General features: G+C 71.4%; 47 protein-coding genes and 1 riboswitch (2 of these 48 cut by a window edge). Of the genes, 20 read left to right on the top strand and 27 right to left on the bottom strand.

What is annotated here, in order from left to right:
- Positions 1-171: the beginning of a cobalamin B12-binding domain-containing protein gene (locus ACIQM0_RS22310; protein ID WP_145767369.1), read on the bottom strand. It extends 243 nt beyond the left edge of the window; only the first 171 of its 414 coding nucleotides appear in the window; the start codon lies at positions 169-171; the stop codon falls past the left edge of the window.
- 406 nt (positions 172-577) lie between these two features.
- On the opposite strand from ACIQM0_RS22310, the gene ACIQM0_RS22305 reads away from it, so the two are divergent.
- Positions 578-1,504 (top strand): esterase/lipase family protein, encoded by a 927-nt coding sequence (locus tag ACIQM0_RS22305; protein WP_401289249.1) that lies wholly within the window; start codon positions 578-580, stop codon positions 1,502-1,504.
- Positions 1,505-1,776: 272 nt separating this feature from the next.
- Entirely contained in the window at positions 1,777-3,318 is a 1,542-nt protein-coding gene (locus tag ACIQM0_RS22300; RefSeq protein ID WP_401289247.1) for a peptidoglycan DD-metalloendopeptidase family protein, read from the top strand.
- Between the two features lie 48 nt (positions 3,319-3,366).
- On the opposite strand, the gene pcrA is transcribed toward ACIQM0_RS22300, so the two are convergent.
- Positions 3,367-5,805 (bottom strand): DNA helicase PcrA, encoded by a 2,439-nt coding sequence (gene pcrA / locus ACIQM0_RS22295; RefSeq protein ID WP_401289244.1) that lies wholly within the window; start codon positions 5,803-5,805, stop codon positions 3,367-3,369.
- A 259-nt stretch (positions 5,806-6,064) separates the two neighbouring features.
- Positions 6,065-6,230: riboswitch (cyclic di-AMP (ydaO/yuaA leader) on the top strand.
- Here pcrA and ACIQM0_RS22290 point away from each other — a divergent pair.
- A complete protein-coding gene (locus ACIQM0_RS22290; protein ID WP_401289241.1) occupies positions 6,229-7,395 on the top strand; it encodes an NlpC/P60 family protein in 1,167 nt (388 codons plus the stop codon). (Overlaps the previous riboswitch by 2 nt.)
- Positions 7,396-7,483: 88 nt before the next feature.
- Here the strand turns inward: ACIQM0_RS22290 and ACIQM0_RS22285 are convergent, their stop codons facing one another.
- On the bottom strand, positions 7,484-7,837 hold the full coding sequence (locus ACIQM0_RS22285) for a hypothetical protein (protein WP_363022152.1): 354 nt from the start codon (positions 7,835-7,837) through the stop codon (positions 7,484-7,486).
- A 358-nt stretch (positions 7,838-8,195) separates the two neighbouring features.
- On the opposite strand from ACIQM0_RS22285, the gene ACIQM0_RS22280 reads away from it, so the two are divergent.
- Positions 8,196-9,242 carry an NlpC/P60 family protein gene (locus tag ACIQM0_RS22280; protein ID WP_401289237.1) on the top strand — a complete coding sequence of 349 codons (1,047 nt, stop codon included), beginning with the start codon at positions 8,196-8,198 and terminating at the stop codon, positions 9,240-9,242.
- Between the two features lie 16 nt (positions 9,243-9,258).
- Here ACIQM0_RS22280 and ACIQM0_RS22275 read toward each other — a convergent pair whose 3' ends face one another.
- The gene (locus ACIQM0_RS22275) at positions 9,259-9,939 is read right to left on the bottom strand and encodes an HAD family hydrolase (RefSeq protein ID WP_401289234.1); all 681 of its coding nucleotides are present in this window, start codon (positions 9,937-9,939) and stop codon (positions 9,259-9,261) included.
- Between the two features lie 553 nt (positions 9,940-10,492).
- On the opposite strand from ACIQM0_RS22275, the gene ACIQM0_RS22270 reads away from it, so the two are divergent.
- Together ACIQM0_RS22270 and ACIQM0_RS22265 are read left to right on the top strand one after the other, a co-directional pair.
- Positions 10,493-11,128, top strand: a complete 636-nt coding sequence (locus ACIQM0_RS22270; RefSeq protein ID WP_401289231.1) for a ScbR family autoregulator-binding transcription factor — start codon at positions 10,493-10,495, stop codon at positions 11,126-11,128.
- Positions 11,129-11,289: 161 nt separating this feature from the next.
- Positions 11,290-12,063 (top strand): GNAT family N-acetyltransferase, encoded by a 774-nt coding sequence (locus ACIQM0_RS22265; protein ID WP_401289229.1) that lies wholly within the window; start codon positions 11,290-11,292, stop codon positions 12,061-12,063.
- Between the two features lie 43 nt (positions 12,064-12,106).
- Here the strand turns inward: ACIQM0_RS22265 and ACIQM0_RS22260 are convergent, their stop codons facing one another.
- Positions 12,107-12,811, bottom strand: coding sequence for a LuxR C-terminal-related transcriptional regulator (locus ACIQM0_RS22260; protein ID WP_385034731.1), 705 nt, complete (start codon positions 12,809-12,811; stop codon positions 12,107-12,109).
- On the bottom strand, positions 12,795-14,093 hold the full coding sequence (locus ACIQM0_RS22255; RefSeq protein WP_401289226.1) for a PspC domain-containing protein: 1,299 nt from the start codon (positions 14,091-14,093) through the stop codon (positions 12,795-12,797). Before ACIQM0_RS22255 ends, ACIQM0_RS22260 begins: the two co-directional genes overlap by 17 nt.
- 206 nt (positions 14,094-14,299) lie before the next feature.
- Here ACIQM0_RS22255 and ACIQM0_RS22250 point away from each other — a divergent pair, with 206 nt between their 5' ends.
- Positions 14,300-15,619 (top strand): PspC domain-containing protein, encoded by a 1,320-nt coding sequence (locus ACIQM0_RS22250; protein WP_401289224.1) that lies wholly within the window; start codon positions 14,300-14,302, stop codon positions 15,617-15,619.
- A complete protein-coding gene (locus tag ACIQM0_RS22245) occupies positions 15,606-15,869 on the top strand; it encodes a hypothetical protein (RefSeq protein ID WP_363022139.1) in 264 nt (87 codons plus the stop codon). Before ACIQM0_RS22250 ends, ACIQM0_RS22245 begins: the two co-directional genes overlap by 14 nt.
- Here ACIQM0_RS22245 and ACIQM0_RS22240 read toward each other — a convergent pair.
- The 4 genes from ACIQM0_RS22240 to guaA form a co-directional block, all read right to left on the bottom strand.
- Positions 15,776-16,282: a DoxX family protein gene (locus tag ACIQM0_RS22240; RefSeq protein ID WP_385034724.1), complete on the bottom strand. Its 507-nt coding sequence runs from the start codon at positions 16,280-16,282 to the stop codon at positions 15,776-15,778. The genes ACIQM0_RS22245 and ACIQM0_RS22240 overlap by 94 nt on opposite strands.
- Positions 16,283-16,457: 175 nt before the next feature.
- Positions 16,458-17,723: a hypothetical protein gene (locus ACIQM0_RS22235; protein WP_401289221.1), complete on the bottom strand. Its 1,266-nt coding sequence runs from the start codon at positions 17,721-17,723 to the stop codon at positions 16,458-16,460.
- Between the two features lie 126 nt (positions 17,724-17,849).
- Positions 17,850-18,620, bottom strand: a complete 771-nt coding sequence (locus ACIQM0_RS22230; protein WP_401289218.1) for a class II aldolase/adducin family protein — start codon at positions 18,618-18,620, stop codon at positions 17,850-17,852.
- A gap of 199 nt (positions 18,621-18,819) precedes the next feature.
- The gene (gene guaA, locus ACIQM0_RS22225) at positions 18,820-20,406 is read right to left on the bottom strand and encodes a glutamine-hydrolyzing GMP synthase (protein WP_401289215.1); all 1,587 of its coding nucleotides are present in this window, start codon (positions 20,404-20,406) and stop codon (positions 18,820-18,822) included.
- Positions 20,407-20,781: 375 nt separating this feature from the next.
- On the opposite strand from guaA, the gene ACIQM0_RS22220 reads away from it, so the two are divergent.
- On the top strand, positions 20,782-21,129 hold the full coding sequence (locus tag ACIQM0_RS22220; protein ID WP_401289213.1) for a chorismate mutase: 348 nt from the start codon (positions 20,782-20,784) through the stop codon (positions 21,127-21,129).
- Between the two features lie 310 nt (positions 21,130-21,439).
- Here ACIQM0_RS22220 and ACIQM0_RS22215 read toward each other — a convergent pair whose 3' ends face one another.
- From ACIQM0_RS22215 to ACIQM0_RS22190, 6 genes are all read right to left on the bottom strand, one after another.
- Positions 21,440-23,185: a peptidase gene (locus ACIQM0_RS22215; protein WP_401289210.1), complete on the bottom strand. Its 1,746-nt coding sequence runs from the start codon at positions 23,183-23,185 to the stop codon at positions 21,440-21,442.
- Positions 23,186-23,476: 291 nt separating this feature from the next.
- Entirely contained in the window at positions 23,477-25,345 is a 1,869-nt protein-coding gene (locus ACIQM0_RS22210) for a GMC family oxidoreductase N-terminal domain-containing protein (protein ID WP_401289208.1), read from the bottom strand.
- Between the two features lie 51 nt (positions 25,346-25,396).
- On the bottom strand, positions 25,397-27,025 hold the full coding sequence (locus tag ACIQM0_RS22205) for a succinic semialdehyde dehydrogenase (protein WP_401289205.1): 1,629 nt from the start codon (positions 27,023-27,025) through the stop codon (positions 25,397-25,399).
- 143 nt (positions 27,026-27,168) lie between these two features.
- Complete coding sequence (locus tag ACIQM0_RS22200; protein WP_401289202.1) at positions 27,169-28,830, bottom strand: serine/threonine-protein kinase; 1,662 nt, start codon at positions 28,828-28,830, stop codon at positions 27,169-27,171.
- Positions 28,831-28,960: 130 nt separating this feature from the next.
- Positions 28,961-31,852 (bottom strand): protein kinase, encoded by a 2,892-nt coding sequence (locus ACIQM0_RS22195; RefSeq protein ID WP_401289199.1) that lies wholly within the window; start codon positions 31,850-31,852, stop codon positions 28,961-28,963.
- Between the two features lie 179 nt (positions 31,853-32,031).
- Positions 32,032-33,999, bottom strand: a complete 1,968-nt coding sequence (locus tag ACIQM0_RS22190; protein WP_401289195.1) for a serine/threonine-protein kinase — start codon at positions 33,997-33,999, stop codon at positions 32,032-32,034.
- A gap of 120 nt (positions 34,000-34,119) precedes the next feature.
- Between ACIQM0_RS22190 and ACIQM0_RS22185 the strand changes: the two genes are divergently transcribed.
- On the top strand, positions 34,120-35,187 hold the full coding sequence (locus ACIQM0_RS22185; RefSeq protein WP_401289193.1) for a serine hydrolase domain-containing protein: 1,068 nt from the start codon (positions 34,120-34,122) through the stop codon (positions 35,185-35,187).
- Between the two features lie 78 nt (positions 35,188-35,265).
- Here ACIQM0_RS22185 and ACIQM0_RS22180 read toward each other — a convergent pair whose 3' ends face one another.
- Positions 35,266-36,972 carry a glycerol-3-phosphate dehydrogenase/oxidase gene (locus ACIQM0_RS22180; RefSeq protein WP_401289190.1) on the bottom strand — a complete coding sequence of 569 codons (1,707 nt, stop codon included), beginning with the start codon at positions 36,970-36,972 and terminating at the stop codon, positions 35,266-35,268.
- 249 nt (positions 36,973-37,221) lie between these two features.
- Here ACIQM0_RS22180 and ACIQM0_RS22175 point away from each other — a divergent pair, with 249 nt between their 5' ends.
- Together ACIQM0_RS22175 and ACIQM0_RS22170 are read left to right on the top strand one after the other, a co-directional pair.
- Positions 37,222-38,484 carry a nucleotide sugar dehydrogenase gene (locus ACIQM0_RS22175; protein WP_363022115.1) on the top strand — a complete coding sequence of 421 codons (1,263 nt, stop codon included), beginning with the start codon at positions 37,222-37,224 and terminating at the stop codon, positions 38,482-38,484.
- A gap of 105 nt (positions 38,485-38,589) precedes the next feature.
- Positions 38,590-39,198: a hypothetical protein gene (locus ACIQM0_RS22170; protein ID WP_401289187.1), complete on the top strand. Its 609-nt coding sequence runs from the start codon at positions 38,590-38,592 to the stop codon at positions 39,196-39,198.
- A 76-nt stretch (positions 39,199-39,274) separates the two neighbouring features.
- On the opposite strand, the gene ACIQM0_RS22165 is transcribed toward ACIQM0_RS22170, so the two are convergent.
- The 4 genes from ACIQM0_RS22165 to ACIQM0_RS22150 all read right to left on the bottom strand — a co-directional run bounded on the left by ACIQM0_RS22165 (position 39,275) and on the right by ACIQM0_RS22150 (position 43,669).
- Positions 39,275-40,399: a GuaB3 family IMP dehydrogenase-related protein gene (locus tag ACIQM0_RS22165; protein WP_385028583.1), complete on the bottom strand. Its 1,125-nt coding sequence runs from the start codon at positions 40,397-40,399 to the stop codon at positions 39,275-39,277.
- A gap of 105 nt (positions 40,400-40,504) precedes the next feature.
- The gene (guaB, locus tag ACIQM0_RS22160; RefSeq protein WP_385352548.1) at positions 40,505-42,007 is read right to left on the bottom strand and encodes an IMP dehydrogenase; all 1,503 of its coding nucleotides are present in this window, start codon (positions 42,005-42,007) and stop codon (positions 40,505-40,507) included.
- Between the two features lie 128 nt (positions 42,008-42,135).
- Complete coding sequence (locus ACIQM0_RS22155; RefSeq protein ID WP_073732620.1) at positions 42,136-42,711, bottom strand: sigma-70 family RNA polymerase sigma factor; 576 nt, start codon at positions 42,709-42,711, stop codon at positions 42,136-42,138.
- Positions 42,712-43,057: 346 nt separating this feature from the next.
- A complete protein-coding gene (locus ACIQM0_RS22150; RefSeq protein WP_003948568.1) occupies positions 43,058-43,669 on the bottom strand; it encodes a response regulator transcription factor in 612 nt (203 codons plus the stop codon).
- Between the two features lie 412 nt (positions 43,670-44,081).
- Here ACIQM0_RS22150 and ACIQM0_RS22145 point away from each other — a divergent pair, with 412 nt between their 5' ends.
- Positions 44,082-44,417, top strand: a complete 336-nt coding sequence (locus ACIQM0_RS22145; RefSeq protein WP_362954185.1) for a WhiB family transcriptional regulator — start codon at positions 44,082-44,084, stop codon at positions 44,415-44,417.
- Positions 44,418-44,526: 109 nt separating this feature from the next.
- On the opposite strand, the gene ACIQM0_RS22140 is transcribed toward ACIQM0_RS22145, so the two are convergent.
- The gene (locus ACIQM0_RS22140) at positions 44,527-45,417 is read right to left on the bottom strand and encodes a LysR family transcriptional regulator (protein WP_401289183.1); all 891 of its coding nucleotides are present in this window, start codon (positions 45,415-45,417) and stop codon (positions 44,527-44,529) included.
- A gap of 89 nt (positions 45,418-45,506) precedes the next feature.
- Between ACIQM0_RS22140 and ACIQM0_RS22135 the strand changes: the two genes are divergently transcribed.
- On the top strand, positions 45,507-46,172 hold the full coding sequence (locus tag ACIQM0_RS22135) for an MOSC domain-containing protein (protein ID WP_401289463.1): 666 nt from the start codon (positions 45,507-45,509) through the stop codon (positions 46,170-46,172).
- Between the two features lie 57 nt (positions 46,173-46,229).
- A complete protein-coding gene (locus ACIQM0_RS22130) occupies positions 46,230-47,003 on the top strand; it encodes an SDR family NAD(P)-dependent oxidoreductase (RefSeq protein ID WP_401289180.1) in 774 nt (257 codons plus the stop codon).
- 8 nt (positions 47,004-47,011) lie between these two features.
- Here the strand turns inward: ACIQM0_RS22130 and ACIQM0_RS22125 are convergent, their stop codons facing one another.
- The gene (locus tag ACIQM0_RS22125; protein ID WP_401289177.1) at positions 47,012-48,541 is read right to left on the bottom strand and encodes a right-handed parallel beta-helix repeat-containing protein; all 1,530 of its coding nucleotides are present in this window, start codon (positions 48,539-48,541) and stop codon (positions 47,012-47,014) included.
- A gap of 207 nt (positions 48,542-48,748) precedes the next feature.
- On the opposite strand from ACIQM0_RS22125, the gene ACIQM0_RS22120 reads away from it, so the two are divergent.
- From ACIQM0_RS22120 to ACIQM0_RS22100, 5 genes are all read left to right on the top strand, one after another.
- Positions 48,749-49,834: a substrate-binding domain-containing protein gene (locus ACIQM0_RS22120; protein WP_363022104.1), complete on the top strand. Its 1,086-nt coding sequence runs from the start codon at positions 48,749-48,751 to the stop codon at positions 49,832-49,834.
- A 215-nt stretch (positions 49,835-50,049) separates the two neighbouring features.
- Positions 50,050-51,378: an ABC transporter substrate-binding protein gene (locus ACIQM0_RS22115; RefSeq protein ID WP_401289174.1), complete on the top strand. Its 1,329-nt coding sequence runs from the start codon at positions 50,050-50,052 to the stop codon at positions 51,376-51,378.
- Positions 51,378-52,271: a carbohydrate ABC transporter permease gene (locus tag ACIQM0_RS22110; protein WP_401289172.1), complete on the top strand. Its 894-nt coding sequence runs from the start codon at positions 51,378-51,380 to the stop codon at positions 52,269-52,271. The genes ACIQM0_RS22115 and ACIQM0_RS22110 overlap by 1 nt, the downstream gene beginning before the upstream one ends.
- Entirely contained in the window at positions 52,268-53,122 is an 855-nt protein-coding gene (locus ACIQM0_RS22105) for a carbohydrate ABC transporter permease (RefSeq protein ID WP_401289169.1), read from the top strand. The genes ACIQM0_RS22110 and ACIQM0_RS22105 overlap by 4 nt, the downstream gene beginning before the upstream one ends.
- A 36-nt stretch (positions 53,123-53,158) precedes the next feature.
- Positions 53,159-54,187: a hydroxyacid dehydrogenase gene (locus ACIQM0_RS22100; RefSeq protein WP_401289167.1), complete on the top strand. Its 1,029-nt coding sequence runs from the start codon at positions 53,159-53,161 to the stop codon at positions 54,185-54,187.
- Between the two features lie 100 nt (positions 54,188-54,287).
- On the opposite strand, the gene groL is transcribed toward ACIQM0_RS22100, so the two are convergent.
- From groL to ACIQM0_RS22080, 4 genes are all read right to left on the bottom strand, one after another.
- Positions 54,288-55,910 (bottom strand): chaperonin GroEL, encoded by a 1,623-nt coding sequence (gene groL, locus ACIQM0_RS22095; RefSeq protein WP_401289165.1) that lies wholly within the window; start codon positions 55,908-55,910, stop codon positions 54,288-54,290.
- 102 nt (positions 55,911-56,012) lie between these two features.
- A complete protein-coding gene (groES, locus tag ACIQM0_RS22090; RefSeq protein ID WP_328904430.1) occupies positions 56,013-56,321 on the bottom strand; it encodes a co-chaperone GroES in 309 nt (102 codons plus the stop codon).
- Between the two features lie 149 nt (positions 56,322-56,470).
- Positions 56,471-56,830 carry a hypothetical protein gene (locus tag ACIQM0_RS22085; RefSeq protein WP_401289163.1) on the bottom strand — a complete coding sequence of 120 codons (360 nt, stop codon included), beginning with the start codon at positions 56,828-56,830 and terminating at the stop codon, positions 56,471-56,473.
- Positions 56,827-57,493, bottom strand: partial view of a polysaccharide deacetylase family protein gene (locus tag ACIQM0_RS22080; protein ID WP_401289460.1) — the 3' portion only. The gene runs 332 nt beyond the window's last position; the window shows 667 of its 999 coding nt (coding positions 333-999); its start codon lies beyond the right edge, outside the window; the stop codon is at positions 56,827-56,829. The genes ACIQM0_RS22085 and ACIQM0_RS22080 overlap by 4 nt, the downstream gene beginning before the upstream one ends.

Genomic DNA, 57,493 nt, shown 5'->3' with positions numbered 1-57,493 from the left:
ATCCTCCTGGATCGCGGTGTCCACGATCTGCTCGGGCGTCTGGTGGAGCCCGGTGTAAATGACTTCCATGCCGGCGTCGCGCAGTGCCCGCGCGATCACCTTGGCCCCGCGGTCATGGCCGTCGAGGCCCGGCTTGGCCACCACCACTCGGATCGGACCGGTCACACCCATCACTGCCTCCACATGCGTCTCCCGTCCCTGAAGAGCCGGGGATGTGAACGAACGTTATCCACAGCATCCCGCAAGCCGCTGTTTCGCGGTGGGCGGGGAGGGGGAAATCACACGTGGGACATGTTCACTGGGCGCCGTCTCCCGCAGCACGCGGCACACCTGCCGTGCGGGGCAGGCCGCCGGGGGAGCCGCACAAGGTCGTCGTACCACCGCGCCGTCAGCCGCACGGCACGGTGGTACGGCTCACCGACCGCCCGCCGGCCGGTCACCGAAGGTGATCCGGAAGGCACGGCGGGCGGCGGGTCCCGGACGGTGAAACTGCCGCCCGGACCTCCGATACGGCACCCCATGAGGGCATACGGGGCAGGAGCCGCCTCTCCCCGGGTGCCGGAGCAGGAGGTCGACCATGAAGGCCCTGCCCTTTCTTCCTCTACTTCTGCGTCAGCCCTGTCCGCGCAACGCCTGGCTGTCGTCCGCACTGCTGAGAGCGACCGCACTGGAACTCGTGGTGCTCGCCGGACACGCGCTGCTCTACCCCACCGGCATCGCGGGCGAGCGGCGCACCCCGGCACGCCCGGCGGACGGCCGGATCCCCGCACCGTCCGGGACCACCGCCCTGCCCACAGGAACCACCAGGAACGCCAGGAACGCCAAGAACCCTGGGAGCGCAGGAACCGCCGGCAACACCGCGCACACGGACCGGCCGCCGGTCGTGCTCCTGCACGGATTCATCGACAACCGCTCCGTCTTCGTCCTGCTGCGCCGCTCTCTCGCCCGGCACGGCTGGCGTCATCTGGAGTCGCTCAACTACTCCCCGCTGACCTGCGACATCCGCACAGCCGCCGAGCTGCTCGGCCGCCACATCGAGGAGATCTGCGCCCGCACCGAACACGGCGAGGTCGACATCGTCGGGCACAGCCTGGGCGGCCTGATAGCGCGCTACTACGTACAGCGACTCGGCGGTGACCGGCGGGTCCGCACCCTGGTCACGCTCGGCACACCGCACGCCGGCACCGCTGTCGCCCCGCTGGCCAGTGCTCACCCGATCGTGCGCCAGATGCGCAGCGGATCGGCCCCGATCGAGGAGCTGCGGCTGCCCGCGCCCGGCTGCCGCACCCGGTTCGTCAGCTTCTGGAGCGAGCTGGACCAGGTGATCGTCCCCGCCGAGGCGGCCCGCATCGACCACACCGACCTCGACGTGACGAACGTGCGCGTCAGCGGGATCGGCCATCTCGCGCTGCCCGTGCACCCGGCCGTGGCCGCCCGGATCCGCCAGGCGCTCGACGCGCACGAGACGGCCCGGGGGGCCAGTGGTGCCGCGTCAGTGGCCTGAGCCCGCCGGATTCCGGAGGCCGCGCCCCGTCCGGCCGGTCCGGCCAACGACCTTTTCCGTCCCGAAATAGAACGAGTTTCGAACATAGAGCCAAGGCTGTGTGAGTGGTCCGTCGAAAGACGGCCGATTGCCCGATTCCTGAGCGCTCACCAGCCGTGGAAGATTGTCGGCGTCGCATACCGCCGGGTACAGTCGCGGCCACTGCTTTCCCCTCCGGAGTCCCCCCACGGACCCCGGACACAGGTCCTGCTGCCGAGGCGAGAGAGAAGTTGGTGAACGACCAGCACCCCCACGCCGGGTACGTCGGATACGACAGCCACTCCACGGGCGGTTTCGACAACGACCCGCTCTTCGGCTCCCTCCCCGACGACTACGACGGTTCGTACGACACCACGCCCGGTTACACCACCCCGTACGACAGCGGGCAGGCCGGTTACAGCGGCCAGTACGACACCACCCAGTGGGACACCGGCGCGCACCGGACCGCCGCGTACGACCACGCCGCCGCGTACGCGGCCTACACCCCCCAACCTCAGCAGTACTCCCCGTACGCTGCGGCCCCGCAGTACGACGCGGCCCCGCAGCAGTACGACACCACCACCACCACCTGGACAGCGCCCGACGCCTACGGCGCGAACATCCCGGCGCAGGGCGGCGCCGCGGACTCGTCCGGCCAGTGGGACACCTCCGGTTGGTACGCGAACGGCCAGTGGTCAAGCACCGACACGGCGGGTTACGACTCCGGCGCATACGACGCCACCGCCTGGAACACCGGCGCCACGCCCGAGCACGGACATCAATCGCCGCAAGATGTGACGGCATCGCACGAGCCCGAACAGACAGCGCAGCATCCGTACGAAACGCACGAGCCGTACGAGACGCACGACATACACGAGCCGTACGAAACGCAAGAGACGTACGAGACTCCCGAGCCGTCCGAAGCGCACGACGCATACGAGACGTACGAGGCGCACGAAGACCACCCCCCGGAACCGGACCCGTCTCCGTCCCCGGCCCCTGCCGACTCCCCTCGCCCCGCGAGCCGTCCGGTCTCCCGCGGTGGCGGCAGCCGCAGCCGCAGGCGTTCGCCCGCGAGGCGTTCCGCCCTCCTCACCGTCGCCGTTCCCTCCGCCTGTGTGATGAGCGTGGCCGGTATCGCCGCCGCCTCCGTGGGCGGCATGGGCGGCGGCGAGGAGAAGAAGGACGACACGACGACGATGGCGGCCGCCGACCCCGGCACGGTCAAGCCGGTCGCCGCGAACAACAAGCTGGACACCCAGCTGGCCAACCTCAGCGCCGACGCGGAGAACTTCGCCGACCGCGCCAGCCGCACCCAGGAGCGCATCGACCTGAAGGAGCGGCAGGCCGCCGAGAAGAAGAAGCGCATCGAGGAGGCCGCCCGCAAGGAGGCCCTGCGCCCCAAGTACGTCATTCCGGTCAAGGAGCACGGTCTCAGCGCGTACTTCGGCCAGGCGGGCGTCAACTGGATGTCCGTGCACACGGGCATCGACTTCCCCGTCCAGTACGGCACCCCGGTGATGGCCGCGACCGACGGCACCGTTCACACGCAGTACAACACCGCGTACGGGAACATGGCCATCGTCACGATGGCCGACGGCACCGAGACCTGGTACTGCCACCTCAGCAGCACCCGGATCCGCTCGGGCCCGGTCAAGGCCGGTGACGTCATCGCGTACTCGGGGAGCTCCGGCAACTCGACCGGCCCGCACATGCACTTCGAGGTGCGGCCCGGCGGCGGCGCGGCCATCGACCCGCTGCCCTGGCTCCGCAGCCACAACGTCGACCCGACCTGAGCCGCCCCGGTCGGGCGGACGGCAACCGTCCGCCCGACCGGACGGGCGCTACAGCTTCTGGACCGGCGCGTACCGCAGCAGCAGCTTCTTCGGCCGCTCGTCGCCGAAGTCGACCGTGGCCTTCGCCTGGTCGCCGAGGCCCTCGACGGCCGTCACCGTGCCCAGACCGAACTGGTCGTGGGTGACCCGGTCGCCGACCACCAGCGTGATCGTCGGCTTGTCCGAGGTCCGCCGGGTCGCGAAGCCCGAGGGCCCGGAGCGCGAGCGGGACGCGGACAGCGACGAGGTGATGCCCGACATCGGTCCCGCCGGAGCCCCCATCGGGCCCTTCCGCTTCCACTCCAGGTGCTGTTCCGGGATCTCCTCCAGGAACCGCGAGGGCGGGTTGTACGAGGGCTGGCCCCAGGCGCTGCGCATCGCCGCCCGGGTCAGATAGAGCCGCTCGCGGGCGCGGGTGATGCCGACATAGGCGAGCCGGCGCTCCTCCTCCAGCTCCTTGACCTGGCCCAGCGCCCGCATGTGCGGGAAGACGCCGTCCTCCATGCCGGTCAGGAAGACCACCGGGAATTCGAGGCCCTTCGCCGTGTGCAGCGTCATCAGCGTGACGACTCCGGAGCCGTCGGTGTCCTCGTCGGGGATCTGGTCGGAGTCCGCGACGAGCGCGACCCGCTCCAGGAACTCGGAGAGGGTGCCCGTGCCCTCCTCCTCGCCGCGGTCCTGCTCGAATTCGAGCGCGACGGCGGCGAGCTCCTGGAGGTTCTCGATCCGGGTCTCGTCCTGCGGGTCGGTCGAGGCCTGGAGCTCGGCGAGGTAGCCGGTCCGCTCCATGACCGCCTCCAGCACCACCGCGGGCCCCGCGCCCGACTCGACGATCGTGCGCAGCTCCTCCATCAGCGTGTTGAACCGCTTGACGGCGTTGGCGGAGCGCGCGGCCATGCCGTACGCCTCGTCGACGCGGCGCAGCGCCTGCGGGAAGGTGATCTTCTCGCGCAGGGACAGGGCGTCGATCATCGCCTCGGCCCGGTCGCCGATGCCGCGCTTGGGCACGTTCAGGATGCGGCGCAGCGGGACCGTGTCCTCGGGGTTGGAGAGGACCCGGAGGTAGGCCAGGACGTCCCGGACCTCCTTGCGCTCGTAGAAGCGCACACCGCCGACGACCTTGTACGGGAGGCCGACCCGGATGAAGATCTCCTCGAAGACACGGGACTGCGCGTTCGTCCGGTAGAAGATCGCGACGTCGCCTGCCTTGGCGTCGCCCGCGTCGGTCAGCCGGTCGATCTCGTCGGCGACGAACTGCGCCTCGTCGTGCTCGGTGTCCGCGACGTAGCCGGTGATCCGGGCGCCGGAGCCGGCGTTGGTCCAGAGGTTCTTCGGGCGGCGGCTCTCGTTGCGCTCGATGACGGCGTTGGCGGCGGACAGGATCGTCTGGGTGGAGCGGTAGTTCTGTTCCAGCAGGATCGTGGTCGCGTCCGGGTAGTCCTCCTCGAACTGGAGGATGTTGCGGATCGTGGCGCCGCGGAAGGCGTAGATCGACTGGTCCGCGTCACCGACGACGCACAGCTCGCCGGGGGCGTCGGCGGCACCGGCCGGGCCGACCAGTTCCCGTACGAGCGTGTACTGGGCGTGGTTGGTGTCCTGGTACTCGTCGACCAGGACGTGCCGGAACCGGCGGCGGTAGTGCTCCGCGACGTCGGGGAAGGCCTGGAGCAGGTGGACCGTCGTCATGATGATGTCGTCGAAGTCCAGCGCGTTGGCCTCGCGCAGCCGGGACTGGTACATCGCGTAGGCCTGGGCGAGCGTCTTCTCGAAACCGTCCGCGGCCTGGCCGGCGAAGGTCTCCTCGTCGATCAGCTCGTTCTTGAGGTTCGACACCTTCGCCGTGAACGACTTCGGCGGGAAGCGCTTCGGGTCGAGGTCGAGATCACGGCAGACCAGGGCCATCAGCCGCTTGGAGTCCGCGGCGTCGTAGATCGAGAACGAGGACGTGAAGCCGAGCTTCTTCGACTCGCGGCGCAGGATCCGGACGCACGCGCTGTGGAAGGTCATGACCCACATGGCGTTGGCGCGGGGGCCGACGAGCTGCTCGACGCGCTCCTTCATCTCGCCGGCGGCCTTGTTGGTGAAGGTGATCGCCAGGATCTGGCCGGGGTGCACCCCCCGCTCGGCGAGCAGGTGGGCGATGCGGTGGGTCAGCACCCGGGTCTTGCCCGAGCCGGCCCCGGCGACGATGAGCAGCGGGGATCCCGCGTGCACGACGGCGGCGCGCTGTTCGGTGTTCAGCCCGTCGAGCAGCGCGGCGGCGTCGATCACCGGGCGGTGGGCCCCGTCGCGGTAGTACGCGTCGCGGGGCGGCGGGGGCCCGTCGAACACGCCCCCGAAGAGGTCCTCCGGCACCGCTTCGGGTGCGGAGTCCTCGGGGGGCGGCGGGGGCCCTTCCTCCGTGTGCTGGAGGCCGGCCAGGAAACTGTCGTCAAAGAGGCTGCTCATCGCTGTCCGAGTCTAGGCGGCCCTACTGACACCCCGGGCTCACATGGCGAACCGCACACCTCCGCGCGGCCACCCTGAGCGATGCCGGACCCACGCTGCGTGGCCGGTTCCCGTGCCTGACCTGCCCGCACCGCGTCCACTTCGGCAAGGTCACGAAAATGTATCGGGCATTTCGAACATCAACCTTCACAGCGGCACCATGAATTGGCTAGCGTGCACGTTCGGGCGGCCCGTACCCCCAGAGGCGATCCACGCCGAGCGGACGTCCACGCCGAATCCGGGCTGCCCGTACGGAGTCCGGAACCGGGGACCCACACGCAGCACCGGGGTGAATCGGTCCGAAATGCCCCACCAGGACCGTAGGGCAGCCTTCCGTTCCGCCCGAACCCGACAGCTAACCCGGTAGGCGGTCCACGGAAGGAGATGCCGGCCTTGGCGTCGCATCGCAAACCGCGCCCCCGGGTGCGCAGCACCACCCCGGCCATCGGATTCACGACGGTCGCACTCGCCTCGGTGACCCTGCTGTCCACGCAGAGCGCGCTGGCGGCCCCGGCCCCGAAGCCCAGCATCGAGGACGTGCAGAAGAAGGTCGACGACCTCTACCGGCAGGCGGGTACCGCGACCCAGCACTACGACCAGGCGAAAGAGGCGTCCGCCAAGCAGCGCACCGAGGTGGACACGCTGCTGGACGACATCGCCCAGCGCGCCGACAAGCTGAACGACGCCCGCCGGACGCTCGGGAACTACGCCGCGGCCCAGTACCGCGACGGGGCGCTCGCGCCGACCGCCACCTTCTTCCTGGCGAACGACCCGCAGTCGTTCTTCGACCAGACCCACCTGATGAACCGGATGGCCACGAACCAGCAGCAGGCCGTCACGGACTTCCGTACGAAGCAGGCCGAGGCGTCCAGGAAGCGTGCCGAGGCGGTGACGAGCCTGGAGACGCTCACCACGTCCCAGACCCGGCTGCGCACCAGCAAGCAGAACGTCCAGGACAAGCTGGCCGAGGCCCGCACGCTGCTGTCGAAGCTGACCGCGGAGGAGAAGGCGCGCCTCGCCGAGCTGGAGCAGAAGAAGAAGGACGAGGCCAGGCGCAAGGCGGCGGAGCTGGCGACGAAGCAGGCCGCCGCGAAGGCGGAGGCCGACCGCAAGGCCAAGGAGGCCGGGGGCGGGACCGGCACGGGCACCGGGAGCGGCTCGGGCACCGGGACGGGTTCCGGCGGCTCGGACAGCAGCGCGACGACGAAGGCCGGGAAGGTCCTCGCGTTCGCCAGGGCCCAGATCGGCAAGCCGTACGTCTGGGGGGCGACCGGCCCGTCCTCGTACGACTGCTCGGGGCTCACCCAGGCGGCCTGGAGGGCGGCGGGCGTCAGCATTCCGCGGACCACCTGGGACCAGGTGAACGTCGGGACCCGGATCGCGACGGCGGATCTGCAGCCGGGGGACCTGGTCTTCTTCTACGACGACATCAGCCACGTCGGCATCTACAAGGGCGACGGCATGATGATCCACGCGCCGAAGCCGGGGGCGAACGTGCGCGAGGAATCGATCTACTACATGCCGATCTACGGGAGCGTGCGGCCCGGCTAGGGGCGTTGCGGTACGGCGGGTGGCCCCGCGGCGGCGGCCACCCGCCGGCCGTTGCCCGGCCGGTCGGCCCAGGCCGGGCCAGGTCGGGTCAGGTCCAGAGCGTGGCGATGAAGATGTTGACGACCGTCAGTCCGCCCACCGCCGCGAAGAGGCCCTTCTCGACCTTCTCCTCGTCCCGCTTGACGTAGACGAGCCCGAGGACGACGACCAGGATCAGCAGCTTGATGCCTATCTTGACGTTGTTCACGGGGTGGTCGTCGGCCTGGTCGAGCCCGACCAGGGCGATACCGGTGACCAGCATGGTCAGCGCGCCGTGCAGCATCCCCGGCACGAAGCGCGCCGTCCCCGCCCCCATCGCCTTCATCTGGGTGAGGAAGCCACCCAGCAGGGCGGCGATTCCGATGATGTGCAGGGCGACGAAGACATCGATGAGTACACGCATGGTTCCGCACCTTAGCCCTGGCCATATCAGCCTCCCGCGGCCAGGTGAGGCTTACTGGACGCTTGACTGATGAATGCACCAATTGCCTGACTCTGGTGCAATTTTTCCAGTCATCCAGCGACAACACTGGTCAAAATTCGGGCAATAGGCGTCATTACGACTCCTGCCCGTGCCCCGGGTTTAGCGTCCCTACCCAGGTGACCGGATCACCGCCGCTCCGCACCCGGACGGCACCGTCCGGTCGCCCCGCCGAGAGATCCGGCGGCGGGCCGCTCCCCCTGTTGGTGACCCGCCGCCGGACCGGGCGGGCCCGCCGGTAGGCCCCGACGGGCAGTCGACAGGAAGGACCCCCGCCCTCGTGGCCGCGCACCGGAAACCCAAGCAGCGCCCGTACAACGGCTCTGCTGCCCGCACCGCAGCGACCCTCGCCCTCGCCGGGGCCGCGACCGCTGCCGCGCTGCCGGGATCCGCGCACGCCGACCCGACGCCCACCCCCGCCCGGGTCAAGGCCGAGGTGGACCGGCTGTACCGGGAGGCGGAGGTCGCCACCGAGCAGTACAACGGCGCGAAGGTGAAGGCGGCCGCCGCCGCCGAGTCCATCGACACGATGCGCGACGAGGCCGCCCGCAAGACCGAGCGGCTCAACGCCTCGCGCGACGCGCTGGGCGCGTACGCGGCGGCGCAGTACCGTTCCGGCGGTCTCGACCCGTCCCTCCGGCTGGCGCTCTCCTCGGACCCCGACCAGTACCTGGAGCGCGCCTCCTACGTGGAACGGGCCGCGGCCGGCCGGGCCGACGAGGTGCGCACCGTGCAGCGCCAGGTCGCGGACGTGGCCCAGCTGCGGTCGGAGGCGGCGGGACAGCTGGCCGAGCTCACCGCCCGCCAGGCCGACCTGAAGAAGCACCGGGCGACGGTCCGCGCCAAGCTGTCAGAGGCCCGCACACTGCTGGCCCGCCTCTCCCCCGCCCAGCGCGCCGCGTACAACGCCTCGGACGGCGGCCGCGGCGCGGGCCACGCCGACCGCAGCTCCGCGCGCGGCTCGGACCGGGCACCGAACGCCCGCGCCGCGGCAGCCGTCGCCTTCGCGTACGGGGCCCTCGGCAAGCCGTACGTCTGGGGCGCCACCGGCCCCTCCTCGTTCGACTGCTCCGGCCTCACCCAGGCCGCCTGGCGGTCCGCGGGCGTCTCGCTCCCCCGGACCACGTACACCCAGATCAACGCCGGGCAGCACGTCACCAGGTCCGAACTCGCCCCCGGTGACCTGGTGTTCTTCTTCTCGGGCGTCAGCCATGTCGGCCTCTACATCGGCAACGGCCGGATGATCCACGCCCCTCGCCCGGGGGCCCCGGTGCGCATCGCGCCGGTCGACGAAATGCCCTTCGCCGGAGCGACCCGGGTGGCATAGGGGACGCGGACCAGCCCTACGCGCCGATCCGGCTACGGGCCCACTTCACCAGCTCGCGGTCGGCGAGGCTCGTGACCCACAGATCGGCCTGCTCGGCCTCCGGACCCGGCGGGACGGCGCCGAGACCGATGACGCGGAGGCCCGCCCGGCGGGCCGATTCCATGCCCGTGAGCGAGTCCTCCACGGCCAGGGCCTCCTCGGGCGGAACGCCGCAGAGGCGGGCCGCCACGTCGTAGACGTCGGGCTCCGGCTTCGGCCGCACGGTCTCCCCGGCGACGACCACGTGTTTGAAGGAGCGGAGGAGACCGGCCCGGTCGAGGCACGATTCCACCATCTCCCGGGGGCAGTTGCTCGCCACCGCGAGAGGGAGGTGGCGGGCGGCCAGCCCGACCAGCGCGGCGGCACCCGGCATGGTGACGGGGTCCTCGTCGACCAGCGCGGTGAAGGTGATGAGGAGCGTGTCGGCCAGGTCGTCCGCGAGATCCGGCTTCCCGGTCTCCTTGGCCATGAGCGCGCCGCACTCCTTGTAGTGCACGCCCTTGGCGCGGCCGGCGAATCCGGCCGGCGGCTTGAGGCCGAAGGCCCGGAAGGTGCTGGTCCGGGCCTCCTGCCAGTGCCGTTCCGTGTCCATCAGGGTCCCGTCGCAGTCGAAGACGATGGCGGACGGGGACCACGAAAGAATGTTACGAGCTGTCATGTCACTACCGTTCTCGGAGACTGCTCCGACCTGTGAGGTGCATGAGTGCCGGTGAACGCCGGAATTCGGGTGGGCCACTCGCAGAAATAAGAGGGCCGAAAGACTCACCGGCCACTGCGAGCATGTGCACGCCGCTGAGCGCGCCGCGCCGGACGTCGATCACCGTTTTCGACTCATGCCGAAAACATCGTAGCCATTACGTTATTTCCGCCCCTCCGATTTCCGCAATCACCAATTCGAGTGCATGAAAATTCCGCGACCGCGGGCGGCCGGCGCTCGCGCACGGGACGGAGAAGGGGCCGCGGCGCCCGGAATATGCCCATCGGGCCTGGTGAGCCGCACTTCCGGTGCGCCGCAGTGCCGTTCGGGGCGGAGCCATCAGGCTCACGCGAACCGATTTCCGCCGACAGGGCGACAGATTGTGTGAACACTCACCCGCACGCGCACCGTGGCGAAATAATAAGATCTTCGCGCGCCGCGACCGAGCCCTCCCGGGGGAGGGTCCGAATTCCCCGTCGCAGCGTCAGAACGTTTGAGCGAAGGTGGAACTGAAGTGCAGGACAGGGCTCACGCCACCCGAAAAGCACTGCTGGAATCAGCAGCACATCTATTTGTCGAACGGGGATATGCGGGAACGAGTGTAAATGACATAAGTGATCACTCGGGAAAAACCAGTGGGGCGATCTATTTCCATTACTCCAGCAAGGAGAAGCTGGCACTGGCCGTGGTGCGCGAGCAGTTCTCCACCTGGCCGCAGCTCGCCGCCCCCTACGCCTCCCCCGACATGCCCCCGTTCGAGAAACTGATCGTTCTCAGTTTCGGTGTCGCGCGGTCCCTCAACGAGGACGTCGTGGCGCGCGCGGGCGCACGGCTGTGGGCGGAACGCCGCGGCATCGAGGCAGCCGTGCCCACGCCGTTCGACGCCTGGGCCCTGTCCGTCACCCGGCTGCTCGCCGAGGCCCGCGCGAGGGGTGAACTGGCGCCGGGGGTGGAGCCGTCGGCGGCGGCCGTGACGCTCGTGTGCGCATTCTTCGGCCTCTGCACACTGACCGACGACCTGCCGGGCGGGCGGGGCTGGAGGGAGCGGCTGGACCACTGGTGGCTGCTGATACTGAAGTCCCTGCAGGCGGACCCGGACCCGGCCGCTCTGCTCGCCCGCGCACGGGCGCGGATTCCCGCCCAGCCGTAGGTCCCGGCTCCGTGTCCGTATCGCGCCGGCCGACGGAATATCCCTTCGCCGGAGCGGCCCGGGTGGCATAGGATCCCGTCCTTCCTGCCCACCGACCGTCCGACCCACCGGACATCCGGCCGAGCGGACATCCGGCCCAACGGACCGAGGGACACCCACACATGCCGACGGACTTCGACGTCCAGACCTACGCCCGCACGCTCGCCCTGCGCTCCCCGGACCATTACCGGGTCGGCCCGTTCACCGTGCGCCACAACGTGAACTGGTCGCTGAAATACGCCAATTACGCGATCCCGGACCAGGGCGCCGAACCGGCACCCGGTGAACTCGATGCCCTGATCGCGGCGTTCCGCGAGCGGGACCGGATGCCGCGCCTGGAGTACCTGCCCTCCTGGGCACCCGCGGTCGAACCCGCGCTGCTCGCCGCCGGGTTCACCCCCGAGAACCGGGCCCCGCTCCTCGCCTGCGCCCCCGGTGACCTGCTGACGCCGAAGCCGGTGGACGGTCTGGTGACGGCCGAACCGGCCACGGACGCGGAGTACGACGCCGCCGCCCTCCTGCAGCACCTGGGATACGGCGGGACCGGCGAGCCCGAGAGCGGCCAGGCGGCGTGGCTGCGCGACGCGGCGGCGGGCGGCGGGGTCGCCGCGCTCGCCACCATGGACGGCGTCCCGGCAGGCGTCGGGGGCTGCTCGGTCCCGGTCGACGGCCTCAGCGAGCTGGTGGGACTGGCCGTCGCCGAGGGCTTCCGCCGCCGCGGCATCGGGGCCGCCCTCTCCGCCCGGCTGACCGAGACCGCCTTCGCGCGGGGCTGCCGGGTGGTGTGGCTGGAGCCGGGCGACGCCGACGTGGAACGGATCTACGCGGGGATCGGCTACCGCAGGGTCGGCGAGAAGCTGAACATCTCCCTCGACCCCGAGCGGCCCGCCGGCTGACCCGCGGGGCCCGGCGGCCGGCCCGAGGTCAACCGGCAGGCGCTCAGACCAGTCGCCGGGCCGTCGCCCAGCGCGTCAGCTCGTGCCGGTTGGACAGCTGGAGCTTCCTCAGCACCGCCGAGACGTGCGACTCGACCGTCTTCACCGAGATGAACAGCTGCTTGGCGATCTCCTTGTAGGCGTAGCCGCGGGCGATCAGCCGCAGCACCTCGCGCTCGCGCTGGGTCAGCCGGTCGAGGTCCTCGTCGACCGGCGGCGCGTCCGTCGAGGCGAAGGCGTCGAGGACGAAGCCGGCCAGCCGGGGCGAGAACACCGCGTCGCCGTCCTGGACCCGGAAGACCGAGTCGACCAGGTCGGCGCCGGTGATGGTCTTGGTGACATAGCCGCGGGCGCCGCCGCGGATGACCCCGATGACGTCCTCGGCGGCGTCCGAGACGGACAGCGCCAGGAAGCGCACCGGGTTCTCCACCGCACCCATGAACGGGGCGCAGCGGCGCAGCACCTCGACACCGCCGCCGCCCGGGAGGTGGACGTCCAGGAGGACGACCTCGGGGCGGGTCGCGGTGATGACGGTGACCGCCTGGTCGACGTCGGCGGCCTCGCCGACGACCTCGACGCCGGTCTCCTCGGTGCGGCCGATCTCGGCCTGTACGCCGGTGCGGAACATCCGGTGGTCGTCGACGAGCACGACTCGTACCCGGCGCTCCGGGCCCTCGTGGCTCCCGGTCGCCTCAGTGGTCCCGTTCATCGCTCGTCCTCTCCATTTCCAGCTCGACTTCCGTGCCCCCGCCGGGCACCGAACGCAGGCGGGCGGTACCGCCGTTGCGCTGCATCCGGCCGATGATTGATTCTCGTACGCCCATTCTGTCCCCCGGTACGGAGTCCGGATCGAATCCGGGGCCCCGGTCCCGCACCGAGACGAAGACCGTGCGGCCCTCCACCTCCGCGTAGACCTGGACGGCGCCGCCCTCGCCACCGTACTTGGCGGCGTTGACCATCGCCTCGCGTGCGGCCTGCATCTGTGCGGTGAGCTTCTCGTCGAGCGGGCAGTCGCCGACGACGACGACCTCCAGCGGGACGCCGTGGCTGTCCTCGACCTCGGCGGCGGCGCGTTTGACGGCCTCGGCCAGGGTCTCGGGTTCGTCGTCCTCGTCCTTGCCGGTGCCCTCGGGGTTGTAGAGCCAGTTGCGCAGCTCGCGTTCCTGGGCGCGGGCCAGTCTGCGGACCTCGCCCGCGTCCTCCGCGTTGCGCTGGATCAGCGTGAGGGTGTGCAGGACGGAGTCGTGCACATGGGCGGCGACCTCGGCCCGCTCCTGGGCCCTGATGCGCATCAGGCGTTCCTCGGAGAGGTCCTGGGTCATCCGCACGAGATAGGGCCCGGCCAGCAGGGCGATGCCGGTGAGCACGGCGATGGCCGCGGTGAGGACGTTGCCGAGCTGGGCGGCGGAGCCGCGTACCACCAGGAAGACCGTGAGACCGAGGCCGACGAGGGCGACTCCGGCGAGCCCCCGGGCCAGGTTCAGCACCCGGCGGCGGCTGCCGACCTCCATCCAGCGGGCGCGGCGGGCGTTGTCGGCCTGCCGCCACACCAGGACGGAGCCGGCGCCGATCAGCAGCGTGGGCCAGATGTAGCGGTCGGCCTTGCTGCCCATGTCGACGTTGCCGACGAAGATCACGGCGCCGATGAGCAGCGCGACGAGGGCGAAGACCTGGCCCCGGTCGGGCTTGCGGAGCCGGCGTCTGCCGTCGGGGGCGGTCTCGAAGACGGAGCGCGGGCTGTCCACGCCGCCGACGCCGAGCGGGACGACGATCCAGAACACGGCGTACAGGAGCGCGCCGAGGCCGTCCGCGAAGAACAGTCCGAGGAAGACGAACCGCACCCAGGCGACCGGCAGTCCGAGGTGTCCGGCGAGTCCGCGTGCGACGCCGCCGAGCAGTCGTCCGTCGGCGCTGCGGTACAGCTTGCGCAGCGGCGGCTCCTCCTGGTCGGGGGTGAGGGAGCTGGCGGCTCGGGCGGTGGCGGCTGGCATGACCCGATCGTCACACGTGCGTGCGGGTGGTGGCATCAGGGTCGGCCCCCACTTCAACCCTGAGAGACCCGGGAGCGGAACGGGGACGGGCCCGGGTGACGCGGCCCGGCGGAACGGTCCCTTCAGGGTCCGGCGGGGCGGATCTCAGGGTTCGGCCAGGGTCGGGACGGGTGCCGGAGCGGCCCGGCGCCCGTCACCATGGACCCATGACCGTTCCCCAGGATGCGCCGCCCGGCGTCGTACCGCCGCCCCCCGGGCCCGGCCCGCGGCTGCAGCGCCGCTCGCGGCAGAAGGTGGTGGCCGGGGTGTGCGGCGGCCTCGGCCGGTACTGCGACGTCGATCCGGTGATCTTCCGGATCGTGCTCGGGGTGCTCTCCGTGACCGGCGGTCTCGGGCTGATCTTCTACGGCTTCGCGTGGCTGCTGGTCCCGCTGGAGGGCGAGGACGAGAACGAGGCGCGCCGGCTGCTGTCGGGCCGGGTCGAGGGGGCGTCGCTGATCGCGGTGCTGCTCGCGCTGATCGGCTGCGGCCTGTTCCTTTCCATGCTGGGCAACGGCGGCACGCTGGCGTTCGCCGCGATGCTGTCCCTCGCGGTGCTCGGCTTCTCCGTCTGGACGCAGCACCGCAGGACGGCCGATCCGCAGGGCCCGCTGCATCCGGCGGCCGCGCAGGCGGTGTCGGACGCGCCGCCCGAGGTGAAGGCGCCGCCGCGGCCGGACAGCCCGTCCTGGTGGCGGGACCCGATCATCAAGGACGGCACCTCGGGGCCGGTGGGCTCCGGCTATCTGTGGGGGCCCTCCGACACGGTGATGGACGCCGGGGCCGCCCGGCCGCCCGGGGCGACGGCCGATGCCCCGTTCCGGACGCCCCGGCAGTCGCGGGGGAACCCGGAGGCGAACTCGATCGCCGGGGCCGTCTTCCTGCTGGCCCTGCTGGCGGGCGTCGTGGGCGCGCAGGCGAACTGGGACTCCCAGCCGCTGGGCAGGAGCCTGCAGATCGGCCTGGCCGCCGCGCTCGCGGTGTTCGGGGCCGGGATGCTGGTCAGTGCCTTCGTCGGCCGGACCGGCTTCGGCACGGTGCTGCTCTCCGTGATCACCGCGGGCCTGCTGGCGGGTGCGTCCGCGCTCCCCGCCGAGATCACCGCGCACTGGGTGCGCGAGGAGTGGCGGCCCGCCTCGGTCTCCGCGGTGCAGCCCCGTTACGAAGTGGGCTCCGGGGTGGCGGACCTGGATCTCACCCGGGTCGCCGTGCCGAAGGGCGACACCCTCAGGACCGAGGTGGAGGTCGGTGCGGGCCGGGTCGTCGTGCGCGTGCCGGAGGGGGTCACCGTGCGGCTGAGCGCGCGGGCCGGTCTCGGTGACATCACCCTGCCCGGCGAGTGGCGGAAGGGCGACGTGGACATCAGGGTCTCGGAGAACGAGCACCACACGCTGCGCCCCCCGTCGGGCGGCAGGCCGGCCGGCACCGTGGAACTCGATCTGAAGGTCGGCATCGGACAGGTGGAGGTAGCCCGTGCTGCGTCATGAGATCCGGCCCGGACGGGCCGTGGCGGGCCTGGTGATGCTGGGCCTGGCCGCCGGTTACGCGGCCGATGCCGCCGGCGTCTGGCACGCGCCGTGGGTGTTCTTCGTCGCGCTCTTCACCGGCGGCCTCTGGGTCGCCGTCCTGACCACCTGGGTGGCCTACCGGATCCGGCGCCGCCGCGACGCGAAGAGGGCGTCCAGGGAGAAGGACGCGGCCCCGCCGAGCAGCAGCGGCAGCCAGGCCATGAGGTAGGCCAGGTCGTTGCCGAGGTAGTAGGGCTCGACCTGCCAGCTGACGGTCAGCCACAGGCTCAGCGAGATCAGCGCACCGCCGAGCGCGGCGATCCTGGTCCACAGGCCGAGGAGCGTGCCGATCCCGACGGCGAGTTCACCGATCGCGATGGCGTAGCCGAAACCGGACGGGCTCTTGAGGGCGAGGTCGACGAGGGCCGGGATCGCGGAGGAGTCCCGGACCGCGCTCATGGTCTCGCCGATGGAGCCGTTGCCGGTGGTGTGGAAGAACGCGCTGTCGGTCAGCTTGTCGAGCCCGGCGTAGAGGAAGGTGACCCCGAGGAAGATCCGCAGCGGCAGCAGAGCGTGCTCCCGCGCCAGCTCCCGCAGGCTCCTGGCCTCGCCCAGACCTCGCCCGTTCATGCCGTAGTGCATGGTTCTCCCGCCTTCCGCAGCCCCGCGGCGGACCGCCGGGTCCCACCCACAGAGCCATTCGACCCTCGCCGGACCGTTCGACCCGTCACCAGACCTTACGTATGCGGGGATGGCACTGCTCACCGGATGCCCGACGAGTTCGCCGTACGGTGGGCGAGCGGGCATCCGGAGGGCCTCAGTCGGTGACGTCGATCTCGACCCGGTTCGACTCCGTCCCGGCGGCCGTGACCACCTGTACCTCGACCACCCCCGGCTCCACCTCCACCGGCACCGGCACGGTCAGCACCGTGTCGGTCGGGTTGGCGAAGCCGCCGGGGACCGGGATCAGCGGGACGTGGACGTGGACCGTGCCGATCCGGACGACCATGCGGGCCAGCCGGTCGGGGGCCCCGGCGCCGGGCGGGACGAATCCCGCGCCGCGGATCTCGATGTCGTCGCCGGTACGGATCGGGGCGTCCAGATCGCCGGCCTCCCGGGCCCTGACGACCGACAGCACCACCGGCCGGCCGGACTCGGTGTACTTCCCGGCGAAGTACGCCGCCGCGGAGACGGCCACCAGCAGGGCCAGCCCCCAGGGCAGATCGGGCAGTTGCTCGGGCCGCCGGGCCAGCCGGACCGCCGCGAAGAGCACGGCGACGGTGCTCACCAGCACGTACTGCACATCGGTGAAGCCGCCCCGGCCCGAGTCGTCGGTCAGCAGATCGGCGGCGCGCGGCCGGTCGGCCCGCAGCTTCTGGAGCCGCCCGGACACCACCCGTACGCTCACCACCCGCCGCACCACCACGGCGATGGCGCACACCAGCGCCAGCACGGTCACCACTCCGGCGCCGCGCGCCAGGTCCAGGCCCTCGATCAGCGCGTCGCGCTGTGCGTGGCCGGAGGCGCCCGCCAGCTGGAGCGCGAGGACGAGTACGGAGAAGACCGCGAGCAGCACCCAGGACGCGGCGACCGCGCGGGAGGTGGAGAGCCGGTTGTCCTCACCGATCAGCGGGGCGAGGAGGCCGCCGCGCGCCCGGTGGACGTGGGCGGCCGTGGTCAGCAGCCCGGCGGTGACGAGTCCGGCGACCAGGCCGGCGGTGCGGGCGTGGGTCCAGCCCGCGCCGATCGCGGTGGCGGCCTCGCCGATCGCGAGTACGGCGACGGCACCCCACACGATGACCAGGGTGCGCTGCCACACCCGGTACAGCCAGGCGTCGCCCGCCTCCCGGCCCCGGTCGGCGACGGCGCGCGCCGACTGGGTCAGCTCGTCCGAGACCCACTGCCGGGTCGCGGAGGCGGACTGGGCCACCCCGGAGGGCAGCCCCTGGCCCGCGGCGAGTTCGTCCCGCTTGGCCAGGAAGGCGGCCACCGCGCGCCGGTGTCCCTCGCGCGCTCCGTGCGGGCAGTCGCCGCACGTACAGCCACCGCCGTGCGTGCCTTGTCGTGCCTCGTCCAACGCCACGGAGAACGCCGCCCTTTCCCGCCCCGGTACAGCTGTGGCTCAATCCAACTCAGCTGTGATTGCTGCGAATTGTGCCGTACCGGGAGGGCTGCTCCCGCATCGGGGCGCAGCGGGCGGCCGGGATCGTCAGAACGTTCGAGCGATGCGCTGCCACTGCGGCTGGTAGTTGATCCAGGCGACCAGGTCGCTGCCGAGCTGTTCCCGGGTGGTGACGGCGTCCCGGTGCTCGATCAGCACCGGCTTCCCGGCCGCCCGCGCGGCCAGCTGCACCTGGCAGGACCGCTCCATCGTGAGGAACCACCAGGCGGCCGCGTCCACCGAGTCGCCCACGGTCAGCAGCCCGTGGTTGCGCAGGATGACCGCCTTGCGGGCGCCCAGCGCGGCCGCGATCCGGCGCCCCTCCTCCTCGTCCACGACGACCCCCGTGTACGCGTCGTAGAGGGCGTGGTCCTCGTAGAAGGCGCAGGACTCCTGGGTGATCGGCTCGATGAGCTCCCCGAGCGAGGCCAGGGCGCGGCCGTGCACGGAGTGGGTGTGCGCGACGGCGACGACGTCCGGGCGGGCCCGGTGCACCTGGGCGTGGACGGCGAACGCCGCCTGGTTGACGTGGTGGCGGCCCTCGACGACCTGGCCCTCCCCGTTGACCAGGATCAGCTCGTCAGGCCGCAGCCCCTCGAAGGGGGCGCCGAAGGGGTTGACCCAGAAGCAGTCGGGGAGTTCCGGGTCGCGTGCCGTGATGTGCCCGGAGACGCCGTCCTCGTACCCGTACTCCCCGAACAGCCGCAGCGCCCCGGCCAGCCGCTCCTTGCGGTACGCGCGCTCGTCGCCGGCGGAGGCGTGCACGGGCGGCATCGCGAAGTGCAGTTGTTCCACGGGTATGGGTGTGGGCTCGGGCATGGCGGCTCCTCTGGGGCTCCCGGGCGTGTGGGATCAGTCGTACGGGATCGGGCGCAGGAGATCAGTGGTACGGGATCGGAAGTTACCGCCGGTTGCCGCAGGTGACCAGAGGCACGGTGCATCGATTCGGGGCGGGAACGCGGCGATGCCGCCGCCCGTGGGAACGGACGGCGGCATCGGCACGGAACCGGGAGGGGGATTACTCCCACTCGATGGTGCCCGGCGGCTTGCTCGTCACGTCGAGGACCACGCGGTTGACGTCCGCGACCTCGTTGGTGATCCGGGTGGAGATCTTGGCGAGCGTCTCGTACGGCAGTCGCGACCAGTCCGCCGTCATGGCGTCCTCGGAGGAGACCGGGCGCAGCACGATCGGGTGGCCGTAGGTACGGCCGTCGCCCTGGACGCCGACGCTGCGGACGTCCGCGAGCAGGACGACCGGGCACTGCCAGATGTCGCGGTCCAGGCCGGCCGCGGTCAGCTCCTCGCGGGCGATGGCGTCGGCGTCGCGCAGCAGGTCGAGCCGCTCCTTGGTGACCTCGCCGACGATGCGGATACCCAGTCCGGGGCCGGGGAAGGGCTGGCGCTGGACGATCTCCTCCGGCAGGCCGAGCTCCTGGCCGACCATCCGGACCTCGTCCTTGAACAGCTGGCGCAGCGGCTCGACGAGCTGGAACTCGATGTCGTCGGGGAGCCCGCCCACGTTGTGGTGGGACTTGATGTTGGCGGTGCCGGTGCCGCCGCCGGACTCGACGACGTCCGGGTAGAGGGTGCCCTGCACGAGGAAGGCGACCTCGGGGCCGTCCTCCTGGAGGATCTCCAGCTGGGCCTGCTCGAAGACGCGGATGAACTCGCGGCCGATGATCTTCCGCTTCTGCTCCGGGTCGGACACGCCGGCCAGGGCGTCGAGGAAGCGCTTCTGCGCGTCGACCACCTTCAGCTTCGCGCCGGTCGCGGCCACGAAGTCCTTCTCGACCTGCTCCGTCTCGCCCTTGCGCATCAGACCGTGGTCGACGTAGACGCAGGTGAGCTGGGAGCCGATGGCCTTCTGCACGAGGGCCGCGGCGACCGCGGAGTCGACCCCGCCGGAGAGGCCGCAGATGGCGCGCTTGGTGCCGACCTGCTCGCGGATGAGGGCGATCTGCTCCTCGACGACGTTGGTGGTCGTCCAGTTCGGCTCGATGCCCGCGCCGCGGTACAGGAAGTGCTCCAGCACCTGCTGGCCGTGCGTGGAGTGCAGGACCTCCGGGTGGTACTGGACGCCGTAGAGCTTCTTCTCGTCGTTCTCGAAGGCGGCGACCGGCACGACGTCGGTGGACGCGGTGACGGTGAAGCCCTCGGGGGCGGCGGAGCAGGCGTCGCCGTGCGACATCCACACCGACTGCTCGGCCGGGGTGCCCTCGAAGAGCGTCGAGCCGGTCTTGGAGACGGCGAGCGCGGTACGGCCGTACTCACGGGCACCGTTGTCGTCGACGGTGCCGCCGAGCGTGGTGGCCATCAGCTGGAAGCCGTAGCACATGCCGAAGACGGGGACCCCGGCCTCGAACAGCGCACGGTCGAGCGAGGGCGCGCCCTCGGCGTACACGGAGGACGGTCCGCCGGACAGGATGATCGCCCGGGGGTTCTTGGCCAGCATCTCGGCCACCGGCATCGTGGACGGCACGATCTCGCTGTAAACCCGGGCCTCACGGACGCGGCGGGCGATGAGCTGGGCGTACTGCGCGCCGAAGTCGACAACGAGGACCACGTCGGTGGTGGTGTCGGGGGCGGCGGGGGGTGCTGCTGGCACGGGGCGGCCTTCCGGCGGTGGAGGGGGGTCGGTCCTCCCGATTCTACCGGCGGCCGGGGGCGTTCCTCGTCGCGCCGGGTACGGGGTGCGGGGCCCGGCCGCCCCCGCACCGTCCGGGGGCACAGGCGTACGACCGTCTCAGCATCCGGGCCGGGCGTTGGCTCCCGTCCGCCGCCCGGTCCATACTGTGTCCCATGCGTCAGCACACGATCTTCGTCTTTACCTATGGCAACCGGCCCGCCGGCTGCCATGGTCGTGCTGCTTGAGCAACTGACAAGCAACGTTCCAGGCGCCCCGGGCCGACAGGCCCGGGGCGTTCTGGCGTTCCGGGCCCGGTCGGCCCGCGGGGAGCCGCACCCCACCGGGAGACCCACCATGAGCAGCACCGCCACCGACCCGACCGCCACCGTCCGCACCGCAGCCGTCCGCACCACCGCCGTCCGCACCGCCACCGAGGAGACCGGCGCGCACACCGAGGAGGCCGCGTCCCTGATCGGCGACGCCCGGTCGCGCATCGACGCCCTCGACGACCGGATCATCGGTCTCGTCCAGGAGCGGATGGCCGTCTCCTCGGTCATCCAGGAGGCCCGGATCACCTCCGGGGGCCGCCGGGTGAACCTCTCCCGGGAGATGGAGATCCTCGGCCAGTACCGGGACGCGCTCGGCAAGCCCGGCACCTCCCTCGCGATGACGCTGCTGGAGCTGTGCCGCGGCCGCGTGTGAGGTGCGGCAGGCCGGACGGCCCGTATCGCCGCAGGGCTGCAGGGGCGTATCCCAGTTCGGGCGGACTCTCACCCGTACGGCGCGTGACCGGGCCCGGCGCGGCTTCGTTGGTCCCGGTGTCCGTGCCAGCCAGGGGCGGCGGTGGAAGAAACCACGCGTGGCTCCGCCGGGGCGTGTGGCGTACCGCGTGTACGCCGTGGGACCGCGCACCGGCGTGCGTGACCGGTCGGCAGGGGACAGCAGCCCGGTCACCCGAACGGCCGGCTCCGGGGACGCCCGGGGCCGGCCGTTCTCTGCTGTCCGGCTTCGTTCAGCGGGCCGCGCGGCGGCGGGACACCGTGTGGAGGACACCGCCCGCGACCAGTGCGGCCAGGGCCGCGACGCCGGTCGTCAGGGCGACGGAGCCGGTGGCGGCGAGGCCGCCGCCGGAGTCACCGCCGGTGGCGCCCGTCGAGGACGAGCCGGCCGCGGACGAGCCGGCCGTGCCGCCGGAGCTCCCCGACGCGCTGCCGCCGGAGTCGCCCGCTCCGCCGGCAAAACCGCCGGTGGCCGCCGATCCGCCCGATGCCGCGTCACCGTCGCCGGTGGTGGCTCCGGAGTCGCCCGAGCCGGAGTCCCCGGCGTTGAGCACCAGCGAGGCCGTGTTGTTGGCGGGCTCGGGGTCGAAGGGCAGCTTCGGCTCCGCGAGGTGGGTGTTGCGGACCACGACCTTGCCGGACGCCCCCTCGACCCTCTTGACGATCTTCAGCTCGAAGGGCAGGGCGAAGTCGGCGTCCTCACGGACGGACATCGGGGTGGAACAGAAGTAGCGCGGGGCCGCGGTCTGGTCCTCGCGGTACTCCCCGTCGGCCGTCACGCCGCGGCAGGTGCCGGGTTTGGTGACGACGGAGGCGCCCTCGGGCACGGTGACGTCGACGGTGGCGACGTCCTCGCCGGAGCGGATGTACCCGATCCACGCCGGTCCCCGGTTGCGGAATCCGACGTTCACCTCGACCGAGTCGCCCGCGTCGCCCTTCGCCCGGTCACCGTAGGCCGCGAAGTCGGCGCTGTTGGCGGTGCGGAAGTCGACGTCCTGCTGGTTGTCGCTGGGGTCGAGGTCGGCCGTCAGGGCCGCCGGGGCCTTGCGCAGGGCCAGCGTGGCGCCCTTGCCGGGGCTGTACTTCGCACCGGCCCGCTGCGCGGCGCGGGCGGCGGAGCCGTTCTCCTCGACGCGGTAGAGGAACGAGTCGTGGAACGCGCGCTTCGTGGCCCTGATGGCGGGCGGCTCGGCGAGCGTGTAGGCGACGCCGGGCTCGTAGCTGCCGTCGAAGGAGCACAGGGCGGTGGTCCAGGCACCGGGACTGCCCATGCCCAGGTCGGACTCGCTGTACTCGCAGTTCTGGTACCGCTCGGTGAACTCCATGCCGCGGGTGTACCGCAGGGTGAGCAGCACGCCGTCGGCCGCGCGCGTGCCGTTGTTCGTGAACGTGACGGGCACCGGCTGGGTGTCACCCGGCTCGAGCTCCGTCGTGAAGGGCAGCCGCTGCATCGACAGGTCGGGGCCGCCGATGCCGACCAGGGCGGTGAACGAGGTGAACGTGGCCCCGTCCGCCTCCGCGGTGACCTCGATGGCGCCCGTGTCTCCGTCCTCGCTGCCCTGGGCCGCGGTGACGTCGAGCGCGGCGAGCGTGCTCAGCCCCGGGAAGATGCCCCAGTCGTGGCAGACGGCCCGCGTCCCGGTGGTGGTGCAGTCGGCACCGCCCTCGTTGTCGAAGGAGACATCCGCGACGCCCTCGATCCCGCTGAGGTCGAAGCGGACGGTGTACTCGCCCTGGAAGGCCCCGTTCTCCTCGTCCTCGGACGGGTTGTTGACCGTGAAGTCGAGGGACGCCTTCTGCGGAGCGCCCGTCGCCGGGTACGGGTGCAGCGCGGTCTCGGCCGGGCCGCCGAGCGTGAACTCGGGGGCGGCGGCCTGCGCCGGAGCGGTCAGGGTGAGAGATCCTGCGGCCATCAGACCGGCGGCGGCGAATCCACCTGCGGCGCGGCGCAGCGCCGCTCTCGGGGTCGTGCTTGTCATCGCGGGACCTTCTGGGGGTCGGGGGGGAACTGTGCGGCTGCTGTGGCAGCGGTACGAGTTCGACCCCGGGCCCGTACGAACAGTTGCGCGGGCGCAGGTCACGGATTGAGCACGGACGCGCACGTGAGCGGCGTCACATAAGAATTCCGTGAATCCCGGGACAACCATCGGGACACCTTGCAGGTCATGCATGCGGAACCACCGGTCACATCCGTAACGCGGCTTCACCGGTAGAGCATGAGGGGCTGCACTCGGAGGGGGGTGCAGCCCCTTCTGCTGTCCCGCTCCGGGTCAGGCCTGCCCGGCCCTTCCGGCTTCCCCGGTCTCCGCGGCCTTCCCGGCCTTCTTCGGCGGCACCGCGGGCATCCCCAGGAACGGCAGCCTCAGCGCGCCGAACGCCTCCTTCGGCACGGCCGGCGCCTGCGGCTCGACCGCCGCCAGCCGCTCGTACGCCTCGCCCACCGCGGGGCGGGGGTCCCGCTCGCCCTTGTTCGGCCAGAAGGACATGGCACGTTCGGCCTGTGCCGTGATCGTCAGCGACGGGTTGACGCCGAGGTTGGCGGAGACCGCCGAACCGTCGACCACCGAGATGCCGGGGTGTCCGTACAGCCGGTGGTACGCGTCGATCACCCCGTCCTCGGCGCTCGCCCCGATCGGGCAGCCGCCGAGGAAGTGCGCGGTGAGCGGGGTGCCCATCAGCTCGCCGATGTTGGAGCCCGCGAAACCGTTGATCTCGTCGGCGAGCAGGCTCGCGCTCCGGGTCGCCTCCGCTATCTGGGTCGGGTTGGGCGCGCCGTGCCCCTGCCGGACGGTGAGCAGGCCCTTCCCGATGCCGCCGGGCTTGCGGTACGAGGTCAGGGAGTTGTCCACCGACTGCATGACGAGCCCGATGATGGTCCGCTCCGACCAGCGCCGGTTGGAGAGCGAGCGCACGGCGAGCGTCGGGTGCCTGGCCACGTTGGCGAGCCAGCCCCGTACCCGGTGGGTGCCGTAGGGGACCTGGAGGATGGTCATCCCGCCCATCGCGTTGGACCCCTTGCCGTAGCGCACCGGCTCGATGTGGGTGTTCTCGTCGGGGTGGATCGACGAGGTGATGGCGACGCCCTTGGTGAAGTCGGCCTTGCGGCCGTGCTTCCTGCGGTACCGCCGGTCGGAGGTCTGCGCGCCCACGAGCCCTTCGGAGTTGGTCCGGGTCAGCTCGCCGAGCCGGGACGAGATGCGGGGCAGCAGCCCCCGGTCCTTCATCGTGTGCAGCAGGGTCTGGGTGCCGTACGTGCCCGCCGCGACGACCACCTGGCGGGCGCGCAGCCGCGTCGGCCTGCCCTTCCTGCGGCGGTCGGTGGGGACGGTGGTGACGCGGTAGCCGCCCTCCGGGTCGTCCGTGACCGCGACGACGGAGGTCATCGGGTGGATGACCGCTCCGGCCTTCTCCGCGAGGTGGAGGTAGTTCTCGTTGAGGGTGTTCTTCGCGCCGTGCCGGCAGCCCGTCATGCACTCGCCGCACTCCGTGCAGGCCTTGCGGGCGGGGCCCTCACCGCCGAAGTACGGGTCGGCGACCGTGCCGCCGGGCTTCGCCCTCGCCGTGCCGTCGGCGTCCTTGCCGTCGCCGAAGAACACGCCGACCGGGGCGAGGTGGAAGGTGTCGCCGACGCCCATGGCCTCGGCGGCCGCCCTGAGGTGGACGTCCGAGGGGGTCGTCGTCGGGTTGAGCCGGACCCCGAGCATCCGGGTGGCCTGGTCGTAGTACGGCTTCAGCTCGTCCTGCCAGTCGGTGATGTGCGCCCACTGGCGGTCCTCGAAGTACGGCGCCGGAGGCACGTACAGCGTGTTGGCGTAGTTCAGCGAGCCGCCGCCGACCCCCGCGCCGGCCAGCACCATCACCTTGCCGAGCAGATGCACCCGCTGGATGCCGAAGAGGCCGAGGGCGGGGGCCCAGAGGTAGTTCTTCAGGTCCCAGGAGTTCTTGGGCAGCGTGCCGGGGGTGAACCGGCGGCCCGCCTCCAGGACGCCGACCCGGTACCCCTTCTCGCTCAGTCGCAGAGCCGACACCGCACCGCCGAAGCCCGAACCGACGACCAGTACGTCGTAGTCGTAGGCGGCGTCGTCCTCGGCCGCACCGGCCGGTCCGGCCTGATTCTGGGCAGGGCTGTCCTGGGACATGGCACTCCTCGGTACGAAAAGGACAGAAATGCTGCGGGCAGAGCAGAGAGGTCAGCGCAGGCGGAACGCCTTCATCGCCTTCAGGCTGCGGCTCATGAACGCCGCGTACTTCTCGTCGTCCATCCCGAAGGCCGGGGCGAGCGGGATCAGCCGCTGCTGGGCGACCGTCTGGGCCTCGGTGTACTTGAGGATGCCCTCGGAGCCGTGGCGGCGGCCGAGTCCGGACTGCTTCATGCCGCCCATCGGGGACTGCACGCTGCCGTACGCGGGGGCGTAGCCCTCGTTGATGTTGACGGTGCCGGTCCGCAGCCGGGCGGCGACCTGGTGGCCGCGCCTGCCGTCCTTGGTCCAGACACTGGAGTTGAGGCCGTACGGGGTGGCGTTGGCGAGGCCGATGACCTCGTCCTCGTCACGGAAGCGGTAGAGGGAGACGACCGGGCCGAAGGTCTCCTCGGTGCAGACGGCCATCGGCGCCTCGACGCCGTCGAGGATGGTCGGCTCGTAGAAGAGCGGGCCGATGTCGGGGCGGGCGACACCGCCCGCGACGAGCGTGGCGCCCTTCTCGACGGCCTCCGTGACATGCCGGCTGACCGTCTCCAGCTGGCGTTCACCGACCAGTGAGCCCATGTCGGCCCCGTAGGCGAGGGAGTTGCCGAGCCGCATGGCCTTCGTGCGGGCGGCGAACCGCGCCACGAAGTCGTCGGCGACCGACTCGTGGACGTACAGCCGCTCGATGGAGATGCAGAGCTGGCCGGCGGAGGAGAAGCAGGCCCGGACGGCGCCCGCGGCGGCCTTCTCCACGTCGGCGTCCTTCAGGACCAGCATGGCATTCTTGCCGCCGAGCTCCAGCGAGACCCCGACGAGCCGGGCCGCGGCCCCCTGGGCGACCTCGCGGCCGGTGCGGGTGGAGCCGGTGAACGAGACGTAGTCGGCGTGCTTGACGACCTCGGGGCCGACCACGGGTCCGTCGCCGAGGACGACCTGGAACACCTCGGCGGGCAGTCCGGCCTCGATCAGCAGGTCACGGGCCCACAGCCCGGTCAGCGCGGTCTCCGTGTCGGGCTTCATCACCACGGCGTTCCCGGAGACGAACGCGGGCAGCGCGTCACCGACGGACAGCTCCAGGGGGTAGTTCCACGGTGCGATCTGCCCGATGACACCGCGCGGCTGGCGCAGCTCGGTGACCTTGGTGAGGGTCGGTACCACTCCGGTGTGCCGCTTCGGCCGCAGATACGAACCGGCCTTGCGGCCGTAGTGCCGGGCCGCGACGGCGACCGCCATCACCTCCTCGTGGGCGTGCAGACGGGCCTTGCCGGTCTCCAGCTGGATGAGGTCGAGGACCTCTGACTGGCGGCTGAGCACGAGGTCGTGGAAGCGCAGCAGCACGGCGGCCCTGGCCCGGACGGGCGTCGCGGCCCAGGCCGGCTGGGCGGCACGGGCCCGCTCGAAGGCGGCCGCCACGTCCTCGGGGGTGGACTCGGGCAGGTCGGCCAGCTTCTCCCCGGTGAAGGGGGTGTGGTTGGCGGTACGGCCGGAGCCGACGACGCCACGGGTCAGCTGGGCGATCACCTCGGGGGTCACGACATCGGAAGCCGTGCGCACGCCCGCGGGCGCTGCCGCCACCGGGTTGGTGCCGACACCGGCGGCGGAGGTGGGCGTGGAGGCCTGCGAGTCCGTCATGAGGCCGAGAGTACGTCCAGCCGGATGCTTTGGGTACCCGTGGGTAACAGGTTTTCACACTCCCCACAACGGCCCGTCGCGGTACGCGCCGATCGAGCCAGTGACCACTGGCGGCATAAGCGCTGATCAGGGGCTCGTCCGCGTCAGTCGGAGTCGCCCGGGGCGCGCCAGCCGCGCAGCATGGTGTCGAACTGGTCGCGGGTGGTGTCCCAGTCCGCCGCCGGGCCCGTCATGTACAGCGCGTACTCCGGGCCGCCCTCGTCCGCGTAGTACATCTGGTCGATGGCGTGCCGGGGCTCGCCGGCCTTCTCGGTCCAGGTGAACTCCCACAGCGAGCCGGGGTGGTCCCGGTAGAAGTTGCTCTCCATGTTCACGTTCCGGTAGGCCGGGAGCCGCGTCCGCAGGCTCGTCTCCAGGTTCTTCATGTGCTGGAACGAGTTCTCGAAGTCGGGCTTCTCGTCGACGCTGACGCGGAGGTAGTGCACGCCGCCGTCCGGGGTGTAGTCGGTGTACGTCTCGGCCGGCCGGCGCTTCCAGCCGTCCGGCACGACGACGCTGAACCCCGCCGGGTCGTGGACCCGCTGCCAGCCGTCCGGTACGCCCTTCGCCGTCGGGTCGGGCTTCGGGGAGGGCTTCGGCGAGGACTTGTGCGGGGTCGGGTCCGGCGACCGGTCGCCCGGGGTTCCGGTGTCACCGCTCGCGGTGTTGTCGTCCGGGCGGTCCCGGTACTTCATCGCGGCGATCCCCGCGCCGCCGCCGAGCAGCGCCGCCAGGGCGACGACCAGCATCGCCGTGCGCCACCGGCCGCGGCCGCGCCGGGTCACCGGGGCGGACCCGGGACCGGGGGCCGGGGCGGCGGCGGGGTAGGGCAGCTGAGCCGTACCGCCGGACGTGCCGCCGGGGCCCATCGCGCGCAGGGCCTCCTCCGGCATCTGCTGCGTCGGGACGTACGCCTGGGCCGCCCGGGGCTCGCGCCCCTCCATGGCCTCCAGCAGCATCCGTTCCGTCTCCTCGGCCGACGGCCGGTCCGCCGGGTCCTTGCGGAGCAGCGCGGTGATGACGGGGGCGAGTGCCCCGGACCGTACGGGCGCCGGCGGATCCTCGGCGACGACGGCCTGCATGGTGGATATCGGGGAGGTGCGGCGGAACGGCGAACGGCCCTCGACCGCGGTGTACAGCGTGGCGCCCAGCGACCACAGGTCGGACGCGGGTCCCGGGTCGCCCCCGCGGACCCGCTCGGGTGCCAGGTAGTCGATGGAGCCGACCAGTTCACCGGTCCTGGTGATGGTCGAGTCGCCCTCTATCGCGGCTATCCCGAAGTCGGTGAGCAGCACCCGGCCGTCCCGGGCGAGCAGGACGTTGCCCGGCTTCACGTCGCGGTGCAGCACCCCGGCACCGTGCGCGGCGCGCAGCGCGCCCAGCACGTGGAGGCCGATCCTGGCGGCCTCGCGCGGCACCAGCTCGCCGGATTCCTTCACCGCGTCGGCGAGTGACGGTCCGTCGACGTACTGCATGACGATCCACGGCCGGTTGTCGTACTCGATGACGTCGTGGACGGTGACCACGCCGGGGTGGGTGATGCGGGCGGCCGCGCGGGCCTCCTTCTGGGTGCGGGCGTGCAGCACCACCCGGTCCGCCTCCGCGACGTACAGCCCGGCCGTCAGCTCCTTGACGGCGACGGTGCGGTGCAGCACCTGGTCGTGCGCCCGCCAGACCTTGCCCATGCCGCCGCGCCCGAGGACCTCGCCGAGCCGGTATCGCCCGGCCAGCACCAGTCCCGCGTCGGTGTTCTGTGATCGATCCACGTGTACCCGCCCCGTTCCTTCGGATGACAGGTTACGGAGAGGAGGTGCGGCCACGGAACCTCGCACCGCCCACGAGATCGCACTGTGATGCTTGTCGCGCCGGGCCGTCGCTCTGGGGTCCCCGTGCGTATCAGGGCGTCACACGGTAGGAGGCGATGGCTTGTTGGTAGATGTCCGAAACCTTGTCGCGCTCGTCCTCCGGGCCGATGACCTGGAGGATGTGGTAGCGGCCCGCGACGACCATCGCGAGGTTGCGTACGTACACCTCGCGTCCGGAGCTGTCCTGCCAGGTGAACTGGCCCTCCGCCATGGCCTGTCGGCCGACGTCGATCCGGCGCAGCCCGCTCGCGGACGACCAGCTGGAGTCCCGGAACGGTTTCAACTCGGGTTCCTTGTCCCGCTGGTAGCCGAGCGGGTCGGCGCCGTTCTTCTTGACGGTGTCGCGGCCCGGGACGATCAGCAGGGTGAAGCCGTCGCTGCCGTAGCGGATCTGGCGGTCCGTGTTGGCGGGGCTGCGCTGCCACCCCTTGGGTATCCCGACCTCGAAGCCCTCGTCGTCCTTGCGCAGGACGTAGCCGGACGCGAGCGCGACGGCGGAGCGGCTGGTCTGCGGCTTCTGCGCACCGCCCGAACCGGACGGCGCGGGCTCGCTGGGGCCGGGATCGGGCGCTCCGGTCGCCGTACGGGACGGACTGGCGCCCGCGCCGGACTGCGAACCGGACTTGGGCATGAACATCACGGCGTACACGATCGCCGCGACCAGCACCAGCAGTATCAGCACGAGCAGCAGCCGGCCGAGCCGTCGCGGCGCGCGCTGTCCGTCCTGCGGCGGGCGGGGCGGGGTGCGCAGCGCCTTGGGGCCCTTGGGCTCACGCGGCGGTTTGACGGCTCTGGGCTCGCGCGGTTCCGCGAGGACCGGCTCAGCCGCCTCCAGCCGCCCCTTGGCCTGGCGGTGGCGGCCGTGCGCCGCGCCGTTGCGGCGGCCGCGGCGCTTGCGGACGAGCTCGCCCCGGCGGCGCACGACGGGCAGCCGGGTGTCGTCCGCGGACGGCAGCGGCACGACGTCGAAACCGGCCTCCGGCTCGGGCGCCGCCCGCACGAGGGAGCGCAGCCAGCCGCGCAGCTCCTCGAAGTCCGGGCGCTCCGTGGGGTCCTGCCGCAGCAGCGACTCGACGACGGGCCGCAGCGCGCCGCACTCCTCGGCGAAGGCGGGCGGCTCACCGCAGACCATCTGGACGAGCTCGGCGGCGTTCTCCTCGGGGTACGGGGCGTGGCCCTGGACGGCGCGGTAGAGCAGCGCGCCCAGCGCCCAGAGGTCGGTGGAGGGGCCGATGGGCGGTGCCAGCCGCCAGTTCTCGTGGACCGGCCCGGCCTGCTCGGGCGCCCAGCGCTCGGTGACGGCGCCGACGACGGCGATCCGGGCCTGCCGTGCGCGCTCGGCGGCGAGGGTGGTGGCGGGGCCCCGGTAGGCGGAGGTGTCGCGGTTGCCGGCGACGATCTCGTCCCAGCGGCCGGGGGCGGTCTCCGCGGGCGGCTGCGCCCGTGCGGCCGGGGTGGTGCCCTGGCGCCGGGAGTCGGCCCGCAGGGCGTCCTCGCTGGAGCCGCCGGCGGAGACCGGGCGCCCGGAGCCGTGGCCGTCGTCCCAGGAGCCGGTCAGGTGCAGCCGCCGGGGCGGCGCCTGGCCACCGCCGTCGCTGTCACCGCCCCGGCCGTCCTCGATGTCCTCGTCGTCCTCGTCGTCGTACGGGTCGTCGCCGTCGTGGCCGGGCGCATACGGGCTGAGTGCGCCGGGCCGCTGCGGGCCGGCGGGGCCGTCGCCCTCGCGCTGGACCGGCAGGATGCCGGTGTCCCGCGCCTCGTCGGCACCGGCACGGCGCTCCTCCTCGCTGATGCGCGCGGCGGCGCGGGCACCCGCGCGGTACGCGGCGATGGCTCCCGCACGCGCGGCCCGCGCCTGGGCGGCGCTGCCGGACCCGGGAGCGGGCACGGGCGGCGTCGGACGGCGTACGGATTCCAGCTCACCGGCGCCGTACGGGCTCTCGGAACCGCCCGCGGACGGCCCGGACCCGATCGCGGCGGGGCCGCGCGAAGCGGGCATCCCGGCGGGCGGCGACTGCGCGGGCGGCCGGAAGAGCGCGTGCGGGTCGGGCGGCTGGTACGGGTCGGGCGCGGGCGGCCCGGTCTCGTAGTCGTCGTCGTATGCGGAGTCGGAGCCGGAGTCCGAGTCGGAGTCCGAGTCGGAGCCGGAGTCGCCCGTCGGCAGTGCGTACGGGCCGTCGGACCCGGAGTCGGAACCTGACGCGTAGCCGGCCATCGGCAGTGCGTACGGATCGTCGGACTCCGTCTCGGCCATCGGCGGCACGTACGGGCCCGTGGGGCCCGACTCCACCGCGGGGCGGCCGTACTCGCCGTCGTCCTCGGCGTCGTCGGGGCGCGGCACCGGCACGTATCCGCAGAGGGCCTCCTCCGCCGCCCCGGCCGCGAGGCCGGTCAGCACGACGCGTCCGTCGTCGCAGATGAGCACGGTCCGTACGGTGATGTTGCGATGGGTCCAGCCGTGGGCGTGCAGGACGCGCAGCGCCGTCAGGACGTCGGAGCCGATCTCCGCGGCCCGGTACGGATTGAGCGGGCGCTCCGCGAGCAGGGCCGCCAGCGGGCGGGCCGCGACCAGTTCACTCACTATCCAGAGCGATCCCGCCTCGGCGAACACGTCGAAGACCTGGTCGAGCCGCGGGTGGTCGGGCACCTGGGCCGCCGCCTGGGCGGCCTCGATGGCGCGCCGGACCGCCGGATCGGTGGACCGCCGCACCGTGCGCGCGCTGGTGCGCCGGGCCGGTGTGGGCAGGCCGTCGGCGTCGAGCACCTCCGCGTCCACGACCTCCGGCAACGGCACCTGCCGGACCAGGACTTCCTGTCCGCTGTAGGTGTCGAACGCCCGGGTCTCGACCAGCTCGTAGGCATCGGACGGGGGCAGCGGAAGGCGGTAGCGGTCGGCAAGTACCCGACCCGCGTAGTCGTCCACGACGCCTCCCCAGAGCGCGCTGTCCCCCGGTCACGTAGACCGCACGAAACCCACCAATTGCGGTCACTTACCTTGCAATTGACTTACTGTTCCGGCTGCGTACGGTCTTCGAGCTCTCACAATACGTGGCAACCGGCGGCCGCGCGGAAGGTCGCCGCAACCCGGTCCGCCGGCGGCACTCAGTCGAGCGGCTTGAACGTGCCGAACGCCGTCTCACGCAGCGTCTTGCACGCCTTGCCGTCCCACTCGTCGACCTTGCAGCTGATCATGATCGAGTAGCCGCGCTTGGCGTCGACCTTGAAGCCGCGGTTCAGGATGCGGCTGCGCTGGCCGTGCTCGTCGCGCTCGAACTGCCAGTCGGCGACGGTCGGGTACCCGTTGTACTCGACCGGCTCTATACCGAGGTGCTTGTACCCGCTGCTGCTGCCGGCAACCGCGCCCTTCAGCGAGTTCCAGGCGGAGGCCGCGTCGTCGCCGGGCGAGCTGTTGTAGTCGATCTGGACGCGCGGGAAGCCCTTGTCGATGTTGTAGATGCCGCCGGAGTTGCTGCCCGCGATCGAATTGCGCTGGAAGCCCTCGGGCATCGCCATGGTGAAGTGGAACCGCTTGTCGGTGACCCACTTGTACCCGGCGGGCAGCGCGTCCTTGCCGTCCGCGTCGTCGTCGGAGTCGTCCGACCCCTTGCCGGAGTCGTCCTTGCCGGAGTCGTCCTTGCCCTTGTCCTGGCCCTGGCCGTCGTTGTCGTCCTGGCCCTTGCCCTGCTCCTTGCCGCTGCCGCCCTGCTCCGTACCGGCGGTACCGGCGGAGCCGCCGCCCGCCGACGAACCGGCAGAGGCGGAGGTGTCGCCCTTGCCCTTGCCCGCGTTGTCGGAGCCCTTGTCGTCACCGCCCAGCGTGAGCGCGAGGACCGTGCCGAGCACGGCGAGCACGATGACGGCCGCGATGATCGCCAGCGTGCGGCGCGGCACCACGTCCGTGAGGGACGCCCGGGGCGGGGCGCCCGCAGAGGTGGCCGGACGCGGCGGAGGTACCGCCCCGGAGGCGGAGGCCGTGGCCGTGGTGGGGGCCGTGGCGGGCCGGGCCGGTGCGGACGGTGTCGCTGCGGCGGCGCCCGCTGCGGCGACGGGCGCCGCCTTCGCGTTCCGTGCCGAGCGCAGTGCGCCCCGCAGCCGGTCGCGGGTGCCCTCGCCCGCCTCGCCGGACTTCGACGCCGGCTTGGCGGGGGCGGGCACCTTGGGCAGCGCCATCACCTGGGTGGCGTCGGCCGGCGGCGGCACCGGGACGTCCTCCTGCTCGGGGGCGTTGATCACGTCGTTGAGCAGGGCGCGCGCACCGGCGTCGTCGAGCCGCTGCTCGGGGTCCCGGGCGAGCAGGCCGTAGATGACCTCTTCCAGCGGGCCCGCGTTCTTCGGCGGGTCGAGCGGCTCGGTCATCACCGCGGTCAGGGTGGCGATCGCGGAGCCCTTGTCGTACGGCGGGCAGCCCTCGACGCTCGCGTACAGCAGTCCGCCGAGCGACCACAGGTCGGCCGGCGGTCCCGGCTTGTGCCCACGGGCCCGCTCCGGCGAGATGTACGAGGGGGCGCCGACGAGCATGCCCGTGGAGGTGACGGAGGGGTCGCCCTCGACCTGGGCGATCCCGAAGTCGGTCAGCACGACCCGGCCGTCCTCGGCGATCAGCACGTTGGACGGCTTCACGTCACGGTGCAGGATGCCCTCGCGGTGCGCGGAGCGCAGCACGTCGAGAATGGCCAGGCCTACCTCGGCCGCCCGTCTCGGCGTCAGGACACCGTCCTCGCGCACCGCCTCGGCCAGCGACTTGCCCTCGATGAGTTCCATGACGATCCACGGGCGGTCGTCCTCGTCGACCACGTCGTAGACCGTGACCGCGCCGTTGTTGCGGATCCTGGCGATCGCCTTCGCCTCGCGCAGCGTACGCGTGATGAGACGGCGCTTCTCGTCGTCGTCGATGGCTGTCGGGAACCGCAGTTCCTTGACCGCGACCGTGCGGCCCAGCGTCTCGTCGACGGCGCGGTGGACCGTGCCCATACCGCCCCGGCCGAGCACCTCCCCGAGCCGGTACCGCCCCGCAAGGAGACGTCCGTCCTTGTCCCGTTGGGGCTCCCGTGCCTGCTCCGCCTCCGACATGCGTCCCCTCTGCGATCAACCCGCCCTGGCAGAGCGTTCATTGTCCCCTACCCCGGGACCGGTCCTGGTGCCGGGGCCCGGGTCCGCCATGATGTGGCCGGAGGAAAGGACTCCCCCGCCATGCCGATTCCGAGGGCACCGCTCGTCACCCTGTTGGTGACGGCGCTGTTCGGCCTCGGAACAGCGAACCTGCCCAGCGAACCACACCTCACTCCCGCAGCCTCCTACCTGCCACGCCTCGCCGTCCAGGGCGAAGCCCCCAGCGCGGCACTTCTGACCCGCACTTCCTCCTCCGCCCGCCCCGGCGTGTACCGGTCAACGGGTCCCGGCATCCGGTACGCGGACCGCTTCCGTGCGGGCAGCGTCACCAAGACCTTCGTCGCCACCGTCGTCCTCCAACTCGCCCATGAGGGCCGACTGCGGCTGTCGGACCCGGTCGAGCGCTTCCTGCCCGGACTGATCCGCGGTCACGGTAACGACGGCCGGCGCATCACCCTGCGCGCCCTGCTCAGCCACACCAGCGGGCTCTACGACTACACCGACGACAGGTCCGCGCACCCGGTCTCCGCCACCGCCGCGATCCGTACGGCGACGCGCCACCGTCCCGCGGCCCGCCCCGGCGTGTTCGCCTACTCCAACACCGATTACGCCGCACTGGGGCTGGTCGTCCAACGCGTCACCGGCCACGACTACGCCTCCGAGATCCGACGCCGCATCATCGTTCCCCTCCGTCTCACCGGCACCTCCCTGCCCGGGGCCCGCACCACCCTGCCCGCGCCGCACGGCCGCGGCTGGTCCCGAGATCCGGCGGGCGGCGGCCTGATCGACGCCACCGAGCTCGACCCGCGCACCGCGGGCGCCGCCGGTGAGCTGATCTCCACGCTCGACGATCTGAACCGCTTCTACGCGGCCCTGCTGGGCGGACGGCTGCTCCCGCCCGCCCAGCTGGCCGCGCTGCTGAACACCGCCGCGGCGCAAGGGAACTACGGCCTGGGGATCTACCCGGAGCGGCTCTCCTGCGGGGTCACCGTCTGGGGCCACAACGGACGCATCCCGGGCAGTTACGTCCGTACCGCCGCAAGCCGCGACGGCGGCCACATCCTGACGTACCGCATCGACACGGACATCCTGGACCGCGCGGACACCCTCGAACCCGCGCTCCTGGAAGCGGAGTTCTGCCCGGCCTGAGCCAAGGCCCGCGCGGCACAGGCCCTGGACCGGCGCCGCGCCGGTCCAGGGCGCCGACCCCGAGGCGCAGCGCCGCCCCTAAATGGGCACGATGTCCGGCGCCCCGAGCCGTGCCGCGTCCGCCGTCAGGTCGTCGGGCTGGCGCTGCGACTCGCGCTCCGCCTCCACCCGCTTCTCGTAGTGCGCGACCTCCCGCCCGATCTGGCTCTTGTCCCAGCCGAGCACCGGAGCCATCAGTTCCGCGCAGAGCCGCGCGGAGCGCGTGCCCCGGTCGAAGGTCTCGATGGAGATCCGGGTCCGCCGGGTCAGCACGTCGTCGAGGTGGCGGGCCCCCTCGTGCGAGGCGGCGTAGACGATCTCGGCCTTCAGATAGTCGTCGGCGGACGGCAGTGGTTCACCCATCACCGGATCGGCGACGATCAGCTCAAGGATCTCCTCGGTCATGGAGCCGTACCGGTTCAGCAGGTGCTCCACCCGGGCGACGTGCAGTCCGGTCCGGGCGGCGATCCTGGCCCGCGCGTTCCACAGGGCGCGGTAGCCCTCGGCGCCCAGCAGCGGGATGTCCTCGGTGACGCATTCGGCCACCCGCTGGTCGAGGCCGTGCACCGCCTCGTCGACGGCGTCCTTGGCCATCACCCGGTACGTGGTGTACTTCCCGCCCGCGACGACGACGAGGCCCGGCAGCGGGTGCGCCACGGTGTGCTCGCGCGAGAGCTTGCTCGTCGCGTCCGACTCGCCGGCCAGCAGCGGCCGCAGCCCCGCATAGACACCCTGGACGTCGTCCCTGGTCAGCGGGGTGGCCAGCACCGAATTGACGTGTTCCAGCAGATAGTCGATGTCCGCGCTGGACGCGGCCGGATGCGCCTTGTCCAGATCCCAGTCGGTGTCCGTCGTGCCGACGATCCAGTGCCGCCCCCACGGGATGACGAAGAGCACGGACTTCTCGGTGCGCAGGATCAGGCCGGTGGAGGAGTGGATGCGGTCCTTCGGGACGACCAGGTGGATGCCCTTGGACGCCCGGACGTGGAACTGGCCGCGCTCGCCGATCAGCGCCTGGGTGTCATCCGTCCAGACGCCGGTGGCGTTGACCACCTGTTTGGCCCTGACCTCGTACTCACCGCCCGCCTCGACGTCCTCCACCCGGACGCCGACGACCCGCTCGCCCTCCCGGAGGAATCCGGCCACCCGGGCCCGGTTCGCCACGTGTGCGCCGTAGCCGGCGGCGGTCCGCACCAGCGTCGCCACATAGCGGGCGTCGTCCATCTGGGCGTCGTAGTACTGCAGGGCCCCCACCAGGGCGTCCCGCTTCAGCGCGGGCGCGACCCGCAGGGCCTGGCGGCGGGAGAGGTGCCGGTGCACGGGCAGTCCGCGGCCGTGTCCGGACGACACCGACATCGCGTCGTACAGGGCGACGCCCGAGCCCGCGTACAGCCGCTCCCAGCCCTTGTGCTGCAAGGGATAGAGGAACGGCACCGGCTTCACCAGGTGCGGGGCCAGCCGCTCCAGCAGCAGCCCGCGCTCCTTCAGCGCCTCCCGGACGAGCGCGAAGTCGAGCATCTCCAGATAGCGCAGCCCGCCGTGGATCAGCTTGCTCGACCTGCTCGACGTGCCGGACGCCCAGTCGCGCGCCTCGACCAGACCGGTCGTGAGCCCTCTCGTGACCGCGTCGAGTGCCGTCCCGGCGCCGACCACGCCCGCCCCCACGACCAGCACGTCCAGTTCGCGCTCGGCCATCGCCGCGAGCGCCTCGCCGCGCTCCGCGGGTCCCAGTGTCGCTGTCCTCACTGCTGCCTCCCGGTAGATCGGGGTGGTCCGGGCACGGGGGTGCGGTCCGACCGTGGGGTCGGGCGCCCGTGCCCACCCCTCGATTCTGTCCGGGCTCCGCGACTTCAGCCACCGCCTGTGGACAACACCCGGACAACCAGGACAGCACAATGCGACATATAGGTCATATTTACGCCTAGTCTGACATTGCACTGTCCCCAGCAGTTGCACTTTCTGCCCTCATGGTCTTAGGGAAGGACGGCCACCCACGTGCCTGCAGACCTCGCCGTCATCGGACTCGGTCACCTCGGCCTGCCCCTCGCCCAAGCCGCCGTCGCAGCCGGCATCCAGACCGTCGGCTACGACACCGACCCCCGCGCCTTCGCGGAGCTCTCCGCGGGCCGCACCCCCGTCGAGGGACCGCTCACCGCGTCCGACGTCCGCCGCATGCTCTCCGGGGGCTTCCGCCCCACCACCAACGAGGCCGAACTGGGCCGGGTCCGCACCGCCGTGATCTGCGCGCCCACCCCGCTCGGCCCCGACCGCACCCTGGACCTCGGCGCCGTCGGCGACGCGGCCCGCGCCCTGGCCGCCCGGCTGCGACCGCACACCACGGTGCTGCTGGAATCTGCCGTGCCCCCCGGCACCACGGAGAACTTCCTGCTCCCCCTCCTCGAAAACGGCTCCGGGCTGCGCGGCGGACGCGACTTCCACCTCGCCTACTCCCCGACCCGGCTCGACCCCGGCAACCGCACCCACGTCTACGCCAACACCCCCAAGGTCATCGGCGGCCTCACCCCCGCCTGCACCGAATCGGCCGCGGCCTTCTACGGCCGGCTCACCGACAAGGTCGTACGGGCCCGCGGCACGCGCGAGGCCGAGATGACGAAGGTCCTGGAGACCAACTTCCGGCACGTCAACATCGCCCTGGTCAACGAGATGGCCGTGCTCTGCCACGACCTCGGCGTCGACCTGTGGGACGTCATCAGGTGCGCCGAGACCAAGCCCTTCGGCTTCCAGCCCTTCCGCCCCGGCCCCGGCGTCGGCGGCCACGGAGCGCCGGTCGACCCGGGCTACCTCCCGTACAGCAGCCGCACCCCCGGCCACCCGCTGCGGATGGTCTCGCTCGCCCAGGAGATCAACGACCGGATGCCGCAGTACGTGATCCAGCGCTGCGCCACCCTCCTCAACGAGCACGGGAAGTCCGTGCGCGGCGCCCGGGTACTGCTGCTCGGCGTCACCTACAAGCCGGACCTCGCCGACCAGGAGGCCTCCCCCGCCCGCGAGATCGCCACCCGGCTGATGGACATGGGGGCCCAGATCGGCTACCACGATCCGCACGTCCTGGACTGGCGCGTCCGTGAACTCCCGGTCCCCCGCGCCGATTCGCTGTACGAGGCGGCCTCCAGCGCCGACCTCACGGTGCTGCTCCAGCACCACCGCACGTACGACCTCCAAGGGCTCGCCGTGAAGGCGCAACTCCTCCTCGACACCCGGGGCGCGACGCCCGCCGGAGCCGCTCACCGGCTCTGATCGCAGTCCCCCCAAGGAATCTTCTGGGCCGATGTCCGACGCGGCTGCTAGCCTGCGGCGTCACTTCTCGCACAGTCGTGCGGATCCGTCCAGGGGGGAACCCGAATGAGCCAGCCCGTACCACCGCCGAACCAGCCGCAGCAGCCGTACGGCGGCGCGCCCCAGGACGGCAACCCGTACGCCGGCCAGCAGCCCGGCCGGCCCCAGCCCGGCGCCCCGACCGGCAACCCGTTCGCCGAGCAGCCGGGCCCGTACGGCCAGCCGGGTGCTCCGTTCGGCGGCGGCGCCCCGTTCGCCCCGGTGGCACCGGCTCGGGACAACGTCGGGCTCGGCATCCTCGCCGCCGTCGTCGCGGCCGTGGTCGCGGGAGCGGTCTACGGTGCGATCATCGGCGCCACCAAGCACGAGATCGGCTACGCGGCCGTGGGGGTCGGCTTCCTCGTCGGCTTCGCCTCCGGCAAGGTCGGCGGCCGCAACCCCGCGCTACCGGTCCTCAGCGCGGTCTTCGCGCTGATCGCCGTCTACTTCGGCCAGCTCCTCGGCGAGGCGATGATCGCCGCCAAGCAGCTCCCCGTCACGGTCTCCGAGATGTTCTTCGACCACTTCAGCGTGCTGAACGAGCTGTGGAAGGCCGACTCGGACTTCATCTCGTACCTCTTCTTCGCCGTCGCGGCGGTCGCCGCGTTCTCCGGCGCCAAGAAGGCCGCGGACTAGTCAGGACCGCACCCCGCACACACGGGAGGGCCCGGACCGCGCTCGCGGTCGGGCCCTCCCGTCGTTCGGAGAACGCTCAGCGGCGGTGCTGCGAGTCCGCCACCGTGACCTCGACCCGCTGGAACTCCTTCAGGTCGCTGTAGCCCGTGGTCGCCATCGCCCGGCGCAGGGCGCCGAAGATGTTCATCGAACCGTCGGGGGTGTGCGAGGGGCCGGTGAGGACCTCCTCCGTCGTCCCGACCGAGCCGAGGTCGACCAGCTTGCCGCGCGGCACGTCCTCGTGGACGGCCTCCATGCCCCAGTGCCGGCCGCGGCCCGGCGCGTCCGTCGCGCGGGCGAGCGGGGAGCCCATCATCACGGCGTCCGCACCGCAGGCGATGGCCTTCGGCAGGTCGCCGGACCAGCCGACGCCGCCGTCGGCGATCACGTGCACGTACCGGCCGCCCGACTCGTCCATGTAGTCGCGGCGGGCACCGGCCACGTCCGCGACCGCGGTCGCCATCGGGACCTGGATGCCGAAGACGTTGCGCGTGGTGTGCGCGGCGCCGCCGCCGAAGCCGACAAGGACACCGGCCGCGCCGGTACGCATCAGGTGCAGGGCGGCGGTGTACGTGGCGCAGCCGCCGACGATCACCGGGACGTCCAGCTCGTAGATGAACTGCTTCAGGTTGAGCGGCTCGGCCGCGCCCGAGACGTGCTCGGCGGAGACCGTCGTACCGCGGATGACGAAGATGTCCACACCCGCGTCGACGACGGCCTTCGAGAACTGGGCGGTGCGCTGCGGGGAGAGCGCGGCGGCGGTGACGACACCGGAGTCGCGCACCTCCTTGATGCGCTGCCCGATCAGCTCCTCCTGGATGGGAGCGGCGTAGATCTCCTGGAGCCGGCGGGTGGCCGACTCGACGGGCATCTGGGCGATCTCGTCCAGCAGCGGCTGCGGGTCGGCGTGCCGGGTCCACAGGCCTTCCAGGTTGAGCACGCCGAGGCCGCCGAGCTCACCGATGCGGATGGCGTGCTGCGGGGAGACCACGGAGTCCATGGGAGCGGCCAGGAACGGCAGCTCGAAGCGGTAGGCGTCGATCTGCCAGGCGATCGAGACCTCCTTCGGGTCGCGGGTCCGGCGGCTCGGGACGACGGCGATGTCGTCGAATGCGTATGCCCGGCGGCCGCGCTTGCCGCGCCCGATCTCGATCTCAGTCACGATGGTGTGGCCTTTCCCTCTACGTCTGCGCTGTCCAGTATCCCCGACACGCACATGAGGGGCGGTCCCGGGAACCCCGGTCCGCCCCTCACCTGCGTTGTTGCGTTACTTCCTGCTGTAGTTCGGTGCCTCGACCGTCATCTGGATGTCGTGCGGGTGGCTCTCCTTGAGACCCGCAGAGGTGATCCGCACGAAGCGGCCCTTGCTCTCCATCTCGTCGACCGACGCCGCGCCCACGTAGCCCATCGTCTGGCGGAGGCCGCCGACGAGCTGGTGCAGCACGTTGCCCAGCGGGCCGCGGTAGGGCACCTGGCCCTCGATGCCCTCGGGGACGAGCTTGTCGTCGGAGGACACCTCGGCCTGGAAGTAGCGGTCCTTCGAGTACGAGCGGCCCTGACCGCGGGACTGCATCGCGCCCAGCGAGCCCATGCCGCGGTACGACTTGAACTGCTTGCCGTTGATGAAGAGCAGCTCGCCCGGGGACTCCTCGCAGCCCGCGAGCAGCGAGCCGAGCATCACCGCGTCCGCGCCGGCGACCAGGGCCTTGCCGATGTCGCCGGAGTACTGCAGGCCGCCGTCCCCGATGACCGGGACGCCCGCCGCACGGGCCGCCAGGGCGGCCTCGTAGATCGCGGTGACCTGCGGGACGCCGATGCCGGCGACCACCCGGGTCGTACAGATGGAGCCGGGTCCGACGCCCACCTTGACGCCGTCCACGCCGGCGTCGATCAGGGCCTGGGCGCCGTCGCGGGTCGCGACGTTGCCGCCGATGACGTCCACGTTCACGGCCGACTTGATCTTCGCCATCCAGTTGAGGGCGTTGCTGTTGTGGCCGTGCGAGGTGTCGACGATCAGGAAGTCCACCCCGGCCCCGGCCAGTGCCTGGGCGCGGTCCAGCGCCTCCGGGCTGGCGCCGACGGCCGCGCCGACGAGCAGGCGGCCCTCGGCGTCCTTGGCCGCGTTCGGGTACTGCTCGGCCTTCTTGAAGTCCTTGACCGTGATGAGGCCCTTGAGGATGCCCGACTCGTCGACCAGCGGAAGCTTCTCGATCTTGTGACGGCGCAGCAGCTCCATGGCGTCCACGCCGGAGATGCCGACCCGGCCGGTGACCAGCGGCATCGGCGTCATGACTTCGCGCACCTGGCGCGAGCGGTCCGACTCGAAGGCCATGTCGCGGTTGGTGACGATGCCGAGCAGCTTGCCCGCCGGGTCGGTGACCGGGACGCCGCTGATGCGGAACTTGGCGCACAGCGCGTCGGCCTCGCCGAGCGTGGCGTCCGGGCCGACCGTGATCGGGTCGGTGACCATGCCGGACTCGGACCGCTTCACCAGGTCCACCTGGTTGACCTGGTCCTCGATCGAGAGATTGCGGTGCAGTACGCCGACGCCGCCCTGACGGGCCATGGCGATCGCCATACGGGCCTCGGTCACCTTGTCCATGGCGGCGGAGAGCAGCGGGATGTTCACCCGGACGTTCCGCGAGATGAGCGACGAGGTGTCGACCGCGTTGGGCAGCACGTCAGATGCGCCCGGCAGCAGCAGCACGTCGTCGTATGTCAGCCCGAGCGTCGCGAATTTCTCGGGCACTCCGTCGACGTTTGCAGTCATGACACCTTCCCCAAATGGCCTTGATCGGTGCGGATGTCCATGCTAACGGGCTCCGTGGGCGTCTCATTCCACGAGCAAGATCACCTGGAGGTTCTGTAGCTTCGTACGGGACCGCGGCGATCCCCGGCTCACTGCTCGGCGAGCGCCCGCAGCCGGCTCAGCGCACGGTGCTGGGCGACCCGGACCGCGCCCGGGGACATGCCCAGCAGCTGTCCGGTCTCCTCCGCGGTCAGCCCGACCGCGACGCGCAGAACCAGCAGCTCACGCTGGTTCTCCGGAAGGTTGGCCAGGAGTCTCTTGGCCCAGGCGGCATCACTGCTGAGCAGCGCGCGCTCCTCGGGCCCGAGTGAATCGTCCGGCCGCTCCGGCATCTCGTCGGAGGGCACCGCGGTCGATCCCGGGTGCCGCATCGCGGCCCGCTGGAGATCGGCCACCTTGTGGCCGGCGATGGCGAAGACGAAGGCTTCGAAGGGCCTGCCGGTGTCCTTGTACCGCGGCAGCGCCATCAGTACCGCGACACAGACCTCCTGCGCCAGGTCCTCCACGAAGTGGCGGGCATCACCGGGCAGCCGGTTCAGCCGGGACCTGCAGTAGCGCAGCGCGAGGGGGTGGACATGGGCCAGCAGATCGTGGGTGGCCTGCGCGTCGCCCTCGACGGCGCGGTGCACCAGGGCACCGATCACCGTCGTTCCGTCGTCGCGCATCGGACCATGGTGCCCCGGTGCCGCGTCATCCGCGGCACCGCGTCCGTAGTTGTGCACCGAAGCGTTATGAGCGGGTGCGCCGGAAGTCATGTCCTGCGCCCTCCCCTTCCGCTCGACCGAATCGTTCCCGAGGAACTCCACATCTCAAGGATGCGTCATCCGCCGGGAAGCGTCACATACCGGGAAGGGCCCACCGGGAATTCGACGGCACCGTGGGCGTGCGCCCCGGGCGCCGCACGGTGGGCGGGGCCTCGAAACAGACCCTGGGTGCACCCTGGCCCGGACCGCCCCGCCCGCCGCGAGGCAGACGGGACTTCGACTCCGCGGACACGACCGCGGACACGGCCTAGCGGACGAGGCCCCACCGGAAGCCGAGCGCGACGGCGTGCGCCCGGTCGGAGGCGCCGAGCTTCTTGAACAGACGCCTGGCGTGCGTCTTCACCGTGTCCTCGGAGAGGAACAGCTCACGGCCGATCTCCGCGTTGGAGCGGCCATGGCTCATCCCTTCGAGCACCTGGATCTCACGCGCCGTGAGCGTGGGCGCCGCACCCATCTCGGCCGACCGCAGCCGGCGCGGGGCCAACCGCCACGTCGGATCGGCCAGCGCCTGGGTGACGGTCGCCCGGAGCTCCGCCCGGGAGGCGTCCTTGTGCAGATACCCGCGGGCCCCGGCGGCGACCGCGAGCGCGACGCCGTCCAGGTCCTCGGCGACGGTCAGCATGATGATCCGCGCCCCGGGGTCGGCGGAGAGCAGCCGACGGACGGTCTCCACACCCCCCAGACCGGGCATGCGTACGTCCATCAGAATCAGATCCGAACGGTCGGCACCCCAGCGGCGGAGGACTTCCTCGCCGTTGGCCGCCGTCGTCACACGCTCGACGCCGGGCACGGTCGCGACCGCGCGACGGAGCGCCTCTCGGGCAAGCGGGGAGTCGTCGCAGACGAGGACGGATGTCATGACCGCCCTCCGAAGCTGATGCGCGTCACCTTGAGCCTCCAGGCTGTTACAAGTCGTCACCTGTGCGGTTGACGCTCTCGGACATCTGCCCGATCGCTTTCTCTGTCAACCGCCTCCGCACTCTCAACGATGGTCACTCGAAAGAGTTACGGGTCGGACAACCGAGTTCGGCACTCTACGTGAGGGGGCGGACACGGAGCAGGGCGCCACGGATCGTCCAGCCGTCAACTGAACCTTCACGGGGGCTTGTGCCCCATTTAGCGGGTTTTCTTCCCTTTTGCTGGTGTCTGAGACTAGATTCGCAATCAGTCATATTTACATCTACTAACACCGTGGATGTACCGTCATGAACACGGACAAAGAATGACGAGCGCGACGTTTCCGACTCAGTACGGTTTCGAGGGGACAAACAATGGCAGATTTCTCCCGCCTTCCCGGACCCAACGCCGATCTGTGGGACTGGCAGCTGCTGGCAGCCTGCCGCGGCGTCGACAGCTCACTGTTCTTCCACCCCGAGGGGGAACGGGGCGCCGCCCGGAGCGCCCGCGAGAACTCCGCGAAAGAGGTCTGCATGCGCTGCCCCGTACGCGCCGAGTGCGCGGCCCACGCGCTGGCGGTACGGGAGCCCTACGGAGTGTGGGGCGGCCTGACCGAGGACGAGCGCGAGGAGCTCATGGGGCGGGCCCGCAACCGGCTGATCGCGGCGACGGCGCCCTCCGGCCCCGCGTCACCCCCTGGACACGGCTGACCCCCGCCGCGCGGCAGAAACGTTTCTGCGCACACGACGCACGCCCCGCGGACGCCGATCACGCCCGCGGACCATTCCCGCGCACCCCGCACCCCGTACCGCGCCCCGCTCAGCGGGCGGCCGCCAGCGACAGCTGGTCCAGCGTGGCCGCCACCGCCGGGACCTGCGCCAGATCGGGCAGGGTCAGCGCGACGATCTCGCGCTCGATGGCCGGCTCCACCGTGACGGTCCGGGCGCCCCGGGGGCGCACCGACTCGATCGCCAGCGCCGGCAGCACGGCCACTCCCAGGCCGGCGCCGACCAGGCCGATCACCGCCGGGTAGTCGTCGGTGGCGAAGTCGATCCGGGGGGTGAAACCGGACTCCTCGCAGACCTCCACCAGCTGCCGGCGGCAGCGCGGGCAGCCGGCGATCCACGGTTCACCGGCGAGTTCGGCGATGTCCACCTCCGGCCGGTCCGCCAGGTGGTGCCCTTCGGGCAACAGGCCGATCAGGCGGTCGGTGAGCAGCGGGCGCACCACCAGGTCATCCCATTCGGCGCCCTGCGTGCCGTACCGGAAGGCCAGGGCGATGTCGCAGTCGCCGTCGCGCAGCATCTCCACCGAGTGGGGCGGTTCGGCCTCGACCAGGGAGACCCGGGTGCCGGGGTGCGCGGCGCGCAGCGCCGCGAGGGCGCCCGGGACGAGGGTGGAACTGCCGCTCGGGAAGGACACCAGCCGGACCCGGCCGGCCCGCAGACCGGCGATCGCGGCGACCTCCTCCTCGGCGGCGGTGAGCCCGGCGAGGATGCCGGAGGCGTGCCGCACGAGTGCCTCGCCCGCCTGCGTCAGCCGCATCTCGCGTCCGGTCCGGATGAGCAGCGTGGTGCCGGCGGAGGACTCCAGGGCCTTCATCTGCTGGCTGACCGCGGGCTGTGTGCAGCCCAGTTCGCGGGCGGCGGCGGAGAAGGAGCCGGTGGTGGACACGGCTCGCAGGACGCGGAGATGACGGGCTTCGATCACCCTTCGAATATAAGGGACTCTTGGGGAAGATGCGAATTATTCGTGTACCACTTTGAGTCAGTGGTCGTTAGCGTGCGGGGATGAACGCGATGAGAGTGCTGACGGTGAACGCGGGCCGCCCTGTGCCGGTGCCGTACACCGATTCCCCCGGCGGCGTGACCGGGATCGACAAGCACCCGGTCGAGGGTCCTGTGCAGGTCAGCGACCCCGGTCCGGAGGGCTCCGGCGGCAGCGGTCTGGCCGGGGACGCGGTCTGCGACCTGCGTTTTCACGGCGGTTCGAACCAGGCGGTGTACGCCTTCGCCCGCGAGGAACTGGACCGGTGGGAGACGGAGCTGGGGCGCCCGCTGCCCAATGGCGGCTTCGGCGAGAACCTGACCACGGGCGGGGTGGACGTCAGGGGCGCGCTGATCGGAGAGCGCTGGCGGGTCGGTTCCGATCTGGTCCTGGAGATCACGTCGGGCCGTATCCCGTGCCGTACGTTCGCGGGCCACCTCGACGAGAAGCGGTGGGTCAAGCGGTACACGCGGGCCGCTTGCCCCGGCGCGTACCTGCGGGTGATCACGCCGGGAGCGATCCGGGCCGGTGACCCGGTGGAGATCGTGCACCGGCCGGACCACGACGTCACGGTGGAGCTCCAGTTCCGGGCCGTGACGACCCGGAAGGAGCTGCTGCCGCTCCTGCTCGCGGCCGGTGACGCGCTGCACCCGGAGCCGCTGAGGAGGGCGCGGGAGTACGTGGCGCGGCAGGGGTGAGCGGTGAGCGCCGGGCGGGTCGGCAGGGGGCTCGCGCGGGGCACTAACGTGCCGCGTATGACGACTGCACTGATTACGGGCGCGACCGCGGGCATCGGCGCCGCCTTCGCGCGGCGGCTCGCGGCCGAGGGGCACAACCTGGTCCTGGTGGCCCGCGACACCGAGCGGCTGCGGGAGCAGGCCACCGAGTTGCACGACCGGCACGGCATCGAGGCCGAGGTGCTGCCCGCGGACCTGTCCACGGACGACGGGATCGCCGCGGTCGAGGCGCGGCTGGGCGACCGCCTGCAGTCCGTCGATCTCCTGGTCAACAACGCCGGGTTCGGCAACAAGGGGCGTTATCTGGACGTCCCGATGGCCGATGAGCTGGCCATGCTGAAGGTGCACTGCGAGGCGGTTCTGCGGCTGACCTCCGCGGCCGCGGCCGGGATGAAGGAGCGCGGCAGGGGCGGCGTCGTGAACGTGGCCTCGGTGGCGGCGTTCGTGCCGCGCGGCACGTACGGGGCGTCCAAGGCGTGGGTCGTGCAGTTCACCCAGGGCGCGGCCAAGGACCTGGCGGGGTCGGGCGTGCGGATGATGGCGCTCTGCCCCGGCTTCGTCCGTACGGAGTTCCACCAGCGGGCCGGGATGGGCACCGGCAACATCCCGGGCTGGATGTGGCTCGACGCCGACAAGCTGGTGTCCGCGGCCCTGGCGGATCTGGCGCGCGGCAAGTCGGTCTCGGTCCCCGACCCCCGGTACAAGGCGCTGATGGGGCTGGTCAAGGTGACGCCGCGCGGCCTGCTCGGAGGGGTCACCTCCAAGACAGGCCGCAAGTACGGACCTCAGTGAGCGGTCGGTTACCGCACGCCGCGGCCCGCGTAGGCGCCGATGTTGGGGGCGCCGGGCTTCAGCCTGTTGCCGAAGTAGTCCTTGCCGCCGTTGTTCTCGACGACGGCTCCGGCGGCGAGGGCGGGCGAGCCCGCGCCGAGCCGGAAGTCGGTCCGGAGCTTCGGGTCGGCGGTGATGCCGCCGGGGTCGGGGCGGGTCGTCTCGATGCCGTAGAAGGCGTTGTGATCGAAGGAGAGCCCGAGGGTCGGGTTCTTGAAGGCGTAGCCGCCGGTGCCCTCGCTGACGAAGACGTTGTTGCGGATGGACAGTTCGTGCTGGGTGGTGGCGGGGCTGCCCGCGTCGTCCTGGACGAGGTATCCGGGGATCTGGTCCTTGTTGCGGAAGGTGTTGTTGTAGATCTCGGTGCCGAGGATCGGGCCCCAGCAGTTCTGGATGAGGCGGGCCCCGTCGTCGCGGCTGACGTTGTACCGGGCGATCGTTCCGATGGTCTTCGCGCCGTCGTACGGGCAGATCAGCAGGAAGCCGCCCTTGTTGTCGTGGCTGTAGTTGTACTGGAAGACGGTGTTCCGCGAGGCGCCGTCGGCGTCGAAGGACATGCCGTCATGGGTGTTGCCGCCGCCCGAGACCTCGTTGTACTCGACGGTGGTGTCGTCGGTGTTGAACGTCCAGATGCCCGCGTTGGCGGAGGGCGAGCGGAGCTGGAAGCCGTCGACCCGGTTGTGGTCGACCCGGGCGCCGCTGGTGGTGTCGAGCTTCATGCCGTCACCGGCCAGCGACTTCAGCGTGTTGTGGTGGATGCGGACTCCGGTGCTGGGGGTCCACTCGCCCGGGTAGACGTCCGGGTCCTGCTGCCCGCCGACCAGATCGCGCCTGGAGAAGGTCGACTTGAAGTAGATGCCCTCGCGGTCGACGTCCTCGATGCGGTTGTTCCCGATGTCCAGGCCGTCGTACCGACTGGCCTTCGCGGTGCCCTCGACCGCGAGGTGGATCGCGCTGGAGCCGGACACGGTCTTGTGGTCGCCGCCGCGCACGTCGTGGATGTACAGGCCGGAGATGTCGAAGCCGCGGGCCACCCCGTAGTCGGTGAGGAGGAGGCGGACGCCGTTGCGCTCGCTGCCGGGGTTGTCGGCGTTGGTGATCTCCAGGGCCCTGAGGTGCACGTACTGGGTGTTGGCGAGCAGGACGGTGTCGTGGGCGCCCGCACCGTCGAGCCTGGCGCGGTCCGGCCCTTCGCCGTAGTCCGCGATGGTGAACGGTGCGCGCGGGGAGCCGCTGCCCGTGGGGGCGAGGGTGCCGGTGCAGGTGGCGCCGCGCTTGAAGAGCAGCCGGTCGCCGGGGCCGTAGGGGTGCGCGTTGGCCTCGGCGAGGGTGGTCCAGGGGTGCTGTCCGCTGCCGGTCGCGCCCTGGGGGGACGCGGCGCAGTCGACGTGGAAGGTGCGGCCGGCGGGTGCCGCCTGCGCGGCGCTCGGTCCTGCGAGGGTCAGACCGGCGGCGGCGGTCAGTGCCGCGAGCGCCGCGGCGGTGACGCGATGTCTCACAATTCCTCCGTACGAACAGTCAGGGACGGGGCGGGCCGTGAACGGCCCGATCGGCATCGCCGGAATCCTGGACTCGGATTGATCGAACGTCAATGGATTACGTTTGAATGATCGAAACTCCCATCGTTCGATCACATTGGTCTAGGGTCGGACACCGGCTCCGGCACTGGCTCCGGCCGGGCCACACACTGCGAGGGGACTGCCGCCGTGCGCGAGAGTGCTGCTGAACGTCATGACCGCCTGCTCGGACTGGTACGGGACCGGGGCTCCGCCCGGGTGTCGGACCTGGCCTCGCAGCTGGGGGTCTCACCCGTCACGGTGCGCCGGGACGTCGAGGAACTGGCCGGCCGCGGCCTGCTCGACCGGGTCCACGGCTCGGTGTCCTGGCCGCGGGACGCCGGACCCGCGGCGGGGCCGGGCGGCGCGGGCGGCGGCCTGGTCCTCGGGATGCTCGCGCCCTCCGCGACGTACTACTTCGCCGAGGTGATCCGCGGCGCCCACGAGGCCGCCGCGCGGGCGGGCGCCAGGCTGATCCTGCGGATCTCCGACTACCGGCCGCAGGAGGACCACGCCCGCACCCAGGGGCTGCTCTCCGCGGGCGCCGAAGGGCTGCTGGTCGCGCCGGGCTGGCAGCATCCGGGCGACCCCTCCGCGTTCGGCGACTGGATCAGCTCGCTGCCCGTGCCGACCGTGCTGCTGGAGCGCAGGCCCACCGCCGGCTCCCCGCTGGACGGCCTGGACCGGGTCTGCTCCGACCATGCGCACGGGGTGCTGCTGGCCGTGCGCCACCTGGTGCGCCTCGGGCACGGGGCGCCGCTGCTGATGGCCCGCGCGGACTCCCCGACCGCCCTCGCGGTGCGCTCCGGGTACGCGGAGGCACTGGCCACGCTCGGGCTGCGCGTGCCCCAGGACGTGATCGAGTCCGTACCCGCCGAGCAGGCCCCGGAGGCGTTCGAGGAGGCCGTGCAGGCGCTCCGCGAGGCCGTCGGCTCCGGGGTGGCGACGGCCGCACTGATCCACAACGACGTGGACGCCATCCAGGTGGTGCAGCGCCTGGCCGAGCTGGGCGTGCGCGTGCCGCAGGACCTGGCGCTGATCGCGTACGACGACGAGGTGGCGGCGCTCGCGGACACCCCGCTCACCGCCGTGGCACCGCCCAAGCGCGAGGTGGGCCGCCACGCGACGGAACTCCTGGTGGAACGGCTCGGCCAGGAGGCCGGCGCGCCCCGCCGGCACCTGACGCTGCTTCCGCAGCTCCGGGTCAGGGACTCCTGTGGAGCGCCGCTCCCGTAGAGGCCCCGGAGGCGCTTCCGCAGGCACTCCCGATGCGCTCGGGAGGGCGTCGGGAGGGCGTCGGGAGGGCTGCCTCCGCATGCTTTCGTACCGTTTCCGCGCACAACACGTTTGATCTTTTTTCGATCAATCGCTCTTTCGCTCTTGACTTCGGTCACGGCTGGTCCAAGGATCACGGCCAACGCCAATGTCGCCGCCTGTTCAGGAGCCTCGCTGTGAGCCGCAGTTCGAGCAGAACGTCCCTCGCCGTAGTCGGCGCCGCCACCGCCCTCGCCGTTCTCACGGCCTGCGGCGGCAGCGGTGACGACACGTCCGCCGCCGGAAGCGACGGCAAACCCGTCAGCATCACCTTCTGGGGCTGGACCAAGGGGTCCAAGGAGGTCGTTGACGCGTTCAACGCCTCGCACAAGAACATCAAGGTGGTCTACGAGGAGATCCCGTCCGGCAACGCCGGCGGCTACGCCAAGATCTCCAACGCCGTGAAGGCGGGCAACGCCCCCGACCTGGTCTCCATTGAATACCCGCAGCTCCCGGAGTACGTCAGTCAGGGCGCGCTCCAGGACATCGGCCAGTACTTCACCGAGGACATCAGGAAGAAGCTGCTGCCCCAGGCGGTGGAGCTGACGACGCTCGGCGGCAAGAACTGGGCCGTCCCCTTCGACGCCTCGCCGCAGTCCTTCTACTACCGCAAGGACCTGTTCAAGAAGTACGGCGTCGAGGTCCCCAAGACCTGGGACGACTTCCGCAAGGCCGCAGAGAAGGTCAAGAAGGCCGACAAGAAGGCCCGCATAGGCACGTTCTTCCCCGATGACCCGACCACGTTCCAGGCGATGGCCTGGCAGGCCGGCGCCCAGTGGTACAAACCGGAGGGCGACACCTGGAAGGTCAACACGACCGACGCGGCCACCGACAGGGTCGCCGACTACTGGCAGGGGCTGCTCGACGACGACCTGATCCGCGCCAACGCCTCGTTCAGCCCCGAGTGGACCAACTCCCTCAAGAACGGCGGCACCGTCGGCTACGTCGGCGCGGCCTGGGGCGCGGGCGTCCTCAAGGGGACGCTGCCCGAGCAGAGCGGCAAGTGGGCCGTCGCCCCGATGCCCAGCTGGGACGGGAAGCCGGCCAGCGGGATGCTCGGCGGCTCCACCTTCGCGGTGACGAAGACCAGCAAGAAGGCCGGGGCGGCGGTCGAGTTCGCCACCTGGATGTCGACCACGGAGGACGGCATCAAGGCCCGTATCGAGTCCGGCACGTCGAGCGCCTTCCCGGCCGCCGCGTCCCTGCGCCCGGTCGCGAAGAAGGCGTTCGACGCCGACTTCTACGGCGGCGAGGACATCTACCGGGTGTTCGACGAGGCCGCGACGTCCATCGGCCCGGACTGGAGCTGGGGCCCGACGACCGGCACCACGAACACCACGATGAAGGACGAGTTCGGCAAGGTCGCCAGCGGCGGCACCACCGTCGAGGACGCGGTGAAGGCCGGACACGACGCCACGATCGCCGAGCTGAAGAAGCGCGGTCTGAAGGTCGAGGACGCAGGCTGATGAGGCACGCCCGGACAACCAGAGCCGCCGCCATCCTGCTGGGGCCCTTCTTCGTACTGTTCACCTTGGCCATGGTGCTGCCGATCGGATACGCGGTCTGGCTCAGCCTGTTCACCGAGAAGCAGTCCGGCCTGGGCTTCGGCGGCACCGAGACCGTCTTCAGCGGGCTCGACAACTACACGGCGGCCCTGGGTGACCGGGCGTTCCGCGAGGGCTTCGGCGTACTCCTCGGATACTGCCTGTTCTACATTCCGCTGCTGCTCGTCGGAGCCCTCGGCCTCGCCCTGCTGCTGGACTCCACGCTGGCCCGCGCCCGGCGGTTCTTCCAGCTCGCGCTGTTCCTGCCGCACGCCGTGCCCGGCATCATCGCCGCGCTGATCTGGGTGTACCTCTACACACCGCAGCTCAGCCCGGTGGTCAGCGCCATGGAATCCGGCGGGATCGGCTTCGACTTCTTCTCGCCCGACGGGGCGCTGCCCTCCATCGTCAACATCGCGCTGTGGGAGTGGCTCGGCTACAACATGGTGATCTTCTACGCCGCGTTGCAGGCCATCGACCGCTCCGTGCTCGAAGCGGCCACTGTCGACGGCGCGGGCGCCTGGCGCGTCGCGATCGCCATCAAGGTCCCGCTGATCCGCGCCTCGGTCGTGATGGTCGCGCTGTTCACCGTCATCGGCTCGCTCCAGCTCTTCACCGAACCACTGATCCTCAACAAGGGGACGGGCTCCGCCGTCTCCTCCACCTGGACGCCGAACATGTACGCGTACACCGCGGCCTTCGAACGCAACGACTACGGCCTCGCCGCGGCCGCCTCCATCCTGCTGGCGCTCACCGCCGCGCTGCTGTCCTTCGTCGTCACCCGCTTCACCGGCCGGAAGGGCAAGAAAGCATGAGTTCCCCCGCCTCCCGCGGCCGCTGGATGTCGAAGACCGCGGTCAACGGTTTCCTGCTGCTCGCCGTCGTCTACATGCTCTTCCCGCTCGTCTGGCTGGTCACCGCCGCCACCAAGGACACCGGTGGGCTGCTCGCCGGCAACGCGTTCTCCTTCGACGGGTTCAACCTCGGCGAGAACCTGTCGAACCTGGCCTCCTACGGCGACGGCATCTACTTCCGCTGGTACCTCAACAGCCTCGGCTACGCGGGCGGTGGCGCGCTCGTCTGCTCACTGATCTGCGTCGCCGCGGGGTACGCCTTCGACAAGTACGCGTTCCGCGGCAAGGACCAGCTGTTCGGCCTGGTGCTGATGGGCGTGCTGGTCCCCACCACCGCGCTGGCCCTGCCGATGTACCTGCTGGCGTCCGAGGTCGGTCTGGTGAACACCTACTGGTCGGTGCTGATCCCGGTGCTGGTCAACCCGTTCGGCGTGTATCTCGCCCGGGTGTTCTGCGCGGGGTACATACCCAACGAGGCCCTGGAGGCGGCCCGTATCGACGGGGCGGGCGAGCTGCGCACCTTCTGGTCCGTCGGTCTGCCCATGGTCATGCCGGGCTTCGTGACCGTCTTCCTCTTCCAGTTCACCGCGATCTGGAACAACTTCTTCCTCCCCCTCGTGATGCTCTCGGACCGCGAGCTGTTCCCGCTCAGCCTCGGGCTGTACTCGTGGAACACCAACACCCACGGCGAGCCGAGCTTCTACCCCCTCGTCGTCACCGGGTCCCTCCTCGCCGTCATCCCCCTGATCGTCGCCTTCGTCTCCCTGCAGCGGCACTGGAAGGCGGGACTGACCGCCGGAAGCGTCAAGTGACCGTCCACGCGAGCCCCGAGGAGTACGAGTTCCACCATGCCGCACGCCACTGACAACCGGCCCAGGGCCCTGCTCGCGATGGGCCCCGGCATCGCCGGGCGCCTCCTCGCCGAACGCCACCACACCCGGCTGGCCGCCCTCACCCGTACGGACACCCGTCTCGTCGCCCACGACCTGGCCGAGCCCACGCCCGAGGTGGCCGCCGCGCTCGCCGAGGCCGAGGTGCTGTTCACCTGCTGGGGCGCGACGCCGCTCACCGCACCGGTGCTGGCCGCCGCGCCCCGGCTGCGCGCGGTGGTGCACGCGGCCGGTTCGGTCAAGCACCACATCACCGACGCCTGCTGGGAACGCGGCATCGCCGTCACCTCCGCGGCCGGGGCCAACGCCCTGCCGGTCGCCGAGTTCACCCTCGCGGCGATCCTCTTCGCGGGCAAGCGCGTCCTGCACTCCGCGGACCGCTACCGCGCCCTGCGCGCCGACCACGACTGGCTCGCGGAGCTGGACGGCTCCGGCAACTACCGCCGTACGGTCGGCATCGTCGGGGCCTCCCGCATCGGCCGCCGGGTGATCGAGCTGCTGCGCCCCTTCGACCTGGACGTCCTGCTGTACGACCCGTACGTCGGCGCGGAACGGGCCGCGGCGCTGGGTGCCCGTCTCAGCACGCTCGACGAGCTGTGCGCGAGCAGTTCCGTGGTCTCGGTGCACGCCCCGGAGCTTCCGGAGACGCGCCATCTCATCGGTGCCGCCCAGCTGGCGGCGATGCCGGCGGGCGCGACGCTGATCAACACCGCGCGGGGCTCGCTGGTCGACGAGGACGCGCTGCTTCCCGAACTGACGAGCGGCCGGCTGCACGCGGTGCTGGATGTGACGCACCCCGATCCGCCCCGTGCGTCCTCGCCGTTCTACGACCTGCCGAACGTGCTGCTGACTCCGCATGTCGCGGGCTCGCTCGGCAATGAGCTGCACCGGATGGCGGACCAGGCGCTGGACGAGCTGGAACGGTTCGCGACCGGCCGCCCGTTCGCGGACCCGGTCCACGGCGACGCGCTGTCCCGCTCGGCGTGACCCGGGCCCCGGAGGGGCTTGAATGGCAAGGCCGGACACGCGAAAGGCCCGGTACCCCTCTCGGGGTACCGGGCCTCACCGCTGGCGCGGAGAGCTAACGCTAGTGCGAGTGGCCGTGGCCGTGACCGGCGTCGGACTCTTCCTCGGCCGGCTTCTCGACGACCAGGGTCTCGGTCGTGAGCAGCAGCGACGCGATGGACGCGGCGTTCTCCAGCGCGGAGCGGGTGACCTTGACCGGGTCGATGACGCCGGCCTTCACCAGGTCGCCGTACTCGCCGGTCGCGGCGTTGAAGCCCTGACCCTTGTCGAGCTCGGAGACCTTCGAGGTGATGACGTAGCCCTCGAGGCCCGCGTTCTCCGCGATCCAGCGGAGCGGCTCGACGGCGGCGCGGCGCACGACCGCGACACCGGTGGCCTCGTCGCCGGTCTTGCCGAGGTTGCCCTCAAGGACCTTGACGGCGTGGACCAGAGCGGAGCCACCACCGGAGACGATGCCCTCCTCGACCGCGGCGCGGGTCGCGGAGATGGCGTCCTCCAGACGGTGCTTCTTCTCCTTGAGCTCCACCTCGGTGGCCGCACCGACGCGGATCACGCAGACACCGCCGGCCAGCTTCGCCAGGCGCTCCTGGAGCTTCTCGCGGTCCCAGTCGGAGTCCGTGGCCTCGATCTCGGCCTTGATCTGGTTGACCCGGCCCTTGACCTCGTCGGACTTGCCGCCGCCGTCGACGATGGTGGTGTCGTCCTTGGAGACGGTGACGCGACGGGCGGTGCCCAGCACGTCGAGACCGGCGCCGTCGAGCTTGAGGCCGACCTCCTCGGCGATGACGGTCGCACCGGTGAGGGTGGCGATGTCGCCGAGCATGGCCTTGCGGCGGTCACCAAAGCCCGGGGCCTTCACCGCGACGGCGTTGAAGGTGCCACGGATCTTGTTGACGACCAGGGTCGACAGGGCCTCGCCCTCGACATCCTCGGCGATGATCAGCAGCGGCTTGGAGGCACCGGCCTGGATGACCTTCTCCAGGAGCGGCAGCAGCTCCTGGATGGAGCCGATCTTGCCCTGGTGGATCAGGATGTACGGGTCGTCGAGGACGGCCTCCATACGCTCCTGGTCGGTCACCATGTACGGGGACAGGTAGCCCTTGTCGAAGGCCATGCCCTCGGTGAACTCGAGGTCCAGACCGAAGGTGTTGGACTCCTCGACGGTGATGACACCGTCCTTGCCGACCTTGTCCATCGCGTCCGCGATGAGGTCGCCGACCTGGCTGTCCTGCGCGGAGAGCGCGGCCACGGCGGCGATGTCGGACTTGTCGTCGATCGGACGGGCGGTCGCGAGGAGCTCCTCGGACACGGCCTTGACCGCGGCGTCGATGCCCTTCTTCAGGGCGGCCGGGGACGCACCCGCGGCCACGTTGCGCAGGCCCTCGCGGACGAGCGCCTGAGCGAGCACGGTGGCGGTGGTCGTACCGTCACCCGCCACGTCGTTGGTCTTGGTCGCCACCTCCTTCACCAGCTGGGCACCGAGGTTCTCGTACGGGTCGTCCAGCTCGACCTCGCGCGCGATGGTGACACCGTCGTTGGTGATGGTGGGCGCACCGAACTTCTTGTCGATGACGACGTTGCGGCCCTTGGGGCCGATCGTCACCTTCACCGTGTCGGCAAGCTTGTTGACGCCGCGCTCGAGGGCGCGACGGGCGTCCTCGTCGAACTTCAGGATCTTCGCCATGGAGCTGAACTGTCCTCTCAAAACAAGAACTGCGCCCCTCGCCGCCCGGCTAGTTATTTCGCAGGGGGCCAGGGGCGCAGAACAGAAGCAAACGTGGGTGAATTACTTCTCGATGATCGCGAGCACGTCGCGGGCCGAGAGAACGAGGTACTCCTCGCCGTTGTACTTCACCTCGGTGCCGCCGTACTTGCTGTACAGCACGACATCGCCGGTCTTGACGTCGAGCGGAAGGCGCTCGCCGTTCTCGAAGCGGCCCGGTCCAACGGCCAGGACGACGCCCTCCTGGGGCTTCTCCTTGGCAGTGTCCGGAATAACCAGGCCGGAGGCCGTGGTCTGCTCGGCGTCGAGCGGCTGGACCACAATGCGGTCCTCGAGCGGCTTGATCGCAACCTTGGAGCTGGTCGACACGATCCGGTCTCCCCCTTCGGAGATCTCACGGGGTTAACAGTCTTTGGTGGGCGACCAGGTGGGCCCGTCGTCGCGGGTGCCGGACCTGCCGGTCGCACAGTACTGCTGGCACTCTCCAGTGGGGAGTGCCAGCACTGAGACTATGACCGCGATTAGCACTCGGTCAAGCGGAGTGCCAATTCACGCCCCTCGTGGCGTCCAAGTCGTTCGGCGTCACGGCCCGGACCCGGCTCGAACCGGCCCTGCCACAGGGAGAACGCCCGGCCCCTCCCGACCGTTCCGGACCCCTGCGGCCGGCCGCAGGCGACGACGACCACCGAACCCGGCGCCCCGTGGTCACCGCGCGCCGCCGCCGGCCGCACCGCAGCCGGACTCGGCGGCCGGTTCACCCGCTGCGCGGCCTTGCGGCCCAGCCGTTCGATCGGGTCCACCGACTGCGCGCAGCCGGAGGTGGCGGTCAGGAGCGCACCGGCGGCCAGTAGTCCGGCCAGCAGCCGGTGCGCCCTTCTCATACGTAGTCCTCCAGCCGGGCCACGGCGTATCCCTTGTCCGTGATGACCTTCATGACGGCCCGGACCAGGTCGGGCATGGAGCCCTTCCAGTCCTTCTTGCCGCGGAAGTGCGTGAGGATGATGTCTCCGGGGTGCAGGTCCTGGTCCTCCTCCCGCCACTCCATGTGGTCGGGGAAGGCCTCCGCCGACCACAGGGGCACGGCGGTGATGCCGCAGGACTTGGCGATCCGGAGGGTGTCGCCGTTGTAGTTGCCGTACGGCGGCCGGAAGAGCCGGGGGCGCTCGCCGTACTGCTTCTCGATGATGTCCTGCTGGTCGCAGATCTCCTGCTTCTGCTCGCCGTAGGAGAGGCCGGGCAGGTAGCGGTGGTTGAGCGTGTGGTTGTTGAGGGCGACACCGCGGGACTGCGCGTCCTTGAAGTACCCGTAGTCGTCGCTCACCAGGTAGTCGCTGAGGAACGCGCTGTACGGGATGTTCAGGTCCGACATCATCTTCAGCAGTTCGGGGTCCTTGTCGTCCCCGTCGTCCATCGTCAGGAAGACGATCTTCTTGTCGGTCGGGACCGTGGTGAAGACCGGCGGCAGCGAGTCGTCACCGCCCTCGACCTCGAAGCCCTCGCGGGTCGTGATGTGCGGCTTCACGGCGGGCGGGACTGGGGCGGCC

Source organism: Streptomyces sp. NPDC091387, assembly GCF_044756945.1.
In the GTDB taxonomy this organism is placed as follows: domain Bacteria; phylum Actinomycetota; class Actinomycetes; order Streptomycetales; family Streptomycetaceae; genus Streptomyces.
The sequence above is the reverse complement of the archived record's forward strand: the minus strand, read 5'-3'. Positions and strand labels throughout refer to the sequence as shown.

Excerpts from the sequence above, each read along its gene's own strand:
- ACIQM0_RS22305 (WP_401289249.1), top strand. The coding sequence starts at position 578 with ATGAAGGCCCTGCCCTTTCTTCCTCTACTTCTGCGTCAGCCCTGTCCG.
- pcrA (WP_401289244.1), bottom strand. The coding sequence starts at position 5,805 with ATGAGCAGCCTCTTTGACGACAGTTTCCTGGCCGGCCTCCAGCACACG.
- ACIQM0_RS22290 (WP_401289241.1), top strand. The coding sequence starts at position 6,229 with ATGCCGGCCTTGGCGTCGCATCGCAAACCGCGCCCCCGGGTGCGCAGC.
- ACIQM0_RS22285 (WP_363022152.1), bottom strand. The coding sequence starts at position 7,837 with ATGCGTGTACTCATCGATGTCTTCGTCGCCCTGCACATCATCGGAATC.
- ACIQM0_RS22275 (WP_401289234.1), bottom strand. The coding sequence starts at position 9,939 with ATGACAGCTCGTAACATTCTTTCGTGGTCCCCGTCCGCCATCGTCTTC.
- ACIQM0_RS22265 (WP_401289229.1), top strand. The coding sequence starts at position 11,290 with ATGCCGACGGACTTCGACGTCCAGACCTACGCCCGCACGCTCGCCCTG.
- ACIQM0_RS22260 (WP_385034731.1), bottom strand. The coding sequence starts at position 12,811 with ATGAACGGGACCACTGAGGCGACCGGGAGCCACGAGGGCCCGGAGCGC.
- ACIQM0_RS22255 (WP_401289226.1), bottom strand. The coding sequence starts at position 14,093 with ATGCCAGCCGCCACCGCCCGAGCCGCCAGCTCCCTCACCCCCGACCAG.
- ACIQM0_RS22250 (WP_401289224.1), top strand. The coding sequence starts at position 14,300 with ATGACCGTTCCCCAGGATGCGCCGCCCGGCGTCGTACCGCCGCCCCCC.
- ACIQM0_RS22240 (WP_385034724.1), bottom strand. The coding sequence starts at position 16,282 with ATGCACTACGGCATGAACGGGCGAGGTCTGGGCGAGGCCAGGAGCCTG.
- ACIQM0_RS22230 (WP_401289218.1), bottom strand. The coding sequence starts at position 18,620 with ATGCCCGAGCCCACACCCATACCCGTGGAACAACTGCACTTCGCGATG.
- ACIQM0_RS22220 (WP_401289213.1), top strand. The coding sequence starts at position 20,782 with ATGAGCAGCACCGCCACCGACCCGACCGCCACCGTCCGCACCGCAGCC.
- ACIQM0_RS22215 (WP_401289210.1), bottom strand. The coding sequence starts at position 23,185 with ATGACAAGCACGACCCCGAGAGCGGCGCTGCGCCGCGCCGCAGGTGGA.
- ACIQM0_RS22210 (WP_401289208.1), bottom strand. The coding sequence starts at position 25,345 with ATGTCCCAGGACAGCCCTGCCCAGAATCAGGCCGGACCGGCCGGTGCG.
- ACIQM0_RS22205 (WP_401289205.1), bottom strand. The coding sequence starts at position 27,025 with ATGACGGACTCGCAGGCCTCCACGCCCACCTCCGCCGCCGGTGTCGGC.
- ACIQM0_RS22190 (WP_401289195.1), bottom strand. The coding sequence starts at position 33,999 with ATGTCGGAGGCGGAGCAGGCACGGGAGCCCCAACGGGACAAGGACGGA.
- ACIQM0_RS22185 (WP_401289193.1), top strand. The coding sequence starts at position 34,120 with ATGCCGATTCCGAGGGCACCGCTCGTCACCCTGTTGGTGACGGCGCTG.
- ACIQM0_RS22170 (WP_401289187.1), top strand. The coding sequence starts at position 38,590 with ATGAGCCAGCCCGTACCACCGCCGAACCAGCCGCAGCAGCCGTACGGC.
- guaB (WP_385352548.1), bottom strand. The coding sequence starts at position 42,007 with ATGACTGCAAACGTCGACGGAGTGCCCGAGAAATTCGCGACGCTCGGG.
- ACIQM0_RS22155 (WP_073732620.1), bottom strand. The coding sequence starts at position 42,711 with ATGCGCGACGACGGAACGACGGTGATCGGTGCCCTGGTGCACCGCGCC.
- ACIQM0_RS22150 (WP_003948568.1), bottom strand. The coding sequence starts at position 43,669 with ATGACATCCGTCCTCGTCTGCGACGACTCCCCGCTTGCCCGAGAGGCG.
- ACIQM0_RS22145 (WP_362954185.1), top strand. The coding sequence starts at position 44,082 with ATGGCAGATTTCTCCCGCCTTCCCGGACCCAACGCCGATCTGTGGGAC.
- ACIQM0_RS22135 (WP_401289463.1), top strand. The coding sequence starts at position 45,507 with ATGAGAGTGCTGACGGTGAACGCGGGCCGCCCTGTGCCGGTGCCGTAC.
- ACIQM0_RS22130 (WP_401289180.1), top strand. The coding sequence starts at position 46,230 with ATGACGACTGCACTGATTACGGGCGCGACCGCGGGCATCGGCGCCGCC.
- ACIQM0_RS22110 (WP_401289172.1), top strand. The coding sequence starts at position 51,378 with ATGAGGCACGCCCGGACAACCAGAGCCGCCGCCATCCTGCTGGGGCCC.
- ACIQM0_RS22105 (WP_401289169.1), top strand. The coding sequence starts at position 52,268 with ATGAGTTCCCCCGCCTCCCGCGGCCGCTGGATGTCGAAGACCGCGGTC.
- ACIQM0_RS22100 (WP_401289167.1), top strand. The coding sequence starts at position 53,159 with ATGCCGCACGCCACTGACAACCGGCCCAGGGCCCTGCTCGCGATGGGC.
- groL (WP_401289165.1), bottom strand. The coding sequence starts at position 55,910 with ATGGCGAAGATCCTGAAGTTCGACGAGGACGCCCGTCGCGCCCTCGAG.
- ACIQM0_RS22085 (WP_401289163.1), bottom strand. The coding sequence starts at position 56,830 with ATGAGAAGGGCGCACCGGCTGCTGGCCGGACTACTGGCCGCCGGTGCG.